The sequence below is a fragment of the Nocardia sp. NPDC004068 genome (assembly GCF_042874315.1).
Lineage (GTDB): Bacteria > Actinomycetota > Actinomycetes > Mycobacteriales > Mycobacteriaceae > Nocardia.
The window spans coordinates 1-57,671 of sequence record NZ_JBIAMW010000006.1 but is presented as its reverse complement, the minus strand read 5'-3'; the positions used below and the strand labels follow the sequence as shown (position 1 = coordinate 57,671).

The 57,671-nt window shown below is 70.7% G+C and carries 27 protein-coding genes (1 of these 27 running past the window's edge); 8 read left to right on the top strand and 19 right to left on the bottom strand.

Going from position 1 to position 57,671, the window contains the following annotated elements:
* On the top strand, positions 1-553 hold the 3' portion of the coding sequence (gene sigJ, locus ACFYTQ_RS16305; RefSeq protein WP_387361392.1) for an RNA polymerase sigma factor SigJ. The gene continues 374 nt to the left of window position 1, outside the view; 553 of the gene's 927 nt are visible here — the last part of the coding sequence; its start codon lies beyond the left edge, outside the window; the stop codon is at positions 551-553.
* 166 nt (positions 554-719) lie between these two features.
* Here the strand turns inward: sigJ and ACFYTQ_RS16300 are convergent, their stop codons facing one another.
* The 4 genes from ACFYTQ_RS16300 to ACFYTQ_RS16285 form a co-directional block, all read right to left on the bottom strand.
* Positions 720-27,797, bottom strand: coding sequence for a non-ribosomal peptide synthase/polyketide synthase (locus ACFYTQ_RS16300; protein ID WP_387361390.1), 27,078 nt, complete (start codon positions 27,795-27,797; stop codon positions 720-722).
* Positions 27,798-27,818: 21 nt separating this feature from the next.
* Complete coding sequence (locus tag ACFYTQ_RS16295; RefSeq protein ID WP_387361388.1) at positions 27,819-29,105, bottom strand: MupA/Atu3671 family FMN-dependent luciferase-like monooxygenase; 1,287 nt, start codon at positions 29,103-29,105, stop codon at positions 27,819-27,821.
* The gene (locus ACFYTQ_RS16290) at positions 29,102-30,781 is read right to left on the bottom strand and encodes a fatty acyl-AMP ligase (protein WP_387361386.1); all 1,680 of its coding nucleotides are present in this window, start codon (positions 30,779-30,781) and stop codon (positions 29,102-29,104) included. The genes ACFYTQ_RS16295 and ACFYTQ_RS16290 overlap by 4 nt, the downstream gene beginning before the upstream one ends.
* Before the next feature lie 400 nt (positions 30,782-31,181).
* A complete protein-coding gene (locus ACFYTQ_RS16285; protein ID WP_387361384.1) occupies positions 31,182-31,949 on the bottom strand; it encodes an MBL fold metallo-hydrolase in 768 nt (255 codons plus the stop codon).
* 71 nt (positions 31,950-32,020) lie between these two features.
* On the opposite strand from ACFYTQ_RS16285, the gene ACFYTQ_RS16280 reads away from it, so the two are divergent.
* From ACFYTQ_RS16280 to ACFYTQ_RS16265, 4 genes are all read left to right on the top strand, one after another.
* A complete protein-coding gene (locus ACFYTQ_RS16280; protein ID WP_387361382.1) occupies positions 32,021-32,971 on the top strand; it encodes a GlxA family transcriptional regulator in 951 nt (316 codons plus the stop codon).
* A 10-nt stretch (positions 32,972-32,981) separates the two neighbouring features.
* On the top strand, positions 32,982-33,497 hold the full coding sequence (locus tag ACFYTQ_RS16275) for a gamma carbonic anhydrase family protein (protein ID WP_387361380.1): 516 nt from the start codon (positions 32,982-32,984) through the stop codon (positions 33,495-33,497).
* A gap of 129 nt (positions 33,498-33,626) precedes the next feature.
* On the top strand, positions 33,627-33,806 hold the full coding sequence (locus ACFYTQ_RS16270; protein WP_387361378.1) for a hypothetical protein: 180 nt from the start codon (positions 33,627-33,629) through the stop codon (positions 33,804-33,806).
* Between the two features lie 78 nt (positions 33,807-33,884).
* On the top strand, positions 33,885-34,511 hold the full coding sequence (locus tag ACFYTQ_RS16265; RefSeq protein ID WP_387361376.1) for a TetR/AcrR family transcriptional regulator: 627 nt from the start codon (positions 33,885-33,887) through the stop codon (positions 34,509-34,511).
* Here the strand turns inward: ACFYTQ_RS16265 and ACFYTQ_RS16260 are convergent.
* Both ACFYTQ_RS16260 and ACFYTQ_RS16255 read right to left on the bottom strand, forming a co-directional pair.
* Complete coding sequence (locus ACFYTQ_RS16260; protein ID WP_387361374.1) at positions 34,501-36,195, bottom strand: Eco57I restriction-modification methylase domain-containing protein; 1,695 nt, start codon at positions 36,193-36,195, stop codon at positions 34,501-34,503. The genes ACFYTQ_RS16265 and ACFYTQ_RS16260 overlap by 11 nt on opposite strands.
* Positions 36,196-36,311: 116 nt before the next feature.
* The gene (locus ACFYTQ_RS16255) at positions 36,312-37,097 is read right to left on the bottom strand and encodes a nuclear transport factor 2 family protein (protein WP_387361373.1); all 786 of its coding nucleotides are present in this window, start codon (positions 37,095-37,097) and stop codon (positions 36,312-36,314) included.
* Between the two features lie 141 nt (positions 37,098-37,238).
* Here ACFYTQ_RS16255 and ACFYTQ_RS16250 point away from each other — a divergent pair, with 141 nt between their 5' ends.
* The gene (locus tag ACFYTQ_RS16250; RefSeq protein ID WP_387361371.1) at positions 37,239-38,171 is read left to right on the top strand and encodes an alpha/beta hydrolase; all 933 of its coding nucleotides are present in this window, start codon (positions 37,239-37,241) and stop codon (positions 38,169-38,171) included.
* On the opposite strand, the gene ACFYTQ_RS16245 is transcribed toward ACFYTQ_RS16250, so the two are convergent.
* The 9 genes from ACFYTQ_RS16245 to ACFYTQ_RS16205 form a co-directional block, all read right to left on the bottom strand.
* Positions 38,083-38,982, bottom strand: a complete 900-nt coding sequence (locus ACFYTQ_RS16245; RefSeq protein WP_387361369.1) for an alpha/beta fold hydrolase — start codon at positions 38,980-38,982, stop codon at positions 38,083-38,085. The two genes, ACFYTQ_RS16250 and ACFYTQ_RS16245, sit on opposite strands and share 89 nt — an antisense overlap.
* A gap of 15 nt (positions 38,983-38,997) precedes the next feature.
* On the bottom strand, positions 38,998-39,468 hold the full coding sequence (locus ACFYTQ_RS16240; RefSeq protein WP_387361367.1) for a nitroreductase/quinone reductase family protein: 471 nt from the start codon (positions 39,466-39,468) through the stop codon (positions 38,998-39,000).
* A gap of 15 nt (positions 39,469-39,483) precedes the next feature.
* A complete protein-coding gene (locus tag ACFYTQ_RS16235) occupies positions 39,484-41,211 on the bottom strand; it encodes an AMP-binding protein (RefSeq protein WP_387361365.1) in 1,728 nt (575 codons plus the stop codon).
* Positions 41,192-42,622 carry a flavin monoamine oxidase family protein gene (locus ACFYTQ_RS16230; protein ID WP_387361363.1) on the bottom strand — a complete coding sequence of 477 codons (1,431 nt, stop codon included), beginning with the start codon at positions 42,620-42,622 and terminating at the stop codon, positions 41,192-41,194. Before ACFYTQ_RS16230 ends, ACFYTQ_RS16235 begins: the two co-directional genes overlap by 20 nt.
* 26 nt (positions 42,623-42,648) lie before the next feature.
* Positions 42,649-44,091: an NAD(P)/FAD-dependent oxidoreductase gene (locus tag ACFYTQ_RS16225; protein WP_387361361.1), complete on the bottom strand. Its 1,443-nt coding sequence runs from the start codon at positions 44,089-44,091 to the stop codon at positions 42,649-42,651.
* 4 nt (positions 44,092-44,095) lie between these two features.
* On the bottom strand, positions 44,096-45,703 hold the full coding sequence (locus ACFYTQ_RS16220) for an aldehyde dehydrogenase family protein (RefSeq protein WP_387361359.1): 1,608 nt from the start codon (positions 45,701-45,703) through the stop codon (positions 44,096-44,098).
* Positions 45,700-47,058 carry a TrpB-like pyridoxal phosphate-dependent enzyme gene (locus tag ACFYTQ_RS16215; RefSeq protein ID WP_387361357.1) on the bottom strand — a complete coding sequence of 453 codons (1,359 nt, stop codon included), beginning with the start codon at positions 47,056-47,058 and terminating at the stop codon, positions 45,700-45,702. The genes ACFYTQ_RS16220 and ACFYTQ_RS16215 overlap by 4 nt, the downstream gene beginning before the upstream one ends.
* Before the next feature lie 293 nt (positions 47,059-47,351).
* On the bottom strand, positions 47,352-49,181 hold the full coding sequence (locus ACFYTQ_RS16210) for an acyl-CoA dehydrogenase (RefSeq protein WP_387361355.1): 1,830 nt from the start codon (positions 49,179-49,181) through the stop codon (positions 47,352-47,354).
* A 152-nt stretch (positions 49,182-49,333) separates the two neighbouring features.
* Positions 49,334-50,269, bottom strand: a complete 936-nt coding sequence (locus ACFYTQ_RS16205; RefSeq protein ID WP_387361353.1) for a ParB/RepB/Spo0J family partition protein — start codon at positions 50,267-50,269, stop codon at positions 49,334-49,336.
* A gap of 18 nt (positions 50,270-50,287) precedes the next feature.
* Here ACFYTQ_RS16205 and ACFYTQ_RS16200 point away from each other — a divergent pair, with 18 nt between their 5' ends.
* Positions 50,288-50,443, top strand: a complete 156-nt coding sequence (locus tag ACFYTQ_RS16200) for a hypothetical protein (protein WP_387361351.1) — start codon at positions 50,288-50,290, stop codon at positions 50,441-50,443.
* 433 nt (positions 50,444-50,876) lie between these two features.
* Positions 50,877-52,475 carry an MFS transporter gene (locus ACFYTQ_RS16195; RefSeq protein ID WP_387361349.1) on the top strand — a complete coding sequence of 533 codons (1,599 nt, stop codon included), beginning with the start codon at positions 50,877-50,879 and terminating at the stop codon, positions 52,473-52,475.
* A 5-nt stretch (positions 52,476-52,480) separates the two neighbouring features.
* Here the strand turns inward: ACFYTQ_RS16195 and ACFYTQ_RS16190 are convergent, their stop codons facing one another.
* The 4 genes from ACFYTQ_RS16190 to ACFYTQ_RS16175 all read right to left on the bottom strand — a co-directional run bounded on the left by ACFYTQ_RS16190 (position 52,481) and on the right by ACFYTQ_RS16175 (position 57,445).
* The gene (locus tag ACFYTQ_RS16190) at positions 52,481-54,286 is read right to left on the bottom strand and encodes a protein kinase (protein ID WP_387361347.1); all 1,806 of its coding nucleotides are present in this window, start codon (positions 54,284-54,286) and stop codon (positions 52,481-52,483) included.
* Positions 54,283-56,043: a serine/threonine-protein kinase gene (locus ACFYTQ_RS16185; RefSeq protein ID WP_387361345.1), complete on the bottom strand. Its 1,761-nt coding sequence runs from the start codon at positions 56,041-56,043 to the stop codon at positions 54,283-54,285. The genes ACFYTQ_RS16190 and ACFYTQ_RS16185 overlap by 4 nt, the downstream gene beginning before the upstream one ends.
* 407 nt (positions 56,044-56,450) lie before the next feature.
* Positions 56,451-56,660, bottom strand: coding sequence for a DUF397 domain-containing protein (locus tag ACFYTQ_RS16180; RefSeq protein ID WP_387361344.1), 210 nt, complete (start codon positions 56,658-56,660; stop codon positions 56,451-56,453).
* Positions 56,642-57,445, bottom strand: coding sequence for a Scr1 family TA system antitoxin-like transcriptional regulator (locus ACFYTQ_RS16175; protein ID WP_387361342.1), 804 nt, complete (start codon positions 57,443-57,445; stop codon positions 56,642-56,644). The genes ACFYTQ_RS16180 and ACFYTQ_RS16175 overlap by 19 nt, the downstream gene beginning before the upstream one ends.
* Between the last annotated feature and the right edge of the window lie 226 nt (positions 57,446-57,671).

Genomic DNA, 57,671 nt, shown 5'->3' with positions numbered 1-57,671 from the left:
GCTGGAGTCGTTGTCGCCCGCGGAGCGGACCGCGTTCGTATTGCAGGACGTGTTCGGGATGAGCGGCCCGGAGGTGGCCGAGGTGGTCGGTCGGACCCCAGCCGCGGTGCGGCAGTTGGCCTCTCGCGCGCGCAAGCGGGTCGAGGAGGGGACGCCGCGGTTTCCGGCGAGCCCGGACGAGCACGCGAAGGCGGTGTCGGCGTTCGCGGTGGCGTGGCGCTCGGGGGACTTGAGCGCGCTGCTCGGGGTGCTCGACGAGAAGGTCACGCTCACCGCGGACGGCGGCGGCAAGGTGCCCGCGATCCGGCAGCCGGTCAGCGGTGCGGAGCTGGTGGCCAAGATGTTCCTGGGTTGGTACCGCGCGGGTACGGGAGCGTGGGGGCGTTCGGTCCTGGTCAATGGCCGGCCCGGGCTCATGGTGTTCGACGGGCACCATCTCGGCGTGTTCGCGTTCACCGTCGAGCGCGACCGCATCACCGGGATCACGGTGGTCCGCAACCCGGACAAGCTGCGCGATCTGCCGCCCGCCGAACCGGAGTGGTTCATGGAGTGAGGGCCACCCTGTGCCCCAACGTATCCGGCGCAATTCCGGGGCAGCGAGGCCCGTCAGAACCGATCGCCGTCCCGCAGCAGTTCATTCAGGATCGGCGTGGTTCATGGAGTGAGGATCGCCCTTGTGCCCCAACGTATCCGGCGCAATTCCGGGGCAGCGAGGCCCGTCAGGCCCGATCGCTGTCGCGCAACAATTCGTTCAGGATCGGCCCGATCTGCGCGACGCCGTGCGGGTTGAGCATCCCCATGTGCCGTTCGTCGATCGGGACGGACCGGATCGTGCCGCCGATGTGACGCCGCCATGTCGCGGCCATGTCACCGCGGCGGGTTTCGCGGGCGGCGAGGAACAGCACGGCGTCCCCGTCGAAGTGCTCGGGTTCGTGGGAGACCGGCGTCGTGAAGTTCTCGATCACCCGCTCGACCTGTTCGGGGGTGAAGACGCCCTCGCTCGCGAGCCGTTCGGACAGCAGCGCGAACAGTTCGTCGGGCGAGGCGATCGGCCGGTCCTCGCTCAGGCCCAGGAATTCGCGCCAGCCGCCGAGGAAGTCGTTGAGCGCCCGCACGCCCTGCGGATCGTCGGGGTCGGCCGCGAGCGGCTGATCGAGTTCGGCCTCGACGGCGGCGTCGACGAGCACGAGCGATCCGACCGAAAGCCCCAGTGCGCGAAGGCGACTCGCCATGGCGTGGGCGATCTTCCCGCCCAGCGACCAGCCCAGCAGGTGGTAGCGGATGCCGGGGAAGGCGCGCACGATCTCGTCCACGTAGCGCCGGGCGTACTCCTCCACCGACGCGCAGCGCGCCGACCCCTCGACGATGTAGGGGTCCTGGAGACCGAAGATCGGCCGATCCGGATCGAGGTGTCCGGCCAGTCCGCCGTACACCCAGGCCAGGCCGCCGCCGGGGTGCACGCAGAACAGCGGCGGCTTGTCACCCGCCGAACGCAGCGGTGACAGCACGCCGAGCGAGACCCGCATCCCGGTGTGCGGCCCGTCGAGGTAGCGGGCGACCGACGCGGGCGTGGAGTCGGAGAACAACAGCTGATAGGGCACGTCGGTCCCGGTGCGCGTGCGCAGCCGCGCGACGAGTTTCATCGCGACCATGGAATTGCCGCCGAGGGTGAAGAAGTCGTCGTCCACGCCCACCCGTTCGACGTCCAGGACCTCGGCGAACACGTCCGTGACGATCTCCTCCAGGGGTGTTCCCGGGGCCCGGTAGCGCGCGGCCGCCGCGGCGGGGGCGGGCAGCGCGCGCCGATCCACCTTGCCGCTCGCGGTCAGCGGCAGTTCGGGCAGCACGGTGACGCCGGCGGGCACCATGTAGGACGGCAGCCGGTCGGCCACCGCGCGCCGCACGACGCCCGCGTCGAGGTCGCGGCCGGGGGTGGGCGCGACGTAGGCGGCCAGCGCCCCGGTGTCGTCCACGACGACGACGGCCTGCCGCACGGCGTCCGAATCACGCAGCGCCGCTTCGATTTCCCCGAGTTCGACGCGCTGGCCGCGGACCTTCACCTGGAAGTCGCCGCGGCCGACGAACGTCAGCGCGCCGCGCTCCCATCGGACCAGATCGCCGGTCCGGTACATGCGCGAACCCGCGGGTCCGTACGGGTCCGCTACGAATGTCGCCGCGGTGAGCCCGATTCGGTTCAGATATCCCCGTGCCGAACCCGGACCCGCCACGTACAGCGCGCCCACCACGCCCTCGGGCACGGGACGCAGCCAGCCGTCCAGGACCATGGCCCGCACGCCGGGAATCGGGCCGCCGATCGAGACCGGCTCGCCGGGGCGGACCTCCGTGCCGCTCACCCAGATCGTCGCCTCGCTGGGGCCGTAGAGGTTGTGCACCCGGCGGATTCCGGCGCTGTCGGTGCCGGACCATCGGGCGACCAGGGCGGGCGGGCAGACGTCGGCGCCGGTCAGCAGTGCCCGCACCGCGTCGAGCCCCGACGGATCGACCGAGGCGGCCACCGCCGGGGACAGGAACGCGTGCGTGATCCGCTGGCCCCGAAGGAATTCCGTCAACGCCTCACCCGCGACGGCGTTGTCCGGAGCGACGACGAGCGCCGCCCCCGCGGGCACCGCGAGCAGGAATTCCAGCACGGCGGCGTCGAAAACCCGTGCGGCGACGACGGATACCCGCGATTGCGCGTCGACCCCGAACCTCGGTGCGGCGGCGATCGCGAGCCCGGCGTGGGTGACGGCCACACCCTTGGGCGTACCGGTGGACCCGGAGGTGTACACGATGTAGGCCGTATTGCCCACTCGCACAACGCCTCTCCGGTCCGCGTCGGTGACCGGCGCGGCACTGCACCGGGACAGGTCCGGATCGATCACCCGCACCCCGAACTCGCCCGAGAGGTTCCCGAGCGCGATGCTCGCCCCGCTGTCGGCGAGGATGAACCGGTTCCGTTCGGCGGGATGCGCCGGATCGAGCGAGACGAATGCCGCACCGGACTTGGCCACCGCCCACACCGCGCGAATCCATGCCGCCGAGCGCGGAAGGGCGAGCGCGACAACGGTTTCCGGTCCGGCGCCCGCCTCGATGAGCGCGCGAGCGCACCGGTTCGACCACTCGTCCAGCTCCCGATACCGCCACTCCCGCGAGCCCTCGACGATCGCGGGACGATCCGCGTGCTCGCTCGCGACCCGAACGCACAACTCCCCCAAGGTGAACGGCCGAGGCGCCGCGCCCCCGTCGCCGAGTTCTCGCAACCGCCGCCGCTCCTCGGCTGACACGGCATCCAGATCGCGAAGCGGCACAACGGGTTCCGACACCACATCGCGAAGCACCCGGGCCAGCCGCCCGGCGAACCCTTGCACCGTGGACCGGTCGAACAGATCGAGCGCGTAGCTGATCCCGATCGGCATCCCGCCGTCGTCGTCGGGTGTGCCGGACGCGGTGACGGTGAGGTCGAATCGTTCGATCCCGGTGTCGAGCTCCACGCCCTCGGCCCGCAACCCCGGCAGCCGCGCCGCGGCGTGTTCGAGTCCGAGATTCTGGAAGGCCAGCATCACCTGGAACAGCGGATGATGGGACCGGCTGCGCGGCGGATCGAGCTCCTCCACCACCCGCTCGAACGGAATGTCCGCGTGCGCGAACGCGTCCAGATCCACCCGCCGGACGCCGTCGAGCAGTTCGGCGAACGACGCGGACTCGTCGATTCGCGTCCGCAGCACGAGGGTGTTGACGAACATGCCGACGAGATCGTCGAGCGCGGCCGCGCCCCGGCCCGCCACCGGCGTGCCGACCGCGATATCGGCCGTGCCCGCCAGCCGGGACAGCACGACCGCCAGAGCGGCGTGCAGCACCATGAACACCGTCACCCCGCGCTCCCGCGCCAGGGCCCGCAGCCCGGCGGCGGTCTCGGCGTCCAGGGTGAACCAGTACGCGGCCCCTCGATGCGAAGCGACCACCGGCCGCGGGCGATCGGTCGGCAACTCCAGCCGATCCGGCGATTCGGCCAATCTCTCGGTCCAGTAGGCCAACTGCCGCGCCAGCGCACTGTCCGGATCGGCCTCCTCCCCGAGCACCTCGCGCTGCAACAGCGCGTAGTCCGCGTACTGGACCGCCAACGGCTCCCACCCCGGCGCACGCCCCGCCCGCCGCGCCGCGTACGCCAGCGACAGGTCCCGAGCCAGCGGGGCCATCGACCAACCGTCCGCCGCGATGTGGTGCACCACGAGCGCGAGGACGTGCTCCTCAGATCCGGTGCGCCACAACCCGATCCGCAACGACGGCTCCACCGCGAGATCGAATCCGCGTCGCGCCCACGCCGCCACTGCACTCTCGACCTCGGCCCCTTCGATCACGATGGGCCGCACCGCCGGGTGGTGATCGGGCGGCAGGATGCGCTGGAACGGGACGCCCTCGTCGTCGGGGAACAGGGTGCGGAGGCTTTCATGGCGGGCCACCACATCGCCGACGGCGGCCTCGAGGGCGGGCACGTCCAGATTGCCGGTCAGGCGCAGGACGAGGGGGATGTTGTAGGCGGTGGCGGACGGGTCGAGGCGGTTGACGAACCACATTCGCCATTGGGCGAAGGACAGCGGAATACGATCCGGCCGTTCGCGGGCGGAAAGCGCTGGGGCCGAACCGGTTCGGGACGCGCGAGTGGCGAGGACCCGGGCGAGTCCGGCGGGGGTGGGGGTATCGAAGACGTCCCGGACCCCGACGTCGTAGCCGACGGCCGCCTCCACGCGCGCCGCCGCCTGGGTCGCGGACAGGGAGTGGCCGCCGAGTTCGAAGAAGTCATCGTCCACCCCGACCTTGTCCAGGCCGAGCACGTCCCGGAAGACGGCGGTGACAATCTCCTCGATCGGCGTCGACGGGGGCCGATAGGCCGCGACCTCCCAGCGCGGCGCGGCCGAGCCCTCCTCGTCATCCTCGATCCGAGAGTCATTGCCCCCCAACGACATCAGCCAGCCGTGCTCCCACCGCACCCGCTCCCCGGTCCGGAACATCACGGCACCCGGCGGCCCGAACGGGTCGGCGACGAACACCCCCGCGTCGCCCGCGCGGCTTAGCGGGTCGCCCGACCCAGCGGCGAACACCTTCAGGTCGCCCTCAGCGGACCCGGACGCTCCGACCTTGTCGCCCAGACGGTTTCGCGGCACCGCGGCCCCCGCGACATACAACTCCCCCACCGGTGCCGGACGCAGCCATCGGTCCAGGACCAGCAGCCGGACGCCGGGGACGGGGCGGCCGAGGGGAACCGGGCCGCCGGGGCGGGTTTCGGCGCCGCTCGACCAGATTGCGAGGGTGCGCGAGGCGGTGTATGTCGAACCGGCGGGCCACCGTTCCATGGCCGTGGGCGAGCAGCCAATCAGAATCGCTCGGAGGCCGGGGATTTCGACGGGGTCGGCGGTCGGGGGCAGGAAGGCGTGGGTGATTCGTTCGGCGCCTAGGAATTCGGGCAATGGTTCGTCGGCGGGTGGGACGAGCCACGTCGCGCCCGCGGCCACGGTCAATGGCAGGGCCGCCGCCGCGACCTCCGCCGCCACGGCGGGATCGGCCGCTACCCGTGCTCCCGCACCGATCCCGTAGCGGGGTGCGCTCGCGGCGGCGAGGGCGGCGTGGGTGAGGGTCGTTCCGGTGGACGCGTCGATCCACGCCGGATCGTCCGGCCGCACCGGGCCGGACCCGATCGGCGCGGCGTCGAACGCGAGCACATCGACACCGTTCGGATCGATGACCGGGATCGCGGAATCACGCACGGCCGGTTGGCCGATCACGAGGGCGACATGGTCCGGCACGGCGTCGGCCGCGACGAGTGGCACGACCACCGCACCCGCCTTCGCCACCGCCCACACCCACCGAACCCAGTCACCGGACCGCGAGACAATCACTCCCACAAGCGTTCCCGGACACACCCCGCGATCGATCAACAGCCGCGCGCCCCGATCGGTCCACTCGTCCAGCTCCCGGTACGTGACCCCGCCCGAACCATCGACGACAGCCACCCGATCCCCGAACTCCGCGGCGGCGCGAGTGAGCCTGTCCCCCAACGGGATCGGCTCCGCGCCCACACCCCCGTCACTCCATTCCCACCACGCCCGCCGCTCCTCCGCCGCCAGCGGATCGACCTCCCCGACCGCCCGCTCGGGATCCACGGTCACCGCGTCCAACACCCGCCGCAACCGCTCCGCGAACCCCGCGATCGTCGACCGATCGAACAGATCCACCGCGTACCCGATGCTGACCGGCACGGGCCCGTCCGTCGCCGGGATGTCGGCCACGGTGACGGTCAGATCGAACCGTTCGACCCCCGTCTCGACCGTCACCGCGTCCACCTCGAGCCCGGGCAGACGGGCGTCGGCGAAGTCCAGATCCAGATTCTGGAACGACAGCATCACCTGGAACAGCGGATGGTGCGCCCGGCTGCGCGGCGGATCGAGCACCTCCACCACGCGCTCGAACGGCACATCGGCGTGGGCGAAGGCGTCCAGGTCCGCCCGGCGCACCCGATCCAGCAGCCGCGCGAAGGAATCCGTGTCCTCGACACGGGTGCGCAGGACGAGCGTGTTGACGAACATGCCGACGAGCTCGTCCAGGGCCGACGTCCCGCGCCCGGCGACCGGCGTACCCACCGCGATGTCCGCGCGGCCGGCGAGTCGGGCCAGCACGAGCGCCAGCGCCGCGTGCATCACCATGAACGGCGTGACGCCCCGCGCGTTCGCCACCGCCCGCATCCGCGCCACCAGTTCGGTGTCCAGGGTGAAGAAGTACGTGTCGCCGCGGTGCGACGCCACCGCGGGGCGCGGACGATCGGTCGGCAGGTCCAGCCGATCGGGCAATCCGGCCAGCCGACCGGTCCAGTAGCCGAGCTGGCGGGCGAGGGTGCTGTCCGGATCGCGTTCCTCGCCCAGCACCTCACGTTGCCACAGCGTGTAGTCCGCGTACTGCACGGGCAGCGGCTCCCATTCCGGGTCCCGGCCCGACCGCCGCGCGGTGTAGGCCCGCGCGAGATCGCGCGCCAGCGGCGCCATCGACCAGCCGTCGGCGGCGATGTGGTGGATGACGACGACCAGGACGTGTTCACCGGAACCGTTGTCCAGCACTGTGATTCGCATCGGAGGTTCGGTCGACAGGTCGAACCCGCGCCGCACCGCCGCGTCCACCTCGTCGTCGACGCGGCCCGGCGCGACGGCGCGCACGATCGGTTCGATCGATCCGGGCGGCAGGATCCGCTGATAGGGTTTGCCGCCCTCGTCGGGGAACACCGTGCGCAGCGTCTCGTGCCGCGCCACCACATCGCCGAGGGCGGCGGTCAGCGCCGCGTGGTCCAGTTCGCCGCGCAGCCGCAGCACGAGGGGGATGTTGTAGGTCGCCGACGCGCCGTCCAGCCGGTTGACGAACCACATCCGCCACTGCGCGAACGACAGCGGCACCCGCTCCGGGCGTTTCCGGGGCGCCAGTTCCGGGCCCGCGGTGTCGCCGGTCCCGGCGTCGAGCACGCGTGCCAGCCGTTCGGCCGTCGGTTCCTCGAACACATCGCGCACGCCGATCCGCACCCCGGTCGTCGCGGCGAGCCGCGAGACCGCGCGCATGGCCGTCAGGGAGTGGCCGCCCAGGGCGAAGAAGTCCTCGTCCGCGCCGACCCGTTCGAGACCGAGGACGTCGGCGAAGACCTCGGCCACCGCGCGTTCGGTGGTCGTGGCCGGGGCGCGGTGCGCCCGTGCGGGCACGACGGGTTCGGGCAGGGCCGCGCGGTCGAGCTTTCCGCTGGGGGTGAGGGGCAGTTCGGGCAGTACCGAGCACGCGCCGGGAACCATGTGGGCGGGCAGTCTCCGGCGCGCGGCGTCCAACACGCGGCCCGGGTCGATGCCGTCGCCGACGAGGTAGGCGACGAGGCCGCCGGTGCGCTTGTGCTGCAATACGACCGCGCGTCGCACCCCATCCTGTTCGGCGAGCACAGCCTCGATCTCGCCCAGTTCGACGCGCTGCCCGCGCACCTTCACCTGGAAGTCGGCGCGCCCGAGGAACTCCAGCGTCCCCCGGTCCGTCCAGCGCACCAGATCACCGGTGCGGTACAGCCGAGATCCGCTGCGGCCGAACGGGTTCGCGACGAACGCGGCCGCGGTCTGTCCCGGCCGGTTCAGATAGCCGCGCGCCTGCTGGATGCCGCCGAGATACAGCTCCCCGCTCACGCCCACGGGCACCGGCCGCAACCAGGTGTCGAGCACGACGGCCTCCGCGCCGCGGATCGGGCCGCCGATGGTGACGGGCGCGCCGGGTTCGAGCGGTTCGCCGATGGTGATCACGATGACCGTCTCGGTGGGCCCGTACGCGTTGTGCAGCCGCCGATCCGGCGCCCAGGCCGCCACCAGTTCGGCGGGCAACGCCTCGCCGCCGACGGCCAGCACCCGGAACGATTCGAGTCCGGTCGGCGACATCGTGGCCAGTACGCTCGGGGTGAGGAAGGCGTGCGAAACACCGTGTCGCCGAATGAGTTTCGCCAGTTCCGCGCCGCCGAAGACGTCCGGCGGCGAGACCACCAGCGCGGCCCCGTGCGGATGCGCCATCAGTATCTCGAGCATGACCGCGTCGAAGCCGGGCGCCGACACCGCCAGGACCCGGGCGTCGGCGTCCACCCCGTACCGGTCCCGTTCCTCGGCCGCGAAGTTCGCCAGACCCTCGTGCGGCACCACCACACCCTTGGGGGTTCCGGTGGAGCCGGAGGTGTAGATCACGTAAGCGGCGTCCGAAGCCCGCAACGGCCGCGTCCGCCTCTCGTCGGTGACGTCCGTCGCCGGATAGTCGCTCAGCCACAACGACTCTCGTCCGTCTAGCGTCACCAGCTCGACCCGTTCCGAACCGGTTACGCCGTCCACCGATTCGGCGGCCCAGGCCGCGGTGGCGTCGATCGAGATCACCAGGCGCGCGGCGCAATCCGCGATCATGCGGGCGGCCCGCTGCGCGGGATAGCGCGGATCGATCGGGACGAACGCCGCGCCGGATTTGGTGACCGCCCAGATGCTCGCGAGGAAGTCCACGCCGCGGTGCATGGCCAGCGCGACCGTGTCGCCGGGGCCGATGCGACGCGCGATGAGGGAGTGCGCCAGGCGGTTGGCGTATTCGTCGAGTTCGCGGTAGGTCAGGGTGTCGGTGTCGGTGATGACGGCGAGGGCGTCGGGATCGCGGGCCACCCCGGCGGCCAGCAGGTCGGGCAGCGGTCGCGGCGCGTGCGCGGGGCCGCCGCGCACGGGAGCGAGGCGCGCCCGCTCGGCGGCGGTGAGCAGGTCGATATCGGCCATGCGGAGCGACGGATCGGCGGTCATGGCGTCGAGCACCCGCAGGAGTCGGTCGGCGCACGCCCGGACCCATTCCTCGGTGAAAACGTCCGGGCGGTACTGCATTTGGATGCGCAGCGGTTGTCCCTTGACGATCACCAGGGCAAGCGGATAGTGCGTGGAGTCGCTCGACCGGAGTTCCTCGACGCGCATGCCGTCGAGGGCGGCGGCCCGGGCGGTGAGCCCGGCGGAGTCGATGGGATAGGACTCGAAGACGACCACGGTGTCGAACAGGCTCGCGACACCGAGGGCGGCGTGGATGTCGGGCAGGCCGGTGTGATGGTGGCCGAGCAGTTCGGCCTGTTCGGCCTGGACGCGGCTCAACACTCGGGCGAGCGGTTCGGCCGCGCCGTAGCGGACCCGTACCGGAATGGTGTTGATGAACAGGCCGACGGCGGATTCGATGCCGGGCAGTTCCGCTGGGCGGCCGGAGACGGTCGCGCCGAGCACGACGTCCGCGCGGCCGGTCAGGTAGCCGAGGACGGTCGCCCACGCCACCTGGAACAGGGTGTTCGTGGTGACCCCGGCGGCCGTCGCGGCGGCGGTGAGCCGCGCCGTGCGGTCGGCGTCGAATTCGATGGGGAGCCGGGCGGTTTCGGTGTCGGTCGCGGGTGGGCCGTCCTGCGGGGCGAGCAGGGTGGGCGCGGCGTCGGCCAAGGCGTGTCGCCAGGCGCGCAACGACGCCTCGGCGTCCTGGGCGGCCAGCCAGGCGAGGTAGGAGCGGTATTCGGCGGTGGGCTCGGGGGCGGGTTCGCCGGTGTAGGCGGCGAACAAGGTCGTCAGCACCGAGGGCAGCGACCAGCCGTCGAGCAGCGCGTGATGGTTGGTCAGCAGCAGGACGGCTCGGTCGTCGGCGACGGTGATCAGCGTGCAACGCAGCAGCGGCGCGGTGTCGACGGCGAACGGCTCGGCCTTGTCGCGATCGATCTCGGCGGTCAGCGCGCGGTCGGCGTCCGGTATGCCGACAAGATCGACGGTGCGCCAAGGCATTTCGACCTGTTCGGCGACGATCTGGACGAGTTCTCCGGCGGCGTCGGTCTCGAACGCGACCCGCAGATTCGAGTACCGGTCGAGCAGCGCGTTCGCGGCGCGGCGCAGCCGTGCGGCGTCCACGACGCCGGTGAGGGTGAGCGCCAATTGCACCGTGTACACATCGGTGGCCGCATCGGCCAGACGGGCATGGAACAGCAGTCCGGACTGCAACGGTGACAGCGGCCAGACATCGGTGAGGCGCGGGTGGGCCGCCTCCCAGCCGTCGATATCGGCCTGGGTGGCGCGCACCAGCGGGAAGTCGGACGGGGTGTGGCCGCCGCTGCGCGGATCGGCCAGCCGGGTGACGACGGCCGTCACCGCGTCCGCCCACAGCCGGGCGAGTTCGTCGACCGATGCGCCGTCGAGGATCGTCTCGGTGAAACCGAAAGTGGCGGAGAGGATCCCGTCGGTGACGACGGCGGTGACGTCCAGAGCCGCCGTCGTCGGAGCCGCGCCCGCGGCGAAGGCCGTGACCTCGCCCAGTTCGTCGGTGAGCGCGAAATCGCCCGCTCCCCGTTCACCGGTCGCCAAGCGGCCGAGGTAGTTGAAGGCGATCTGTCCCGGGACGGGACCCGAAAGCGACCGCGCCGTCTCGCTGTTGAGGTATCGCAGCAACCCGTAGCCGATCCCGTGGTCGGGGATCGCTCGCAACTGCTCCTTGACACTCTTGACCGCCCGTACGATCGCCGTACCACCCGCGTGGGCGTCGGCGAGATCGATCCCGGCGAGATCGATGCGCACCGGGTACATGGTGGTGAACCAGCCCACGGTCGCGGTCAGATCCGCGCCCGGCAGCACCTGTTCCTCCCGCCCGTGGCCCTCCAGGCGCAGCAGGGTGGACGGCTCGCTCACCCCGCGCCGCGACCGCCAGCGCGTCACGGCCAATGCCAGCGCGGCCACCAGCACGTCCTGAATGTCGCCGTGCACGGCGGCTGGCGCGTGAGTGAGCAGCGCCTCGGTGATCTCGGGGGTGAGTCGAATTCGCCGCAGCCGCATAGCGTTCGGGTCGGCGGACGGTACCGAACGCGAACCCAGCAGCGGGTCCGGCCCCTCGGCCATCCGCTGCCACAGCGCCAATTCCGCTGTGCGGCCCGGTGATTCGGCCTCGGCCGCCAGCCCGTGCGTCCAGCGCCGCATGGACGTGCCCACCGGTGCCAGCGCGCGGCCCCGCCAGGCGGCGACGAGATCGGGCAGCAGGATCCGCCACGAGACACCGTCCACCACGAGGTGATGCGCGACGACGATCACATGCCCGCTCACATCGGGTTCGACCGGGTCGAGCCAAACGACCTGGAGCACAATGCCTTCGGCGGGGTCGAGCCGATCGAGCGCGGCCTCGGTCGCGGCGACGGCGAGACGCTCCCGGTCCGCCGCCCTGACCTCGACCCGCCGCACGAGCGAGGCCACGTCCACCGTGCCCGGCGCGCGCGTCTCGAGCCGCCAGTCCTCCTCGTCGCGCCACAGCCGGGCGCGCAACATGTCGTGCCGGTCGATCACCGCGGCGAGGGACGCCACGAGACTCGCGTGGTCGAGTCCGGTGGGGGCGGTGAGCACGACGGTCTGGTTCACGCGCCGGAACTCGCCGCGTTCGACCATCCATCGCACGATGGGCGGCACCGGCATCTCCCCGACGCCGCCGCCGGGCGGTTCCGCCGGAACCGGTGCCGCCGTGGCCGACTCGGCCACGCGCGCCAGTCCGGCGACCGTGCGCGCCTCGAACACCTGTCGCGGCGTGCACACCAGCCCGCGATCCTTCACCCGCGCGACCACCTGGATCGACAGAATGCTGTCCCCGCCCAGGGCGAAGAAGTCATCGTCGGCCCCGACCCGCTCGAGGCCCAGCACCTCGGCGAACACCGCGGCCACGATCTCCTCGGCGGGGGTGGCCGGTGCGCGCGAGACGGACGCGGTGGGCCGCGGGTCCGGCAGCGCCCGCCGATCGACCTTCCCGCTCGGGTTGAGCGGCAGTTCGTCGAGCACGGTCACGCTGTCGGGCACCATGAACGCGGGCAGCCGCCGCGCCGCCTCCTGCCGCACCGCGACCGGATCCGGCGAATATCCCGGTGCCGGGGTGACATAGGCCGCCAGCCGCCCACCGTCGACCACCACGACCACCGCGTGATTGACCTCCTCGGTGGCCGCGAGCACCGCCTCGATCTCCCCCGGCTCGAGCCGCTGTCCGCGGATCTTGACCTGAAAGTCGGTGCGGCCCAAGAAGATCAGTGTCCCGGCCCCGTCGCTCGGCACCCAGCGCACGAGATCCCCGGTCCGGTACATGCGCGATCCGGGCGGCCCGAACGGATCGGCGACGAAAGCCGTTGCGGTGGTGGCGATGCGGTTCGGGTAACCGCGTGCCACACCGGGGCCGGACAGGTACAGCTCGCCCGCGATGCCCGGCGGAACGGGGCGCAGCCAGGCGTCCAGTACGCGCAACCGTACGCCCGACAGGGGGCCGCCGATGGCGATGGGCGCGTCCGGGGACAGCGGGACGCCGGTCACCAAGACGGTGGCCTCACTGGGGCCGTAGAGGTTGTGCACCAGGCGTTTTCCGGCGGTGTCGGTGTGCCACCAGCGGGTCACCAGGCCCGGGGGCACCGCCTCGCCGATGGTGAACAGGACACGCAGGGCGTCGAGCCGGTGCGGGTCGAGGGTGGCGGCCACGGCCGGGGTCAGGAAGGCGTGCGTGGCCCCGGTGCTCGCGAGGAATTCGGTCAGGGGCGGCCCGGCGTAGGCGTCGTCGGGTGCCACGACCAGCAGCGCGCCCACGGTGACCGCCGAGAACAGCTCCAGGATGGACGCGTCGAAGGTGCGGGTGGCGACGGCGCAGACGCGGGAGTCGGCGTCCAGACGGCACCACGGATACTGTCCGAGCGGAACGGCCCGGAGCCCGGCGTGGGTGACGGCGACGCCCTTGGGCACGCCGGTCGAGCCGGAGGTGTACACCAAATACGCGGTATTGTCCCGGCGTACGAGGCCACGCCGGTCCGCGTCGGTGAGCGGCGCGGGACTGTACCGGGACGGATCGAGCCGCGCGAGATCGAGGACGAGCTCGACTCGCTCGGAAAGCTCTGTCTCCGAAGGGTTCTCGCCGTCGACCAGGACGAGCGTGGCGGCGCTGTCGGCGAGGACGAACCGATTCCGTTCCGCCGGGTGCGCCGGATCGAGGGAGACGAACGCGGCCCCGGTCTTCGCCACGGCCCACACCGCCCGCACCCAGCTCGCGGAACGCGGAATGCGCACGGCGACAGTCGTTTCCGGTCCGGCTCCGGCCTCGATGAGCGCCCGCGCGCACCGGTTCGACCAGTCGTCGATCTCCCGGTAGGTCCACTCGCCGGTCGCGTCGGCCAGCGCGGGGCGGTCCGCGTGGTCGGCGGCCGCCCGGACGAACATCTCGGGCAGCAGGACCGGCGGACCCGGCTCCCCGCCGTCTCCCCACCGCCGCACCAACTCTCGTTCGGTGTCCTCCAGCACGTCGATCGCGCGCACGGGTGCGGCGGGGTCGGCCGCCAGCGCCCGCAGCGCGCGCTCGAGCCGCCGTCCGAACGCCTCGATGGTGGTCCGGTCGAACAGGTCCGTGGCGTAGCCGATGTGCACGGGAACCGCACCGCGAGTGCCGGGCTCGAGGTCGGCGACGGTGACGGTGAGGTCGAAGCGTTCGATGCCGAGTTCGACGGGCAACGGGGTGACCTCGAGGTCGGCCAGCCGCACGGGTTCCGGGTCCAGGTCGATGTTCTGGAACGCGAGCATCACCTGGAACACCGGATGATGGGCCTGGCCGCGCGGCGGATCAAGGGCGTCGACCACGCGCTCGAACGGAACGTCGGCGTGGGCGAAGGCGTCCAGATCCACACGCCGGACCCGGTCCAGCAGTCGCGCGCCCGATTCGGACTCGTCGACGCGGGTGCGCAGCACGAGCGTGTTGACGAACATGCCGACGACGTCGTCCAAGGCGGCCGCGCCGCGACCCGCGATCGGCGTGCCGATCGTGACATCCCCGGTGCCCGCCGCGCGCGACAGCACCAGCGCCAGCGCCGCGTGAACGAGCATGAAGACCGTCACACCCTGCGCCCGAGCCGTTTCCCGGACCCGCTCGATCAGTTCGGCGTCGAACGCGAATTCGTGGGTGTCGCCGCGCTGCGAGGCGATCTCGGGTCGCGGCCGATCGGTGGGCAGCTCCAGCCGATCCGGCGCCCCCGCCAGTTGCCGTGTCCAATAGTCGAGTTGGGCCGCGAGCACACTGTCCGGATCGGAGTCCAGGCCGAGGGTTTCCCGTTGCCACAGCGCGAAATCCGCGTATTGCACCGGCAGTGGCTCCCAGTCGGGGCCGCGTCCGGCCCGGCGCGCGGCGTACGCGCGCGACAGATCCCGCGCCAGCGGGGCCAGCGACCACCCGTCGGCGGCGATGTGATGCAGCTCGAGCAGCAGGACATGCGTGTCGAAACCGGTGCGCAACAACCGGATTCGCAGCGGCGGCCGCGTCGCCAGGTCGAAGCCGCGACGCACGGATGCCGCCACCGTCGCCGCCACCGCCTCGGGCGCGACCTCGCTCAGCTCGAGCGCGGGCACCGCCTCGTCGACGGGCAGGACGAGCTGATACGGCACGCCCGCCTCGTCGGGGAACACGGTGCGCAGGCTCTCGTGCCGGGCCACGAGATCGCCGAGCGCACCCGTGAGCGCGTCGATGTCGAGCGGTCCGGTCAGGCGCAGCGCGAGGGCGATGGTGTAGGCCGCCGACTCGGGTTCGAACCGGTTGATGAACCACATGCGCTGCTGCGCGAACGACAACGGCACCCGGTCGGGGCGCTTCCGCGCGGTCAGGGCGGGGGCGTCGGTGGCGGTGGAACGCCCGGCCAGCAGGGCGGCGAGACGGGCGGGGGTGGGGGCCTCGAAGACGTCGCGGACGCCGATGGCGGCGGACAGACGGGCGGCAACCCTGGTGGCGGACAACGAATGTCCGCCCAGCGCGAAGAAGTCGTCGTCGACGCCGACCCGCTCGGCACCGAGCACGGCGGCGAACACCGCGACGACGGATTCCTCCAATGCCGTGGCGGGCGCGCGGTAGGTCGAGGCGACGGGCCGCGGTGCGGGCAGCGCGCGCCGGTCCACCTTGCCGCTCGGGGTCAGCGGGAACTCCTCGAGTGGCACAATGACCGCCGGGACCATGAAACCGGGCAGCCGGGCCGCCACGAACTCCCGGAGTTCGCCCGCACCGATCCCGGACGCCGCGGGATCGAGGACGACATAGGCGACCAGTTGCCGCTCGCTGCCCGTGCCGCGTGCGACGACCACCGTGCGGGCGACCGCCGGATGCGCGGCCAGGGCCGCCTCGATCTCGCCCGGTTCGATCCGGTAGCCGCGGATCTGCACCTGATCGTCGGCGCGTCCGGCGAATTCCAGCACGCCGCCACGGGTCCAGCGCACCAGATCACCGGTCCGGTACATGCGTTCCCCGGTGCCGAAGGGGCAGGCCACGAAGCGCGCGGCCGACAGCGCCGCGCGGCCCAGGTAACCGCGCGCCAGTTGCGTTCCCGCGACGTACAATTCGCCCGCGACACCGGCCGGGACCGGGCGCAGCCACGAATCCAGCACGTAGGCACGGACATTCGCCACGGGCGCGCCGATCGGCACCCGGTCGGCGTCGAAGTCGGCGGGCAGGATGTGGGTGGTCACGCAGACCGTGTTCTCGGTCGGCCCGTACGCGTTGGCGATGGCGACGCCGGGCCACCGTTGCCGGAAGCGCGCGACCGCGCCGGGGCCGAGGGCGTCGCCGCCGGTCACGACCTGCCGCAGCGAATCGCCCGTCGCCTCGGGCTCGACGGCGGCCAGGACCTCGAACAGGGCGGTAGCGGCGAACATCGTCGTGACGCGATGCTCGGACACGGTGCGCAGCAATGCGATCGGATCGAGCAGATCGGGGGGCGCGACCACGAGGGTGGCGCCCGCGAGCAGGACGGGCCACATCTCGTACGCGGACGCGTCGAAGGCCAGCGAGGACCGCAACAGCACCCGCTCCCCCGCGCCGCCGGGCCAGCCGTACCGGGCCATGTTCACCACGGCACGATGCTCGACCACGACGCCTTTCGGGCGTCCGGTCGAACCCGACGTGTAGATGATGTAGGCGGCGTCGGCGGGTCCGGGCGGTTCGATCACGACGGGATTCCCGGCCGCGTCCGGGTGCGTGTCGTCCAGACACAGAGCCGAATCGTCGGCGATCGGGAGCCGCGCGGCCGTCGCCGTCGTGGTCAAAACGAGCCGCGGCGCGGCGTCGGTGAGGATGAATTCGATACGCGCGCTGGGGTATTCGGGATCGATGGGCAGATACGCCGCACCCGCCTCGGCGACCGCCAGCAGCGCGACCACCACCTCCGGGGATCGCGGCAGGGCGACGGCCACCAACTCGCCCCGGCGCACGCCGCGCCCGGCGAGCGTGACGGCCAGTCCGCTCGCGCGCCGCGCCAGCTCGGCGTAGGTGATCCGCTCGTTCCCGGACACCACCGCCACCGCGTCGGGGTGCGCCGCGACCCGCCGACGAAACACGTCCGGCAGGGTGGCCTCGGCGGGCAGCGGCGCGGCCGTCGCATTCCATGTGCGCAGCAGGCGATTTCGCTCGCCGAGGGTGAGGATCTCGATGCGCGGGAGCGGGATCGCGGGATCGGCCGTGACGGTGCGCAGCACGGTCAGGTACCGCTGCGCGATGTCCTCGACGGTCTCGCGGTCGAACAGGTCGGTGGCGTATTCGATCCGGCCCGCCAGCTCCGCGCCGATCGGCCGGAGATCGACGTGCAGATCGACCTTGGCGGTGGCGGTGTCGGTGGGGACGAACTCCACCTCGAGGTCGGCCAGGCGCAGGTCGGGCAGCGGGTTGTCCTGCACCGCGAACGACACCTGGAACAACGGGTGATGCGCCGCCGACCGCTCGGGGTGCAGCGCCTCCACCAGCCGCTCGAACGGCGCGTCCTGATTCTCGTAGGCGGACAACGCCTTTCGGCGCACCTGCGCGAGCACCTGATCGAAGCGCGGGCCGCCGGACAGGTCCACCCGCAGCACCCAGGTATTGACGAAGAACCCGATCAGCTCGTCGAGCGCGTCGTGCGTGCGCCCGGCGATGGGACCGCCGATGCTGATATCGGTGCCCGCCCCCAGCTGGGACAACAGCACCGCCAGCGCGGACTGCGTGAGCATCGACACCGTGACCTGCCGCTCGCGGGCGACGCGCCGCAGCGCGTCGTGGGTCGCGGCGTCGACCGTGAATTCGACGGTGTCGCCGCGATGGCTCGCCACGGGTGGGCGCGGCCGGTCGAGGGGCAGCGTGATGGGCTGCGGCGCGTCCGCCAATTCCTCGTGCCAGTACCGGAATTGGCGCGCCATCGGGCTGTCCGGATCGGCCTCCGCGCCGAGGCTCTCCCGCTGCCACAGCGTGAAATCGACATACCGCACCGGCAACGCGGGCAGCCGCGGATCCCGCCCGGCCCGCCGGGCGGCATAGGCCGCCGACAGATCCCGCATGAGCGGTGCGGCCGACCACCCGTCCGCGGCTATGTGATGCAGCACCACGACCAGCAGGTGTTCCCGAGTTCCGGTCCGCAGCACGGTGATTCGCACCGGCGGTTCGGAGGCGAGATCGAAGCCGCGGCCGACCAGGCTCGCGATCGCCGCCTCCACCTCCCCGGGCTCGACGGCGTATGCCGGGATGGATGTCGGCCCCGCCCCCTCGGGCGCGCGGGATTCGGACGAGGACACCGCGACCGACTCGGCGAAGGGCGGGGCGGCCGTCGGGAGGGACGCGGCGAGCGCCTCGACCGGAAGGACACGCTGGTAGGGCTCGCCGTCGATGTCGGGGAAGGTGGTGCGGAGGGTTTCGTGGCGGGCGAGGAGATCGAGGAAGGCGGCCGTGAGGGCGGCGGTGTCCAACGGGCCGGTGAGGCGAACAACCAATGGGACGTTGTAGAGGGGGGAGTCGGGTTCGAAGCGGTTGATGAACCACATGCGGAGCTGGGCGAACGACAGCGGCGGGCGCTCCGGGCGTTCGCGGGTCGCGAGCAGGGCCGGGCGCGTGCCGGTTCCGGCGCGGGCGGACATCGAGGCGGCCAGTTGGGCGGGGGTGGGCGTGTCGAAGACGTCCCGCACCCCCACCTCGGTGCCCGTGGTCGCGGTCAGCCGGGCGGCCACCCGGGTCGCCGAGAGGGAGTGGCCGCCGACGGCGAAGAAATCGTCGTCCACGCCGACGCGGTCGAGGCCGAGTACCTCCGCGAAGATCCCCGCGACGATCTCCTCCAGTACGGTCGACGGCGCGCGATGGCTCGCGACCGTCGGCCGCGGGTCGGGCAGGGCGCGGCGGTCCACCTTGCCGTTGGGGGTGAGGGGAAGTTCGTCCAGCGGCACGATCGCCGCGGGAATCATGAAGCGCGGCAAGCGATCTGCCACGAATCCGCGGATCTCGTCCGGCGTGACGTCGGGCCGGGCGAGGACGACGTAGGCGATCAGCTGTTTGTCGGCGGCACCCGCGCCGCGGGCGATCACCACGGCCCGCGTCACCGCGGGATGGGTCAGCAGGGCGGATTCCACCTCACCCGGCTCGATCCGATAGCCGCGGATCTTGACCTGATCGTCGGCGCGGCCCGCGAATTCGAGCACCCCGGCCCGCGTCCAGCGCACCAGGTCACCGGTCCGGTACATGCGCTCGCCGGAACCGAAGGGGCAGGCCACGAAGCGGGCCGCCGACAGTGCGGGCCGTCCGAGGTAGCCGCGCGCCAATTGGGTTCCGCTGACATACAATTCGCCCGGCACGCCGAGCGGCACCGGCCGCAGCCACGAATCCAGCACGTAGGCACGGACATTCGGCACCGGCGTGCCGATCGGCACCCGATCGGCCGCGAAATCGCCGGGGACGGCGTAGGTGGTGACGCAGACCGTATTCTCCGTGGGCCCATAGGCATTGGCGATCGCGATGCCGGGCCACCGCTCCCGGAATCGGGCCACCGCCGCCGGACTCACCGCGTCCCCACCCGTGACCACCTGGCGCAGGGAGTTCGTCTCGAGCCCGGCCGTCGCCAGAACCTCGAACAACGCGGTGGCCGCGAACAGGGTCGTCACGCCGTGGTCGGCGACGGTCCGCGCCAGCACGACCGGATCGAGCGGGCCCGCGGGCGCGACGACCAGCGTCGACCCGGCCAGCAGCACCGGCCACATCTCGTAGGCGGACGCGTCGAAGGCCAGCGAAGACTGCAACAGCACCCGCTCGCCCGCGCCGCCGGGCCACCCCGACAGGGCCATGTTCACCACGGCCCGGTGTTCCACCACAACGCCTTTCGGGCGACCGGTCGACCCCGATGTGTAGATCACATACGCGGCATCGCCGGGCGCGCAGACGTCGGGAACGGCACCGTCGCCGCCCGCGACGGCGTCCACGCACAGGTGCGCGTGCCCGTCGAGCGGCAGGGTCGCGGCGGTCCGCTCGGTGGTGAGCACGAGCCGCGGTGCGGCGTCTCGGAGAATGAATTCGACACGGGCCGAGGGGTATTCGGGATCGATGGGCAGATACGCCGCCCCCGCCTTCACCACCGCCAGCAGTGCCACCACCACATCCACCGACCGGGGCAGCGCCACCGCGACCACCGAACCGCGGACCACGCCGTGCTCGATCAGGTTGTGCGCCAACCGATCCGCGCGCTCCGCGAGTTCCGCGTAGGTCAGCCTCGTATCCCCGGCCAGCACGGCCACCGCGTCCGGGGCCGCCGCCACCCGCCGCGCGAACAGCCGGGTGAGCGTTGGTTCGGCGGGCAGCGGCAGCGCCGTGTCGTTCCGATCCCGCAGCAGCAGTTCGCGTTCGCCGGGGGCGAGGAGATCGATCCGGTGGATCGGCGCCTCGGGTTCGGCGGTGACGGTGCGCAGCAGGGTCACGTACCGGGCGGCGAGATCCTCGACGGTGTCGCGGTCGAACAGGTCGGTGGCGTATTCGATCCGGCCCGCGAGCGGCGCGGCGGCGGCGTTCTCCGTCAGGTCGACGTGCAGATCGAATTTGGCGGTCCCCGTACCGGTCGGCACGTACTCGACGGCGAGGTCGGCCATGCGCAGTTCGGGCAGCGGATTGTTCTGCAAGGCGAACGACACCTGGAACAGCGGGTGATGCGCCGCCGACCGTTCCGGGTGCAGCGCCTCCACCAGCCGCTCGAACGGCGCGTCCTGATTCTCGTACCCGGCCAGGGCCTTGCCGCGGACCTGCGCGAGCACCTCATCGAAGCGCGGGCCGCCGGACAGATCGACCCGCAGCACCCAGGTGTTGACGAAGAACCCGACGAGGTCGTGCAGCGCCTCGTCGGTACGTCCGGCGATGGGTCCGCCGATGCTGATATCGGTGCCCGCGCCCAGCTGGGACAGCAGCACCGCCAGCGCGGACTGCATGAGCATCGACACCGTCACCTGCCGCTCGCGCGCCAGCCGCCGCACCGCCGCGTACAGCTCGGCGTCGAGGCCGAATTCGACGATATCGCCGCGGTGGCTCGCCACGGGCGGGCGCGGCCGATCCGCAGGCAGGGTGACCGTTCGCGGCGCGTCCGCCAATTCCGTTCGCCAGTAACGGAATTGGGTCGCCATCGGACTGTCCGGATCGGATTCGTCGCCGAGGTGGTCCCGCTGCCACAGGGTGTAGTCCGCGTATCGCACCGGCAGCGGCGCGAACTCGGGCGCGCGGCCCTCGCGCCGGGCGGCGTAGGCGGCGGACAGATCCCGCACCAGCGGCGCGGCCGACCAGCCGTCGGCCGCGATGTGATGCACGACCAGCACGAGCACCTGTTCGCGAGAACCGGTGTGCAGCACCGTCGCTCGCCACGGCAGTTCGGTGGCCAGCTCGAAGCCGCGCCGCACCAGCTCGGTGACGGTCGGCTCGAGGTCGGCGGGGTCGATCGCGCGCGTCGCCAGCGACGGTACGGCCTCGGCGGCGGGGAGGATGCGCTGATACGGCTCCCCGTCGACGTCCGGGAACACGGTCCGCAGCGTCTCGTGCCGGGCCGCCACGTCACCGAGTGCAGCGCCCAGCGCCGCGAGGTCGAGATCGCCCCGCGTCCGCAGCACGACGGGCATATTGTAGGTCGCCGCCGCGCCCTCGAACCGGTTGAGGAACCACATCCGGGATTGGGCGTAGGACAACGGCATTCGCTCCGGCAGCGGGCGGGCCGTGAGCGCGGGCCGCCGCGCCCCGGTCGCGTGGTCTGCGCAGGACCGCGCGAGCCGGGCGGGGGTCGCCGCCTCGAACACGTCCCGCACGCCCACGGGCACGCCCAGCGCGGCGCTCACCCGCGCCGCGACCCGGGTCGCCGAGAGCGAATGCCCGCCCGCGGCGAAGAAGTCGTCGTCGACGCCGATCCGGTCCAGGCCCAGCACCTCGGCGAAGACGGCGACCACGAGTTCCTCCGCGGGGGTGGACGCGGCGCGCCGGTCGTCCGCCGCGAAGACCGGTTCGGGCAGCGCCCGCCGGTCCACCTTGCCGTTGGGGGTCAACGGGAACTCGGCCAGCACCGTGATCGCCGCGGGAATCATGAAGTCCGGCAGGCGATCCGCCGCGAATCGCCGCAGGTCCCGCGCGAGGGCCGGGGCGGGCGGATCCGCCACCACGTACGCGAGCAGCCGCTTGTCCGCGAGGTCGCCGTCCGCGTGGGGGACGACCAGGGCCTGCGTGACCGCCGGATGGGTGAGCAGCACGGCCTCGATCTCGCCGGGTTCGATCCGGTAGCCGCGGATCTTCACCTGATCGTCGGTCCGGCCCGCGAACTCCAGCGTCCCCGCGCGCGTCCAGCGCACCAGATCACCGGTCCGGTACATGCGCTCGCCCGCGACGAACGGGCAGGCCACGAAGCGCGCGGCGGTCAGCCCGGTCCGGTCGCGGTATCCGCGCGCGACCTGCGCTCCCGCGAGGTACAACTCGCCCGCCACGCCGACCGGGACCGGTCGCAGCCGCTCGTCCAGCACGTAGGCCCGCACATTCGGCACCGGCAGGCCGATCGACACGGTGTCGGTGAGCGGGCCGGTCGCCACGCACACCACGGTGTTCTCGGTGGGGCCGTAGGCGTTGACGATCTCGACGCCGGGCCAGCGCTCGCGAAACCGTGCCACCGTCGCCGGGCCGAGCACGTCGCCGCCGGTGACGACCTGACGCACCGTATCGGCCCGCACCTCGGGTCCGGCGGTGGCCAGCAGCTCGAACAACGCCGTGGTCAGGAAGACGGCGGTGACGTCGTGCCCGACCAGCTCTGTGACCTCGAGGCGTCCCGGCGCGGCGATCACCACCGTCGTCCCCGCCACCAGCGCGGGCCAGATCTCGTAGGCGGAGGCGTCGAAGGCCATCGACGAATGCAGCAGCACCCGTTCGCCCGCCCCGCCGGGCCACGCGTGCCGCGCCATGTTCAGCAGCGAATCATGGTCGATGACAACGCCTTTCGGGCGCCCGGTGGAGCCGGAGGTGTAGATGACGTAGGCGGCGTCGCCCGGACGGGGAATGTCGGCCCGCTCGAACGGATCGCCGTGACCGAGGTCGACGGCGTCCAGGCACAGTCGCGCCCGATCGGCCAGCGGCAGGGCCGCGACGGTCTCCGCCGTGCCGAGCACGATTCGCGGATCCGCGTCGGAGAGGATGAATTCGATACGCGCCGTAGGGTATTCGGGGTCGATCGGCAGATACGCCGCGCCCGCCTTCAGCACGGCCAGCAGGGCCACGACCACCTCCGGGGAGCGCGGCAGCGCGATCGCCACCAGCTCGCCCCGGCGCACGCTCCGGTCGGCGAGTTCACGCGCGAGGCGGTCGGATCGGGCGTTCAACTCCGCGTAGGTGAGGCGGCCGCCCTCGAAGCGCAGCGCGATCGCGTCCGGCCGGGCGGCGGCCCGCGCGCGGAACTCCCCCACCACCGTCGTATCCGGTGCGGTGTTGGTCCGCAAAACCGCCTGTGCGAGTAGTGCTTCGCGCTCGCGGGGCGTGAGCAGCTCGATATCGAGCACGGACGCGGACGGTTCCGCCGTCACCGCGCGCAGGACCCGCAGGAATCGCTCGGCGAAGTCGGCGACGGTGGCGCGGTCGAACAGATCGGTGGCGTATTCGACGCGGCCGGCGAGCGCCGACGCGGCGGGCGCCTCGATCAGATCGATGTGCAGATCGTCCTTGGCCGTCCCGGTCGGGGCGGTCAGGTATGCGGCGCACACACCGGGCAGGTCGACGGCGGGCAGCGCCGTGTCCCGCACCGCCAGCGACACTTGGAACAGCGGATTGTAGGAGGTGGACCGCACCGGGTTGAGCAGCTCCACCAGCCGCTCGAACGGTGCGTCCTGATTCGCGTACGCCGCCAACGCCTTTCGCCGGACCTGGTCGAGCACCTCGGCGAAGCGCGGGCCGCCGGACAGGTCCACGCGCAGCACCCAGGTGTTGACGAAGAATCCGACGAGGTCGTGCAGCGCCTCGTCGGTGCGTCCGGCGATCGGGCCGCCGATGCTGATATCGGTGCCCGCCCCCAGCCGCGACAGCAGCACGGTCAGCGCCGCCTGCGTCACCATCGACACCGTCACCTGATGGTCGTGGGCCAGCCGGTGCAACGCCGCCCGCAGCGGCGGTTCGACGGTGAACTCCACGGCGTCGCCGCGCCTGCTCGGCACGGGCGGGCGGGGCCGGTCGAGCGGCAGCCGGGTCGGCTGCGGCGCGTCGGCCAATTCCGTTGCCCAGTAACGGTATTGCGTGGCGAGCACGCTGTCGGGGTCGTCGGGTTCACCCAGTCGTTCCCGCTGCCACAGCGCGAAATCCGCATACTGCACGGGCAACGGGGCCCAGTCCGGCTCCCGTCCGGCGCGCCGCGCCGTGTACGCCACCGTCAGATCCCGCAGGAACGGATCCATGGACCAGCCGTCCGCGGCGATGTGATGCACCACGAACACCGCGACGTGCTCGTGCGCGCCGCATCGGAACACGGTGGCACGCAAGGGCGGATCCACCGACAGATCGAATCCGCGCCTGGCCTCCGCCGCCACCGCGGCGTCCAGTTCGGCCGGATCGATATCGCGCCGCACGAGGTCGGGGGCGGCCGTCGGCGGCAGCACCTCCTGGTACGGCACCCCGTCCACATCCGGGTAGCGGGTGCGCAGCGTCTCGTGCCGCGCGACCACGTCGGCGAGCGCGGCGGCCAGCGCCGCCCGGTCCAGCGGTCCCGTGAGCCGCAGCGCCAACGGGATGTTGTAGGTGGCGGCGCCGGGTTCGAAGCGGTCGGCGAACCACATGCGCGCCTGCGCGTACGACAGCGGCACGTGCCGTGGCCGCTCCCGGGGCGTGGGCCGCTCCGGCACCGGACCGGTCGCGCGCGTGTCGAGCAGCCGCGCCAGTTCGGCGGCGGTCGGCGCGTCGAACACGTCCCGCACCCCGACGTCGCGGCCCGTGGCGGCGCTCAGCCGGGACGAAACCCGGGTCGCGGTAATGGAATTCCCGCCGTGGGCGAAGAAGTCGTCGTCCACCCCGACCCGTTCGACGCCGAGCGCCTCCGCGAACGCCGCGACCACGGCCTCCTCCGCGGCCGTGGCGGGGGCGCGGTAGTCCGAGACCGGCGCCGGCGGCGCGGGCAGCGCGCGGCGATCGACCTTCCCGCTCGCGGTGAGCGGCCACTCGTCGAGCACGGTCACGGTGTCGGGGACCATGTACCCGGGCAGACGATCGGCTGCCGCCCGCCGCACCGCGACCGGATCGAGAGTGTGGCCGGGGGCGGCGGTGACGTAGGCGGCCAACCGTATTCCGTGCACGCCGTCGTGGGTGGTCACCACGGCCTGACGCACCGCGTCCGCCTCGGCCAGCGCCGCCTCGACCTCGCCGAGTTCCAGCCGTTGCCCGCGGATCTTGACCTGAAAGTCCGCGCGCCCCACGAACATCAGCGCACCGCGCTCCCAGCGCACGAGATCACCCGTGCGGTACAGGCGCGACCCGGCCGGGCCGAACGGGTCGGCCACGAACGACGACGCCGTGCGCCCCGCCCGATTCAGGTAGCCGCGGGCCACGCCGGGACCGGAGACGTACAGTTCGCCCACCGCGCCGGGCGGGACGGGCCGCAGCCAGCCGTCGAGCACCAGCAGCCGCACACCGGGCGGCGGCGCGCCCAGCGCCACCGGATCCCCGGGCCGCAGCCCGGCGTCGGTCACCCAGATGGTGGCCTCGCTGGGCCCGTACATGTTGTACAGCTCGCGCCGCCCGACGGCGTCGGTTCCGGCCCACCGGCGGACCAGCGCGGGCGGGCATGCCTCGGCGCCGGTCAGCAGGACGCGGAGGTCGTCGAGCCCCTCGGGGTCGACCGAGAGCCCGACGGTCGGCGACAGGAACGCGTGGGTGATCCGCCGCGCGCGCAGGAACTCCGCGAGCGGCGGCCCGGCGAAGACGTCGCGCGGGGCGATCAGCAGGGCCGCGCCCGCCGGGACCGCGAGCAGCAGCTCCAGGACGGCGGCGTCGAAAGTCCGTGCGGCGACGGCGGATACGCGCGAGCGGGCGTCGACCCGGTAATGGTCGAGCTGGGCGGCGGCGACCCCGGCGATCCCGGCGTGGGTGACGGCGACGCCCTTCGGCACGCCGGTCGAGCCGGAGGTGTAGACGATGTAGGCGATATTGCCCGGCCGCACCGGACCGCGTCGCTCGGCATCGGTGATCGGCGCGGCGTCGTGCGACGACAGGTCGATCCGGTCGGGATCCAGTACCCGGATGCCGAAGTCCGCCGGAAACGACTCGGCCAGAACCAGTTTCGCGCCGCAGTCCGCCAGAATCCCGCGATTGCGTTCGACCGGATGGCCGGGATCGAGCGAGACGAACGCGGCGCCGGTCTTCGCGACCGCCCACACCGCCCGCACCCACGCCGACGAACGCGGAAGCGCCAGCGCCACCACGGTTTCCGGCCCGGCGCCGACGGCGATCAACGCCCGCGCGAACCGGTTGGTCAGCTCGTCCAGCTCCCGGTAGGTCCACTCCCGCGCGCCGTCGCCCACCGCGAGCCGATCCGGATGTTCGGCGGCGGCCCGCGCGAACAGTTCGGGCAGGGTCCGCTCCCCCGGGCCGGGGCCGCCGTCGCCCCAGGCGGCCAGCAGCCGTCGTTCCTCGTCCCCGAGCAGGTCGACGGAATCGACCCGGGCCGTGGGGTCTTCGGCCGCGCGGTGCGCGAAATCGTCGAGGAAGGCGAGGAAACGACGATGGTGCCGGGCGAGTTCGTCGCCGGTGTAGACGGCGGGGTTGGCGAAGAAGTCCACCCGCGTGCTCCCGATGCCCGCGGCCGGGTACACGTTCACCGACAGATCCGAGATCAGCCCCGGGCTCAGCACCTCCAGGCGTCCGGTGTGCCCGCCGACGACCAGTTCGGTGTCGAGGATCATCAGGTCGACCATCGGCCCGAACGCCTGATGCCGGTGCCGCGCAACGCTTTCCGAGTCGGCCAGCATATCCTCGTGCCGGTAGCGCTGATGCCGGGCCACCTCCAGCAGTTCGCGCCGCACCGCCTCGACCAGCGAGCCGACCGTGGCGTCCGGGCGCACCGCGATCCGCAACGGCACGATATTGGCCACCATCCCGCCGGAGCGCCGCATGGACGCGGTCACGCGCGCGGAGACCGGCAGGCTCAGCACGACCTCCTCGGCGCCGGTCGTGCGGGCCAGGAACGCGCCGACCGCGGCGACGACCAGCACCGCCGGACCGCCCGAACCCGCCCGGGCGGCGGTCCGCAGGGCGGCGTTGCACTCCGCGGACAGCACGCCGCCGACGGCCAGCGGATGCTCCTCGGCCAGCGCGCCGCGCGCGGCGAGGGTGACCGGTTCGGGCAACTCGGCCAGATACTTCGACCAGAACGCGCGGTCCTCGTCGAAACGCTCCGAGCTCCGGTACTGCGCGTCCGCGTCGACGATCTCGCCGATCGACCGAATCCGTTGTGGCGCGAGGCTTTCGCCCGTCAGCGCCGCGGTGTGCAGCCGCGCCGCGCGACTCAGGATGTTCATCGCGGCGGTCCCGTCCATCGCGATGTGATGGGCCCGCAGATACCAGAACCAGCGCCGCTCGCCGACCCGCAGCAGCGCCCCGGCCACCAGCGGATCCCGCAGCGGGTCGACCGGCGCGCGGTACTCCGATCGCATCCACTCCCGGGCCGCCGCGACGGGATCCGGCTCGCCGGTGAGGTCGAGCCGCCGCACCGGGTCGGGCGCGGACGCCGCCACGGTCTGCGCGGGCTCGCCGTCGATCTCGACGATGCGGGTGCGGGCGATCTCGAATTCGTCCAGCGCCCGGCGGAACGCCTCGGCCAGCAGATCCGCGTCCAGCTCACCCGCCAGCTCCACGGCGAGGGCGTTCGTCATCGGGGTCGAGCCGGACAGCCGCTGGAGCATTCGGATCGCGCGCTGCGCCGCGGTGAGTGGGAACGTGGTCGGATGGCTGTGGTCGGACATCCCGCCTCCTGAGATCGACGGCTAGAGACCGCGGATCGAGTTCTTCAGCGTCGCGAGCGATTCCAGCCCGGCGAGCACGGTCGGCTCGTCGATCCCGAAATCGATCAGGCAGGCGATCTCGTCGGCCCCGGCCTCGCGCAGCTGTTCGACCATGGTCCGGGCCGAATCGGGGGTGCCGAACAGCCCGCTCGAGCGGTAGTAGCGCTCGAAGGCGAAGTCCAGCACCTTGTTTCGCGAGCGGTCGTCCAAGGTGTCGAGCGAGGACAGCCCGCGCCGCCACAGGTCCACGGAGTCCTCGAGGTAGCCGCGGAACGGCGCGCGCACGGTCTGGCGGACCATGTCCTCGCGCTCGCCGACGAAGGTGTGCAGCATGACGGTGACCGTCCCGCCGTCGGGATCGTGACCCGCGTGCGCGCGCGCCTTGCGGTAGGCGGCGAGCTTCTCCGCCAGTTCATCGATGTCCTGGAACAGCAGGGCGGTGAGCACATTGGCGCCGAGCCCGCCCGCCATCTCGAACCGCTCCGCACTGCCGCTGCACGTCACCCAGGTCGCCACGTCCGGCTGGATGGGGGTCGGGAAGATCCGCACCGGGCGGGCGTCGCCGACGCCGTTGGGCAGCTCGATCGTCTCGCCCCGCCACAGCCGCCGCACGGTCTCCATCCCGGCGCGGGTGACCTCGACCCGCTCGGCGTACTCGCCGGGGGCGAGCACGAAGTCGTCGGGGTTCCAGCCGGTGGCGAAGGCGAGATCGACCCGGCCGTGCGAGAGGTTGTCGACCACCGACCAGTCCTCGGCCACCCGGACCGGATTGTGCAGCGGCAGGACCACACTGCCCGCGCGGATCCGCACCTGTTGCGTGGCGGTTGCCACCGCGGCGCCGAGCACGGCCGGGTTGGGGTACAGGCCGCCGAATTTGTGAAAATGCCGCTCCGGCAACCAGATCGCCCGGAAGCCGTGGGTGTCGGCGAAGCGCGCGCTGTCCAGTAGCAGGCGGTACCGGTTCGCGTCGCTGCGCTGGGCGTCGCTGGCGAAGAAGAACAGCCCGAATTCGATGTCCGCGGCGGGTTCCCGATGCGCGCCGACCTGTTTCGCCAAATCCGCGATACTCATATCGGCGTACATATCCTCGGCCGATATCTCGGTATCGAATTGATCCTCGAGAATGGTCAACAATTCGGCGGCCTTCACCGAATCCAGGCCGAGGGCGGTGAGCGGGGTGCGAGGGTCTACGGCTTCGACTCCCAGCCGCTGCCGCACCCATTCCACGAAGTATTCCGTCGTTCCCGTGGCGCCGGGCGCGTGGCTCATGACAACCTCGATTCGGATTCACTCGCATAGGCTCGCCGCAGTTGTGCGCGGCGGATCTTTCCGCTCGTCGTCTTGGGCACCTGGCCCTTGTCGACGAATATCACCCGGTGCAGGGCGACGGCGTGTTCCCGGCTGACGGCGGATTTGATGGACGCCTCGAGATCCGCGGCCGCGGCGCCGTCGAGTTCCTGGACGACGATCAGCCGTTCCTCACCGTCCACCTCCGCGGAGAACGCCGCACAGCCGCCCCGCCGCAGCCCGGGGTGATTGGATTCGATACTCCACTCGATATCCTGCGGAAAGAGATTGCGGCCGTTGATGATCATGACCTCTTTGCTGCGGCCGCAGATGAACAGATGGCCGTCGACGGCGAAGCCGAGATCGCCGGTGCGCAGATATGTCGCGTCGGGCTCGCCCTCGATCCGGGCCGCGAAGGTCCGTTCGCTCTCCTCGGGTTTGCGCCAGTAGCCCGTGGTGACACTCGGGCCGCGCAGCCAGATCTCCCCGACCCGCCCGGGTTCCACCCGTCTTCGCGTGCCGGGATCGACCAGCACCGCGGCGCCCGCGCCCACCGGGCCGACGTCGACGAGTTCGCGCCCGTCCGGGTGTTCGACCACCTCGCCGCGTTCCAGCGCCGCGCCGGAGAACCTGCGGGTGCGCACGCCCGAACCGGGCGGGCCGCCGCTCACGTACAGAGTGGCCTCGGCCAGTCCATACGCCGGGAGGAAGGCGTCGGGCCGGAATCCGGCCACCGCGAACTTGTCGGCGAAGGCCCGCAGCACGGTCGGGTTCACCGGTTCGGCGCCGACCAGCGCGACCTCCCAGCCGGAGAGGTCCAGTGCGGCGGCGTCGGCGTCGGAGACGCGTTCGGCGCAGATGCCGTAGGCCAGATTCGGCCCGCCCGCAACGGTTTTCGGGTGCTCGGCGATCGCGCGCAGCCACCGCAGCGGATCCCGCAGGAACGTCAGCGGGGCCATGAGGGTCACCGGGAAGCCGGTGTGCAGCGGGGTGAGGATGCCCAGGATCAGGCCCATGTCGTGCGAGGGCGGCAGCCAGTAGGCCCCGGCGCTGTCCGGCGTGAGGCCGAACGCCGCGCACAGGTCGGCGATGTTGTGCACGAGGTTGCGGTGGCGGACCACCACGCCCTTGGGGCTGCCGGTCGACCCGGAGGTGTATTGCAGGTAGGCGATGTCGTCCGGGCCGGGCGGCTCGTCCAGCGGCGGTCGCGCGCCGGGGTCGACATCGCCGGTGTCGAGCACCGTCGGGCCCGTCCAGCCCAGCCGCTCGCGGGCCACCGCGGCGGCCGCGGCCGGGGCGAGGACGGCGGTCGCCCCGCTGTCGCGCGCGATCGCGGCGACGGTCTCCGAATGTCGTTGCGAAGTGGGCACATACAACGGCACGGCGATGCGGCGCGACAGCAGACAGGCGAAAAGCGCGTGCACCATATCCGGGCCGGGCGGACACAACAGGAGAATTCGATCGCCGGGCGCGCTGACTTCCTGTAATCGCGCCGCCGTGCCGAATACCCGATCCAATAGCAGGCCGTAATTCTCTTCCTCGCGGCCGCCACGCTCGTCGAGAAATGTATAAGCCGTTCGACCGGGCTCTTCCAGACCCCGCCGCAATAATATGTCCACAAGAGTTGTTGGGTGCTGCGACAAGTTCCCGCGGTTCATCCGCATCCCCTCGGGTCAGCTACCTTACACAAGAACTGGAGAATTCGATTGTGGTAAGCGTCGTTGCTGTACAACCGTGCGAACTACCGCACCCCTGACACACCGGTGGGCATACTGCGTTCTCGAGTCATCATCGCATACATACGTGGGGAATGGCGAGGTTTCGGTGCCTTATATTTCCAGGGGGTAACAACATATCGGACGTTCGGTTTCCATAGGTCCGGGGCGGGCGGGAATTCGCCGACCCGGCATTGACCCGGCGATCGAAACGGCACCCGGCGCGATCGTCCGGTGGCACGTCGATACTCATAGGCCAATGGTGGACCACCGGCACGGTGCCCCGCGCGATCCGGCGTCGGCGATTCGCCGGATCGCAATCAATCGGCAACCGGAATGGGTGTCACACCGTGATCTCCACACCGAGCGGCGGGATGTGCAGCCGGTCGGCCAGACCCGCGTAGCCGAACGCGCGCCGCAAGTGGTCCAGCGTCTCGGTGAAGTGCGCCCAGCCCTCGGCGTGCACGGGCACGATCACCGCGTCACCGAGCGCGCGGGCCGCCTCGACCGCCGTGCGCGCGTTGAGGGTGACGTCCACGTCGCCGTACCGTCCGACATTGCCCGCGCCCACGTTCAGCAGGGCGATATCGATGCGGCCGACCCGGGCCGCGATCTCGGCGACGAGGTCGACCGAGGCGTTGTCGCCGGAGACGTAGACCGTCGGCAGGCCCGCCGCCCGCAGCACGAAACCGGTGACCGGGCCCGACAGCGCCTCGGCGCCCTCGGGTCCGTGCAGGGCCGGGACTCCCGTCACCGTGACGCCACCGATCTCGACGGTGTCCCAATTGGGCAGGCCCCTAACGTCTTCCATGCGCTCGGCCGCCTCCACAGTGGAAAGCACCAGCGGCACCCCCGCCAGGAAGGCCCGGCCGCCGTGATCGAGGTTGTCCGCGTGCTGATCGTGCGACACCAGCGCCACGTCGACCGGGCCCACCCGATCGGCGGGGATCGCGGGACCGGTCAGCTTGTGCAGCGTCACCGGGCCCAGGGGGTAGTCGCCGGGTTCGTCGAAGGTCGGATCGACGAGGAAAGTGAGCGCGCCGTACCGGAATCGGACGGTGGGTCCGCCGATGTGCAGCAGGGCGACGGTGGTGGAGATCGTGTTCGTCATGCGGACCAGTCTCGGCGCGGCGCGACCGGCACGACAGTGGCCCGAAGGCCGCGCTCCGCTAAAATCAGGCCATGCATTCGGTCGCCGTGCTCGCCTTCGACGGCATCAGCCCGTTCCACCTGTCCATCCCGGGCCTGGTGTTCGGCCGGATCGGCACGAGCACCGCGGCCTCGGCCCCGTACCGGGTGCACACCTGCGCCGAGACACCCGGAATCGTGTGCACGCCGGGCGATTTCGAGCTGTACGTGCGCCATGGCCTGGACACGCTGGCGGCCGCCGACACCGTCGTCGTCCCCAGTTGGCGACCGGATCTCGAACCCACGCCCGAGGTGCGCGACGCGGTGCGGACCGCGCACGACCGCGGCGCGCGCGTCGTCGGACTGTGCCTGGGTGCCTTCGCGATCGCGAGCACCGGCCTGGCCGACGGCCGCGAGATCACCACGCACTGGTCGGCCGCCGCGCGCCTGTCGGCCGCCTTCCCCGCCGTGCGGGTGCGCGCCGACCGGTTGTGGACCGATCTCGGCGATCTGGTCACCTCCGCCGGGGTGGCCGCGGCCCTGGACTGCTGCCTGCATCTGGTCCGGAGCGACCACGGCAGCCGGATGGCCACCGAACTGGCCCGCACCCTCGTCCTCGCGCCCTATCGCGGCGGCTCGCAGGCGCAGTACATTCCGGTCGCCGTCCCCGACGACACCGACGACGACCCGATCGAACACGCGATGGTTTGGGCGCGTGGGCATTTGAGCGAACCGATCGACCTCGACGGCTGGGCCCGCACGGCGCTCATGTCGCGGCGCACCTTCACCCGGCGCTTCCGCGAGCGCACCGGTTCGAGCCCGCAGCAGTGGCTGTTGCAGCAGCGGGTCGACCGCGCGCGGCTGCTGCTCGAATCCACCGACGACACCATGGATCGCGTCGCCGCCGACGCGGGGCTGGGCACCGCGGTGAATCTGCGCCACCACTTCCACCGCACCCTCGGGCTGTCCCCGGCCGCCCACCGCGCCGCGTTCAAGAACAACTAGGTTCACCACCATGAGAATTCAACTGGGTGAGCACGTCCCGACGATCGACGAGAGCGCGTGGATCGCGCCGAACGCCACCGTGATCGGGCGGGTGCGCCTGGCCGAGCGGGTCGGCGTCTGGTACGGCGCGGTGCTGCGCGGCGATCTCGAGGACATCGCCGTCGGCGCGGAGACCAATATCCAGGACGGCTGCGTGCTGCACGCCGACCCCGGTTTCCCGCTGACTGTGGGCCGCGGAGTCTCGGTGGGGCACAACGCGATTCTGCACGGCTGCACGATCGGCGACGACGTGCTGGTCGGCATGGGCGCGACCGTGCTCAACGGCGCGGTGATCGGTGCGGGCAGCCTGATCGCGGCCAACGCGCTCATCCCCGAGAACGCCGAGATCCCGCCCGGCTCACTGGTCGCGGGCGTGCCCGGCAAGGTGCGCCGCGAACTGGGCGAGGCCGAGCGGGAACGGATCCGGCTCAACGCGCAGGTCTATCTGCACAACCTCACCCTGCACCGCGACGCGAAAGAGCTGTGAGTCGGACCACAGCTCTCGAATGAAATTTCATCACTCTTGTTAGCATTTCGGTGCGTGGCCGAGGTGCGGACCTGTCGGCGAGCCCGTCCGCCCAGCGGTCCGCGGCGAGGGCAAGCAGGAGGTTGTACGGTGGCGTACGAGCAGTCCGGTATGCACCGATTCCAGGGACGGGTCAGCGTGGCCGATATCGCGGCGCAGCCGGGGGGAATCGAGGCCCTGCACCGCAGGGTGCACGAGTTACGTTGCTGCGGCAGCGATTTCGCGGCCAACGCGATCGAGTGGGAGATGGCGGCGCTCGACCTGCGGTAGGGGCCCCGGGCGGAGGTGAGATAATGACCGTCCGCCTTCCGCATCGACGCGGTGTCCGCCGATCGACTGGAGTCTCCGATGCCCACCGTCCCACCCATTCTGGCGCGCATCCTGGAGAAGCCGCGCTCCGACGGCGAACAGTTGCTCGAGAGCGCCCTGTCGGCATTCCTCGACTTCGGCATCAAGCGCACCAGCATGGGCGAGATCGCGCGCCGCGCCGGCATCAGCCCGGCCACCCTGTATCGCCGGTTCGAGTCGAAGAACGATCTGGTCGAGGCGGTCGGCGTGCGGGAGGCGCAGCTGTTCGTGGCCGAGATCGAGCAGCGGGTGGGCTCGATCGACGACGGCGCGGATCAGTTGGTGGAGGTGTTCGTCGCGTTCATCACCCTGCTGGCCCGCAACGAACTGCTGCAACGCCTGTTGCGCACCGAACCCGAGGTCATCCTGCCGCGTCTGACCACCGAGGCCGGTCCGATCCTCGCGGTGGGCCGCGCCTATCTCGCCGAGAAGCTGCGCGCGCTGCGCGATCCCGGCGACGAACTGGACTTCGATCCGGACCTGGTCGCGGAGATCATGGCCCGGCTGGCCCAGTCGCTGGCGCTCACGCCCGACGGGCTCATCCCGCTGGGCGACGAGGGCGCCGCCCGCGACTTCGCCCGCCGCACGCTGCTGCCGATGGTGCACACCACGCGCGTCACGGAGTGAAAGTCGCTGTCAGCGAATCCATTTCGAAGGCCGCGGCCACCCGCTCGTCCAGTTCGGCCGTCGCCACCGGCGCGCCGTCGACGAAGGTGCGCACCAACTCGGCCAGCGCGATCGCGGCCGGGGTCGAGGGATCGGGGACGGGCAGCCGCGCCACGTATTGGGTGATCCAGCGCCGCCGTCCCGCGTAGAGCCGGTTGCCGCACACCGCGTCGTAGAACCGCAGCCCCAGCGTCGAATTCGCCACGCCCATCATGAGATTCGCGACCCGATCCGCGCCGAGGTCGGGCACCGAGATCCAGTAGCAGTCGCCGTTGACGATCGCGCCGCTGCGGTCGAGCGCGAACCGGGGCAGCACGCTGATGTCGGGGAACACCAGTTTGGGCAGCCGCCACAGATGCGGCCGCTGCGGCACCCAGATCTCGAACCATTCGCGTCCACTCGCGGCCAGATAGTTCCGCGCGGCAAGGGTGTCCTTGTGCTCGCCGAGATAGGCCGCGGCGCCGGGGAACAGCGCGAGATCGACCGGGGTGCGCCGGGGTTGGGTGACGTCGTAGGGATAGAGCACCCGGGTGTCGCGGGCGCGGGCCACCCGCCACGGGGCCATGTCGTGATGGGTGAGCAGATCGAACAGCAACTCCGGTTCCGGGCGCGGCTCCCGGTGCTCCCACTGGTCGGAGATGAACACCCGATCGGCGGTCGTCTTGATGCCCACCCGGATTCGCGCGAGTTCGCCGAAGGTCTTCCAGGTGCCGTTGCCGACTCGCCGCAGCCAGTCGTCGGTGCCCGGCCGCGACATCCGCCACGGCACCGAGTAGTCGACCGCCGCGCCCGCGGGCCGGGGCGTGGACGCGCGGCCCGTCTCGAGGGTGCCGACCTCGATGGCGACGCAGCGGCCGTCGTGGTCGATCAGGCAGTCGCGCGGCTCGTTCAGCACCGCGAACAGGTCCGCGTCGCCGGTGGGCGCGCCGTCGGGCACCTCGTACGCCGAGACGTAGCGGCACGGCGCCGCCCGCTCCGCCCGGACCGCGATGGTGATCGCGGGCAGCACCGCGGCCTCGAACAGCCGGGTGTCGCCGAGGTCGTACAGTTCCACCGGCGACAGCTCCGCGCACAGCAGCTCGCGCAGATTCGCGCCCGCCTTGGTGGTCAGAAATCGGTTGGCGCACAACAACCCCAGCACGCCTCCGGGCCGCAGCAGGCGGGGCAGGCTCGCGACGAACGGATGGGTCAGATCGATCCGGCCCTGCAGACTGAACCGGCGGCTGAGCAGTCGGGCGGTCTCCGCGCCGAGTTGCTGGGTGCGCACGTAAGGCGGATTCGCGATCACCACGTCGAACCGCGCGTCGGCGAGCGTGGTCGCCGCGTGCAGGAAATCGCCGACGTGCCATTCGACGTCCGGCTCCCGGGCGGCGGCCACCGCGATCGCGGTCTCGTCCATGTCGTATCCGATCAGCCGCACCCGCACGCCCGGGAAGCGCGCGCGAGCCACCCGCCGCGCGGCCAGCAACAGCTCGCCGTCCCCGCACGCGGGGTCGAGAATGCTCAGCTCACCCGGCCCGGCGGGCACCGCCTGCGCGAGCAGCCGCGCCGCGAGGAACTCCGCCAGCCGCTCGGGCGTGTAGTGCCGTCCGTGCCGCTTGCGCTCCTCCGCCGCTCGCCCGCCCCAGCCATCCACATCCGGCATTCTGCCCGCCGCATCCGCGTCCCGCCCTCGAAACAAGCCGACCCGTGGGTAGATATTCGGCGTGTCTACCTGGACTGATGTCCATTCGCAATCGATGTCGCCGGGCGAGCGGGCGCTCAGCCGGTCGAATACACGCGAATCGCCGCGGTGTGCCCGGCCCGGCGAGCGACCTCGATCTCGGCGATGCCGCGTCCGGTCGGGGTCTCGACGGTGGCGGTGACGAAGCGGCCCGCGGCGAGGGTCTTGCCGATCTCCAGTCCGCGCGCACGGGCGGCGAATTCGCCTGCGCCGACGGGGTTTCCGACGGGCCATTCGAGAACGATGTTCGGGGACAGGGGCTTTCCTTGCCCGAGCGCCGCGAGCGTGTCCACGGCCGCGCGCTTCCCTGCCGCACCCACCCGGAGGAACCCGCGCGCGAATCCGATTGTGCCCCCGAGCCCTTGGTGCCGGATCAGGCGGGCTCCGACGAGCGGCGCGGCGGCGAGTCCCGCCCGCCCGGCGGTCAGCAGCTGGCCGATCATCGTCGGCAGTTCCCAGTGCGCGCGCAGCCCGGCGATGCGCCACTCCCCCGCGATCCGGGACAGGTCGTAGCGCAGATGCATGGGCACCGTGAGGGTCACGCCCGTCGACATGGTGATCTCGATGGACAGATCGCGGAATACGGTCGTGCCGCACACGATGTCGTGCTCGACCCGGAAGACGATGGTGTTGGGGCCGATGAAGGTGTCGTGGAACCGCTCGATCGCGGCCGTGCCGATGTGCGGCCGGGAGCCGACCGGATCCTCCACGCGGGCCGTCGGGGTGAACAGGCCCACCCAGGCCGCGCGGTCGTGGGCGGCCACCGCCCGCGGGGATCGTTCGACGGTCGCGAGCAGTTCGGCCTCGGACTCGGGATGCGACATGGGCTCCAACTTATAACTCGTTCTATTTTCGCTCAACACGCCGCCACCAGCGCGGACTCCCTGGCACACGACATTTCGGGCATTAGAGTCGGCGAGCGTTCGCGTACCCGTCGGCTGTCCCCTACCTCTGGAGGAGCCTTGGTGGAACGAGTGTCCGTCGCGTTCGACAGCGCCGGGGTCCGCTGCGCGGCCTGGCACTATCCCGGATCCAACGGGACCTGCGTGGTGATGGCGGCGGGTCTGGGCGTGCCCAAGGAGCCGGGTACCGATCGCTTCGCGCGGGCCTTCGCGGCGGCGGGGTTCGGCGTGCTCGCCTTCGACTATCGCGGGCTGGGCGCGAGCGGCGGCGGCCCCCGGCAGGTGGTGCGATTCCGGGAGCAGCTGCGGGACTGGGACGCGGCGCTCGCCCGCGCCCGCACGCTCGACGGGGTGGATCCGCGCCGGATCGCGATCTGGGGGTTCTCCGCGTCGGGCGGTCATGTCCTGCGGGTGGCGGCCGAGCACCCGGAGCTGGGCGCGGCCATCGCCTTCGCGCCGAACGCCGACGGATGGGCCGGGATTCGTAATGCCCTGCGCGAGACGCCCTTACGCGCGATGGGCCGACTCGTGCTCGCGGCGAGCCGGGATGTGGCGGCCACGGCCGTCGGGCGCGCCCCGCTGCTGGTCCCGTTGACCGGTCCGGCCGGAAGTGTGGCGGCGCTGACCACCGCCGACTCCCGCAACGGCCCGCGCGCGCTCGATCCGCGCGGCGAGTACCGGTGGCGGCCCGAGGTCGCGGCGCGGTCGGCCGTGCGGATCGGCTTCGATCGGCCCGGCCGGGTCGCCCCGAGAATCGCTGTGCCGCTGCTGGTTCTGGTGCACGAGGAGGACGGCGTCGCCCCGCACGAGCCCGCGGCGCGTGCCGGGCGGCGCGCCCCGCACGGCGAGGTCGTCCGCCTGCCCGGCGGCCACTACGCGGGTTTCCTGGACGGATTCGACGCCGCCGTCACCGCTCAGCTGAGTTTCCTTCGGCGGCGGCTGGTTTCGTCGCCCACCAGGACGCGATCCGCGCGGCCACCGGGCCGGACCGCTTGACCCAGGTGACGTGGTTCAGGTTCGCCCCGTCGACGGCGTCCCGCGTCAGATGCCACCGCTGGGCCTCCGCGCGCCCGAGCTTGCCGACCAGGTGGTCCACCGACGCGGGCGGCGCGACCCGATCCCCCGCCACGGAGATCGCCAGCACCGGCAGCCGCACCCGGCCGAGTTCGTCCTCGGCGCAGGGCATTCCGGCGATGTCGTAGCGGCCGGTGCGCGCGAGATGCGCCCATTCCAGCATGAGCCGCCGCGGCTGCGCGCCGAGCCCACCGAGCTTGTCGCCGGGGAAGTACCCGAGCACACGCGCGACCGCGGCGGCGAACTGCGTGGTGGCGAGAATCTCCGGCCCGCGCGCCCCGTACACCCGGTGATACGGCGAATCGGCCGCGATCATGACCACCCCGGCCACACTCGAAAACGCTTGGGCGACAGCCGCCGACGTCTCGGTGGAGCGGGTGCGAGCACCGGTTGCCGTCGCCGCGTACAGGGCCGCGAGATGACCGCCGAGGCTGTGCCCGACGAGCAGCAGCGGCGATGCGGGAAATCGATCGCGGGCCGCCGCGAGGGCCGCGGGCAGGTCTTCGGTGACCAGTTCGGCGAAGCCGTGGTCGGTGCCGCGGCGCGGGGCGGGGTCGGTCCTGCCCTGGCCGCGCAGCTCGACCACGGCACTGTGGAAACCCTCGGCCACGAGGGCGTCCGCGAACGGACGGTAGTACCCCGCGCGAACACCCATGGCGGGCAACACGATCGCCACCGGCGCCGCGGCGTCGGCGTGGTCCTGCCACAGGATCGCGGAATCGGGCGTCGGCACGGGACTCCTCGGCGTTCAGGCCGGTTCGAGGATGACCATCGGGATGTCGCGGCTGGTGTAGGTCGCGAACAACTCCGCCGCCGGATGTCCGGCGACGAACCGCGGCCAGAGCCGTTCCCGCTCGGCCGGTTCCGCCCGGCGCGCCCGGACCCGGACCCGGCCGTCCCCGCGCAACGTGACCGTCGCGCGGGGTTCGGCCTGGAGATTGCGCCACCACGCCGGGGCCTTGTCCGAACCCGCCGCCGCGGCGAACACCACCAGATCCGATCCGTCCCGCAGATAGATCACCGGCGCCAGGCGCGTCTTACCGGTCTTGCGGCCCCGGGTCTCCAGCACCAGGATCGGCGTGCCGCCCCAGCGCGGGGCGATCCGGCCGCGACTCCACCGGAACACGCGCGCGTGCGTGCGCGAGAACAGGTGCGCCACCGGCAGTTGCGCCGCGATGTGGTCGAGCCGGGCCCGGGCCTTGGTGGGAAGTACTTTCACCGTCACCGTCCGTCGTCACGCGCCGTCACGCAGCACGATCTCGCGCTGGAGTTCCTGGGCCCGCCGGTGGTCCTCCCGCTTGACCAGTTCGGTCAGCAGGTAGCGCCGCGCCTTGGCGGTCGCGGTGCGATGCAGGGCCTCCGGGGTGACCTCGAACGGCTCGCCCAGTCCGGTGATGCCCCGGCTGGCCTTCTGCCACACGTCGGGATCCAGCGACCGGCCCGGCCGCATACAGATCACCGGCACCGGTTTGCCGTCGCCGTCGGGCACGACCACGATCTCCTCGGCGTCCGGAATCCCGTCCAGCAGTTGGTCTTCGATCCACAGGCAGCTCTGCACGCCCTCGATGCGGTCGGCCACCCGGTCGAGCACCTCGAGCTGACCCCACTTGCCGCGCCGGCCCCAGTCGCCGGTGTCGAACCACTTGCCGTGGCGGCGTTCGGAGAACTTCTCCGGGGTGCCGACGAACGACAGCGCCCGCGAGGGCGTCTTCACCTGGATCATGCCGGGCTCGCTCTGGTCGCGCCGCCGCTTCCCGGTCTCCGGGTCGGCGATGCGGGCCCGCACGCCGGGCAGCTCCCAGCCGACGCTGCGCGAATTGTCCCGCGCCGAGCGGGCCGCGCTCGCCCGCGTGTAGGGACGCACGGTCACCGCCTGCACCTCGGTCATGCCGTAGCACTGCAACCACACCGGGAACCGGCGCTTCGACGCCTCCAGCAACCGCTGGATGGTCCGGGGATGGATGGCGTCGAAGGTGTTGAAGTACACCCGAACCGAGGCGAACGGATCGTTCGGGTGGTCGGCGATCTCCTCCCAGTCCATGAACTTGTTCGGATGCGCCTCGACGATCGTGGGCCGGTACCGGCCGAAGATGTCGGCGATGTTCTCGTTGCTCGGATCGGCCACGCCCAGCAGCGGCGTCCCCCGCGAGAACGTCGCCAGGAAATTGATCACCGCGCGGATGTGCACATGCGAGATGACGCTGCCGAACAGCTCGTTCGGGCCGTGCGCGAACGGGAAGATCGACTCCATCAGCCCGATCCAGGACACGCCCTTCGCCGACGCCTCGGCCAGCTTCGACACACCCGTGGTGCTCGAGGTGTGGGTGATCACCATCGGATCCTCCTCGCGCAGCGGGGAGGGATCGGGAACGGTTGCGCCCCAGAGCTTTTCGAGCGGGACGCCGCCGTCGATGGGCGCGATGGCGATCGCCGACAGCTCACGCAGGCGGGCCTCGGTCAACCCGACGTAGCGGGCCACCTCGGTATCGGTGATCACGACCTTGGGCCGCACCCGCTCGAGCAGGATGTTGATGATGTCGGAGTCGAGCTTGGCCGAGATGAGGGCCGGGATCGCGCCGATCCGGGCGGCGGCCGCGGCCAGGGCCTGGATGTCGTAGTTCGGCGTCTTGACGATCGCCACCCGATCCCAGCGCCGCACCCCGGCCTCGTACAGCACGGCCGAGAAATTCCGGACCAGTTCGGCGAATTCGACGTAGTCGAGTTCGAGCCGCTGCTGCGGATCCCACAGGAACGGGCTGTCGAGATAGACCGGCGTGCGGCCGAACCGCTCGGCCGCCAGCTCGGCGATCAGACCCGCGTTCACGGGTTTGCGCAACGGCACCCGGTCGCGGGTGAACTGCCCGCTCAGCAGCGCCGCCGGGCTCGTCCGTCGTTGGTCGATCGAGAAGGACGACCGAGCCTCGTCGCTGGTCACCACGCGTTCATTTACCGCTGATGGCATACGTCTCACCTCTGTTGCTCAGCACCTCGGCCACCTCGGCGGCCACCCGATGTCCGGAGCCGATCGCGCCGTCCATGAAGCCCTGCCAATAGGTGGCGGTTTCGGTTCCCGCCCAATGGATTCGACCGACGGGCGCGGCCAGCGCCGCACCGTACTCGGTCAGCAGACCCGGCCCGGCGAGCGAACCCGGGCAGCCCCACACATACGGTTCGAGGTGCCAGCGCCGGATGATCACCTCGCGCGGATCACCCGCCGCCGCACCGAAATACGTGGTGAGGTTGCCGAGAATCCGCTCCCGCACGACGCTGTCGTCCTCGTCGTCGAGGGCGTTGGCCGCGTCTCCCTTCACGAAGCACACCAGCACACCCGGCGTGCCCGATTCGGGCGTGTTGTCCCAGACGTTGGCGGCGGGTCCGGTGTCGCTGCACACGTACCCGGACAGGTCGGCGTCGCGCCAGAACGGCCGGTCGTACACCACGTTGACCTTGATCTGCGCGCCGTGCAGCAGCCGCCGGGTCAGTTCGGTCCGCGCGGGCGGCAGCGGCGGATCGTAGGTGACGCGCGACGACGCCTCCGGCGAGGCAGCGAAGATCACCCGGCGGGCCCGGATCACCGCGTCGCCCGCCTCGACCAGCACGGTGTCGCCGTCCTCGCGGATCGAGCGCACGGGCGCCGACAGCGTCAGCACGTCGCTCAGCTCCTCGCCGAGGCGCCGCGGAATGAGCTGGGAGCCGCCGACGATCCGGAACTGGGAGGCCCCGTCGCGGGTGACCACGACCCGCAGCAGCGAGCCCGGGGTCTCGGCGTTGCCCGCGGCCGCCACGTACCGGACCATGTGCAGCAGCGAAAGTTGGCCCGTCTCACCGGTATTGGTGTTGCGGGTGACGTAGTCGACGAGCATGCGGGCGTCCTCGGTGGTCGTCACCGTCTCGGCCCACTCGCGGAAGGTGATCTTGTCCCACTCCGCGGCCTGCGGCGCGGTCCACGGCGCGGCCGGGTCCACGCCCTCGGCGAGTTCCTGTAGACGCGCGATCGTCGTGCCGATCTCGGCGAGCGCGTCCTCGGTGATCGGCGGGATCGGCCCGACCGCCGAGTCGTACCGGGACAGCTCGCCGTGCCGGTAGTAGAGGTGGTCCCCCGCGACGCGCTGCTTGTAGGTGCGCAGGCCCAGCTCCTCGACCAGGCCCAGGACGTTGTCCTGGGTGGGGCCCAGCCACTGTCCCCCGGCCTCGATCGTCTCGCCGTCGCCGATCGGGACCCCGATCACGCGGCCGCCCACGTGATCGGTGGCCTCGAGTATCCGCACCGAATGTCCCGCGCGGCGCAGGTCCCGGGCGGCGGTCAGCCCGGCCAGGCCCGCGCCGACGATGACGACGTCGACCGCCTCGGAAATTTCTCGATCGTGCTGCATGGCGGCTCCTCTCCTACCGTCCGGGACTAACTGTGTTCGAGCGCACGGGAATTCGCGGCCCGACGTGCCGGATCGCCGTTCTCGCCCGGGGCGAACGACGGATGCCGATTGATCCACCGGCGGCGCAGTTCCCGGGCCAGCAGCGGCAGGGACTCCCGCAGCAGCGGGCCGCGCGGTTCGCGGCCCGAGACCAGCAGCCGCAGCGTCGACTCGGCCAGGCGCGGCAGGGAGAACACGTCGTAGTAACTCGACCGGTGATAGAACAGGTCGAAGAACACGTCGAGTTCGCCGTTGGCCTGCAACAACCGGATCCGCTCGGTGATCATCGCCGGAATCGCCCCGGCCGCACCGAGATCGGTGGTCAGCCAGTAGTGCCCGGCGAAGCGCTCGTCGCGCCAGTCCGCCCAGTGCCGCAGCTGCACGTCGACCCCGCCCGCGGCGCCGCCCAGCCCGGCGACGATCCGCGGGGCGAGCGCCTCGGCCTGGATGAACGCGTCGCCGATGCCGCGGCCCAGCGCGGGATCCTTGAAGTGCCCGGCGTCGCCGACCAGCACCCAGCCCGGTCCGATGGGCTCGCGGTAGTAGCCCTCGAACCTGCGGATGCCGGAGATCTTGGTGGCGATCTTCGCCTTCCCGAGCGCGTCGAACGCGGGCTCACAACTGCGCATGTGCGCCAGCAACATTCGCTCGGTGTCGGTGCGGAACTCGTCGCGCTCGTGCATCTCGGGCGAGACGCCGAGCAGGAACAGGTCGCTGTCGGCGGGCCCGCCCCACACCATCCGGTCACCCCACCGATGGAACAGGAAGGAGTCGGCGTAGTCCGGGTTCCAGTCCTCGAAGAAGGTGAAGTAGTACGACCGCCCGTTGGGGGTGAGGTTGTACTTGCGCGACCCGACCGCCGCGGCGAGGGTCGAGTTGCGCCCGTCCGCGCCCACCACCAACGGGGCGTGCAGGGTGCTGGTCTTGTCGCCGCCCTCCCGGCCCCGGCGCTGCACGCGCACGCCGGACACCCGGCCGTTGTCCCGCAGCACCTCGACGACCTTGGTGCCCATCCGGACATCGGCCCCGGCCTCGACGGCCCCGTCGGCGAGGATCGCGTCGAGCAGGTGTCGCCGCAGGAACGTGGTCCCGCCGAGGTCGTCGAACTTGAGCGTGAACGGGGCGCGGATGCGCAGGTCGTTGATGAGGATGTCGGCCCGCTGATGGAACCGCACCCCCGTCGCCTCGATCTGCTTCAGCAGGCCCAGCCGCTTCAGGAACGACAGGGCGTCCGCCTCCATCAGATGCGAGGACAGCGTCTCCTGCGGAAACGTCGCCTGCTCGAGCACCACGACCCGCACCCCCGCGCGGGCGAGCAGCGTCGCCAACGGCGCTCCCGCGCACCGCGATCCGATGATGATCACATCGAAGTGCTCGCCGTCGCCCACGCGGTTCGCGGTCGCGCCGTTCTCCGACAGGGAAAGCGACATGGGATCAGCTCCTGATCGTCTCGTCGGCTTGCAGGACCCGCGGATCCAACGGGCGGGGATCGCCGTCGCCCCACGCCACACCCTGGATGTGGGTGGTGCGCAGGCCGACGTAGTTCAGCTCGCCGTAGGCCCCACCGGTGCGGCCCGTGCCGCCGTGGGTGGAGATGTAGGACGTGAACCCGATGTGCGAGTCGTTGATCTTCAGCTGACCGCCGTTGACCACCTCGACCGAGAATCGGCGCGCGACGTCGTCGCTGCCGGTCCAGAACGAGTTGCGCAGCCCGTAGTGGTTGGCGTTGACGAATTCGATGACGTCGTCGAGCAGGTCCTCGCCGCGGCCCGACTCCGGCACCACGATCGGCAGCAGCGGGAAGAACGTCTCCTCGCGCACCGCCGACAGTTCGCGCGCCGTCTCGAGGCCGTCGACCCGCAGCACCGTGGGCTGGATGAACATGCCCATCGCCGAGGGTTTGCCCTCGACGTCGACTCGCTCACCGCCGCACAGCAATTCGGCGCCCTGGCCGCGCGCCTCGGACAGGTAGTCGAAGAAGCGGTCGGTCTTGAGCACCGGACTCAGCAGCACGTCCGGATCCTCGGGGTAGCCGACCTTCAGCGCGCGGACCCGCTCGGTGAAGATGTCGATGAACTTGTCGGCGACGGCCGGATGCACGATCGCGTACTTCGGCACCATGCAGATCTGGCTGGAGCCGAAGAAACTCTCCTCGAGCGCCCGGGCCGCCGCGTCGAGATCCGCGTCGTCCCAGACGATCAGCCCGTCGTTGCCGGACAGTTCGAGGATCGCCTTCTTGCCGTTGCGCAGGCACTCCTCGCCGATCTTCAGGCCCACGGCGCTGTCGCCGAAGAAGAACACGTCGTCGACCAGGGGGCTGGCCATCCAGCTGCGCAGCAGCGGCTCCGTCCCGGCGCTGATCAGGTTCAGCGTTCCCGGTGGGGCGCCGTGCTTTTCGAGGATCGGGGCCAGCAGCTCGCGGTAGACGAACATGACGCTCAACGGGGTCGAGCGCGGCGCCTTCACCACGATGGCGTTGCCGGTCAGGATCGCCAGCAGGCCGAGGGTGCCGTTGGAACCGGCCGCGTTCTGCGGCGGGTTCACGCACACCACCCCGTCGGGCTTGCGGATCAGCTCGACCTTGCGGCCGTCCACCTCGAAGGTCTGGTGCAGCTGCTGGACGTACCAGTCGATGGTGGCGTCGTCGCAGCCACGCAACATGCCGCTGATCTCCCACTGGGCGAGTTTGCGCGGATGTCCCTCGGCGATCAGGATTTCCGTCATCTCGCCGGACCGCTCGGCCAGCGTCTTGTTGAACTCGTTGACGATCGCCTTGCGCTTGTCCAGCGGGAACGCCCGCAGGTCGCGCGCGGCCCGCCGGGCGGCCTCGAGCGCCCGGCGGTGGTGCTCGTCGGAGCTGGTCGCGCAGCGCCCGACCACGTCCTCGGTGGCGTCCTCGGGCTTGACCTGACCCAGTTCCAGGCCGCGCTTGAGGTTGAAGGCGGCGGTGACGTCGCGCAGCAGGGCCGACGCCTTGACCACGTAGGTCCAGCCGTCCCCGTCGACGTCCTTGCCGTCGATGTAGAGCGGGTAGGTCCTCATGCCTTCAGCTCCTCGAGCTGCGGGGCGATGAAGTCCTCTTCCTCGACATCGCGCAGCAGGCCCGCGTGGTAGCGGCCGTACGCCTCGAGATCGAGCAGGCCGTGCCCGCTGTAGTTGAACACGATGGTGGCCTCCCGCCCGGTGCGCTTGCACTCCAGCGCGACATCGATCGCCGCGCGGATGGCGTGCGCGCTCTCCGGCGCCGGGACGTAACCCTGCAAGCGGGCGAAAGTCGTTGCGGCGTCGAAGATCTGGGTCTGCGGGTAGGCGACCGCGTCGAGCAGCCCGGCGTTGCGGATGAGGCCGACCAGCGGCGCGCAGCCGTGGTAGCGCAGGCCACCGGCGTGGATCGGCGGCGGCACGAAGTCGTGGCCGAGGGTGTAGGTGTGCACACCCGGGCCCTTACCCGACGCGTCGGCGAAGTCCAGCCGGAACTCGCCCTTGGTCAGCGGCGCGCAGGCGTCCGGCTCGGCGGCCAGGATGGTGAGGTCGTCGCCGTTCATCTTGTCGGTGAGGAACGGGAATGCGAACCCGCCCAGGTTGGATCCGCAGCCGACCGACGCGATGAGGTAGTCGGGCTTGCGGCCGATGATCTCGAGCTGTTCGCGCAGCTCCAGGCCGATGACCGTGTGGTGCATCAGGCAGAAGTTCGCGAACGCGCCGACCGCGAAGCGCGCGCCCTCGTCGGAGTAGACCGTCTCGAGCGCCTCACTGACCGCCGTGGCCTCGCTGCCGGGGTGGTTCGGGTACTCGGCCAGCAGGTTGCGGCCGAATTCCGTGGTGTCGCTGGGGCTGGGGCGGACCTCGGCGCCGTAGGTCTCGATGAGGTGGCGGCGGTAGGGCTTCTGGTGGTAACTCGCGCGCACCATGTAGACGAGCAGATCCAGGCCCATCAAACGGCAGGCCAACGCCAGCGCGCTGCCCCACTGACCCGCGCCGGTGTCGGTGACCAGCTTGGTGTGGCCGTCGCGCTTGGCGTAATACGCCTGCGCCAGAGCCGAATTCAGCTTGTGGCTACCGGTCGGCGACGTCGCCTCGTACTTGAACCAGATCTGCGCGGGGGTGTCGAGTTCCCGCTCCAGGGCGCGGGCCCGGATCAGCGGGGTGGGCCGCCACAGCTTGTAGGCGTCGCGCACCGGCTCCGGAATGGTGATCCACCGTTCCATCGAGGTTTCCTGCGCCGCAAGGGCTTTCACCAGCAACCGCTCGAGGTACTCGTTGGTCACGGGCTGACCGGTGGAGTTGTCGATGTAGCGCTCCGGCAGCCGCGGCAGATCCGGAATCACGTTGTACCACCGTTCCGGAATGCGATCGATGGGCAGATCGACGCGGTCGGAGGGTGCGGAGAAGTTCATGTGTCCCCCTCTGGGAAATGCGAACTGTGAACATGGCACACGAGTGCGTAGGCGCTCCGGCGCGCGACCGACATGGGCGCGCGGACGTGGTGCGCGACAACTGGGTACGACGGAAAGTGTTGCGGCGTAAGTGGAATCTCGGCGATCCGACTCACCCTATCAAGGTCCTACGTTCCACCCAAGACCGTGCGAGACCGCACGGTGTACGTTTTTCGCCACCTCCTTCGTCGGCGCGAGGTACCATCCGCCGTCGGCGGAAGGACGAGTTGTTTTCGGGCACAAAGCAAATCGGCTCAGAGGGCCGCGTCGTCGAGCGTCATGACGTCGTTGTCGAGCGCGGACAGCACCGTCCGCGTCGCGCTCAGCAGGGGCAGCACGTTGCGGGCGAAGAACTGCGCGGTGGCGACCTTGCCCTGATAGAACGGCTCGGTCGAACCACCGTCCAACGCGGCCAGGGCGACCTCGGCCTGCCGCAGCAGCTGCCAGCCGATCAGCAGATCACCCACGGCCAGCAGGAACCGCACCGAACCCAGACCGACCTTGTACAACTCGGCCGGATCCTCCTGCGCGCCCATCAGATGCCCGGTCAGCGTCGCCGCCATCGCCTGCACATCCTCGAGCGCGGTCGCCAGCAGCTTGCGCTCCCCCTTCAACCGGCCGTTGCCCGCCTCGGAGTCGATGAACGTCTGGATCTGCCCCGCCACATGACCCAACGCGACACCACGATCACGCGCGATCTTGCGGAAGAAGAAGTCCTGCGCCTGGATCGCGGTCGTGCCCTCGTACAGCGAGTCGATCTTCGAATCCCGGATGTACTGCTCGATCGGGTAATCCTGCAGGAACCCCGACCCGCCCAGGGTCTGCAACGACTCGGTCAGGTACTGGTAGGCCCGCTCCGAACCCACGCCCTTCACGATCGGCAGCAGCAGATCGTTCACCCGTGCCGCCAGATCCGCGTCGGCACCCGAAACCCGTTCGGCCACAACGGGATCCTGATGCGCGGCCGTGTACAGGTAGATCGCCCGCAGACCCTCGGCGTACGCCTTCTGGAACAGCAGCGCCCGCCGCACGTCCGGATGTCGCACGATCGGCACCCGCGGCGCGGAGGGATCGGCCAGCCTCGTCATATCCGGGCCCTGCACCCGCTGTCTCGCGTAGGCGAGCGCGTTGCGGTAGCCGGTCGACAGGGTGGCAACGGCCTTGGTGCCCACCATCATTCGCGACACCTCGATGACGTCGAACATCTGGCGGATCCCGTCGTGCACCTCGCCCACCAGCCAGCCCTTGGCCGGGACGCCGTGGCCGCCGAAGGTGACCTCGCAGGTCGCGGAGACCTTCAGGCCCATCTTGTGCTCGACGTTGGTCACGAACACGCCGTTGCGCTCGCCCAGCTCACCGGTCTCGTGGTCGAAGTGGAACTTCGGCACGAAGAACAGCGACAGGCCCTTCGTCCCCGGCCCGGCGCCCTCGGGGCGGGCCAGCACCAGATGCATGATGTTCGGGAACAGATCGTCGGAGTCGGCGGAGGTGATGAACCGCTTGACGCCCTCGATGTGCCAGGAGCCGTCCTCCTGCTGGATCGCCTTGGTGCGGCCCGCGCCCACATCGGACCCGGCGTCGGGCTCGGTGAGCACCATGGTGGCGCCCCAGCCCTGCGCCACGGCGAGTCTCGCCCAACCCTTCTGCTCCTCGGTCCCGAGGCGGTGGAAGATGTTGGCGAAGCCCGCCCCGGCCATGGTGTACATGAAGGCGGCGGGCTGGGAGCCCAGCACCAGTTCGGCAACCGCCCAGAACACCGCCGCGGGCACGGTGATCCCGCCCAGATCCGCGGCGACGCCCAGCTTGTCCCAGCCGCCGTCGATCAGGGTCCGGCACGCGGCCTTGAACGATTCCGGCAGCGACACGCTGTGCGTCTCGGGATGGAAGACGGGCGGATTCCGGTCGCCGTCGGCGAACGCCTCGCCCAGCGGACCCTCGGCGAGGCGGCGGACCTCGCGCAGGATGTCGCGGACGGCGTCGTCGTCGAGCTCCCCGAACGCGTCCTTCCCCAGGACCGAACCGATGCCCAGCACCTCGAACAGATTGAATTCCAGATCGCGGATATCGGCTATATAATGACCCATGACAATACTACTCCAATACTGGATCCGCACATTGCCGGATGCGGTCACGCGGGAATACCTCGAGAAGAACCACGCCGTTACTTCTCAAAGTATTCGAGGGATCGGCCCGGTGCAAGCAGTCGGAGCGTTCCCGGACGGGTCATCGGGAGGATTCAGAGCGCCTTTCCGGACTTCCCCTCGTCCCAGGCGCGGCGTTTCCTGCTGTTCAACTTCGCCTCGATCTCGCTCCATTTTTCCGCATTACACGCGGCCAGCGCCGCAATGATATCGAGGCAATGTTCGGGCGTTTGATCGACGATCCGGCTCAATTCCTCGCCGGTGCGCGGGCTGGCATCCAACCAGCGGATGAGCATTCTCCCCGCCTCGCTGAAACGAAGCGAGGGGTCCGCTTTCAGGCTCGCGATAATGGCTTCTCGATCGAATACCGCACCGCGCTCGGGCCGTGGGCGACCGCCCCGCGCGGCGCCGGACCACAACTCGCTGACCCGCCCGGCGGGCGCCTCCCCGGAATCATGACCCGTCGAATTCGCCTCGGTCTCGGTCGCCTTCGCCGGGGAACGCCGTGGTCGGGAGCGGTTGCGCACGGGCCGCACCCGGCCGTCGCGCCCCTGCCGGGCGGCCAACTGGGGAATTTCCCCACTCGGGTCGCGGCGGATCGAACCGACGGTCTTGTGGTCCAGGCCCGCGGCCAACCCCACCTTGCGATCCGACCATTCCGGATGGATCCGCAGCATCCTTCGAGCGGCGGCCCGGCGATCGGCCAGCGACAGCGGCAGGCCGTGCGCGATATTCAACCGCACCGACAGGAGAAACGCGTCCTCCTCGGTCCCGTCGAAGTAGCGCACCCGCACGACGTCCTTGCCCGCCAGGGTCGCCGCCCGCACCCGATGCGTCCCATCGATCACGCGCATCGAGGCGCGGTGCACCAGGATCGGCGGCAGCACGTCGTAGGAGCGTGCCAGAAGTTCAGTGTGGGCCACATCCTCGCCGGCGATACGCGGTGAAATACTCCCCACGATCTCCGAGATCGCCAGCTCGCCCACTTCGCTGATCAGCTCCGGTTGACCCGTCCGATACCCGAAACGCATAATTTCATCATCCGGGCCATGGTCATCGTTTACGCTCATCCTATTACCCTCCTGCTAACAGGTGATGTCTGTGCTGATCGTTCCGACGACACCCTCGACAAGGCGGTCCATATCGAGCCCACTGGACTGCCGGGCAGAGCGATCGAATTCCTCGCCTCGCGGCCGAAGCGGTGAAATGTCAAGTGTCCCCACAAAGTTGTCTCGAAGTTCGCCGCCCCCGAACAGCGGTACCGCTAACCGCGCAGGCGAACAGCAGAGAATTCCGGGAGACGACGACGAAGGGATGCTTCGTGTCGCATCGCGGATTTCAAGGGACTATTGCATGGTAGTAACTGCCAGTTAACAGAACCTCCCCCGTCTCAGATACCAACCGAATGCTACCACCGGGTTCACCTTGTGCGTAGGGACGCGATGCGAACCTTGCAGAACTGCGGCGGCGCACCCGTATCAGCGGAAAAAAGTCACGGTGATCGGCATCGGAAACAGCTGCTTTTACGATTGAACGCACAAGTGCCCCTCTGTATAGTCGCCCCTGTACCAAACGGTGACCGACCAGTGCTCTCCTGTGTCATCGGCTCCCCCCAGTTCAACCACTCGCGGAGGCAGCATGGCAACGACCCGATCCCGATCGTCGGTACGCTGGTGGACCCTGGCACTCGTCTCGGTGAGCACCTTCATGCTCATCCTCGATCTCAGCATCGTCGCGGTGGCGCTGCCGAGCATCCAGCGGTCCCTGCACTCCAGCTTCAGCGATCTGCAGTGGGTCTTCGACGCCTACGCGCTCACCCTGGCCGCGTTCCTGGTCACCTCGGGATCGGTGGCCGACCGGTACGGCCGCAAGCGGGTCTTCGTCCTCGGTCTGCTCGTGTTCACCGTCGCCTCCCTGGCCTGCGGTCTGGCGCTGAACAGCTTGGCGCTCAACATCAGTCGCGGTGTGCAGGGCGTCGGCGCGGCGATCATGTACGCCGTCGGCCCGGCGCTGCTGGGCCACGAGTTCCACGGTAAGGAACGGGCACAGGCGTTCTCGGTGTTCGGCGCCGCGACCGGTATCGCCGCCGCGGCCGGACCGCTCATCGGCGGCGCGCTCACCGCCGGTCCGGGCTGGCGCTGGATCTTCCTGATGAACGTCCCCATCGGCCTGGTCATGCTGCCGCTCGCCTGGACGAAGCTGCGCGAATCCCGGCTCGCCAAGTCGGTGCCGCCGGATGTGGCGGGCATGGTCGCGTTCACCATCTCGCTGTCGGCGATCGTGCTGGCCATCATCCGCGGCAACGCCGACGGCTGGTTCTCGGTGAGCAACGTTGTGCTGTACGCGGTTTCGGTGGTGTTCCTGATCGTGTTCCTGGTGATCGCGCGGGCGCGCTCGGAGCGGGCCATGCTCGATCTGACCATGTTGCGCGGGCGCACGTTCCTGGGGTTGTGCGTCGCGACGCTGATCATGAACGCGGGCGGGATGCCGTTCATCTTCATCGCGACCACGTATATGCAGAGCGTGCTGCACAATTCGGCGTGGGAGGCGGGCCTGCGGTTCCTGCCGATGACCGCGGCCATGTTCGTCGCGGGCGCGCTCGCGGGTCCGCTCATCCAGCGGGTGCCGTTCCGGATCATCCTGTCGCTGGCGTTCGTCACCATCGGGGCGGGCCTGCTGTTGACCCGGCTCAGCGACGCGCACGGCACCTGGGTGCAGCTCATTCCCGCGCTCGTCGCGGCCGGGGTCGGCATGGGCACCTTCCAGCCCGCGCGCGCGGCGCTGTCCATCGGCGTCTTCGAGCCCGCGCGGGCCGGGGTCGCGTCGGGGATCAACGAGACGTTCCAGCAGGTGGGCATCGCGCTCGGGCTCGCGGTGGCCGGGTCGTTCTTCGAGAACCGGGTGATCCACTCGTTCGAGCAGACCCAGATGGGCGCGGCGCTGGGACCGCAAGCGCACGAGGCGGGTTCGGCCATCAGCGCGGGCGCCATCGAGACCGTCGCCGGGGGCGCGCCCGCGCCGCAAGTGGCCGAGCAGATCGTGGCCGACGGCCGGTTCGCCTTCACCGAGGGCTTCCATCAGACGATGACCATGTGCGCGATCTTCGGTTTCGTCGCCGCGATCATCGCGGTCTTCACCCTCACCAACAAGAGCCTGCACGAGAGCGCGCTGAGCGGGGTGCCGCCGGAGGTGGACGAGAACGAGGAGGAACGGCCCGCGCGGCCCGTTTCGTCCTGAGCCCGTCAGATCGGCGCGTTCGCGAACCACTGCTCGGTCAGGTCCTGGCCGGTGTGGTGGTCCCAGCCGACGTCGATCACGACCCAGGCGCGGGCCGGATCGTCGAACGCGACCGTCAGCAGTCCGGTATTGCCGCCCGGGTAGTAGCTCGTCCGTACCCGGCCCGTACCCGACGGCCGCGACCAAACCTGTTCGCGGGTGGTGTCATTGGCGATATCGGTGGCGAACATCGAATCCCGGCGCGGATCGCCGCGCCGGAACGACCAGACCGTCCACTCGATGCCATTGTCCTGGGTGCAGCTGACGGCCGGAGCGCCGCCGTTGTCGAGCACGTTCAGGTCCTCGCAGTGTGCGCCTTGGTAACCCGGCTGTTGCGGGGTGGGTGGCAGCAGTCCCGGGAAGAGGGCGACGAGATCGTTGTCCCGGCCCCACGCGGTGACGCCGGGGCGCGTGCTCGTGGTGGACGGCGGGGATGCCGTGGCCGGTGCCGCCATCGTGGTGGTCGGGAGCGGGTGCGGCCCGGGGTCGTCCCGCGTGGCGAGAATCGTTGCCGCGAGGGCTGTTCCGACGACCGTGGCGAGGCCGAGTGCGAGCAGGACGGTCCGGCGGATGCCGCTCCCCCGTCCGGATACGGTGGCTCCGCGTCCCGACGGCGCGGTCGAACCCACGGGGGAATACACATCGTCCCGCGGCGGCCCGCCGACCGAGTACGAGACAGCACCTCCCGATGATCCGATCGGGTCCGCGGTCGGACGTGACCCGCCCCACGACGACGAACCCGAGCCCGTAGCAGTGTGCGAAATGCCATGCGACGATGAACTCGAGCCAGCGGCAGGATATGGAATGCCGTGCGGCTGCGTCGCAGAACCAGCGGGTGGATGTGGAATGTCCTGCGGCGGTGAGGGAGTCGAGTGCGAGACCTCGCGCGGCGACGATGGGCTCGCCTGCGTGCCCGGATGTTGTTGGGACAGGGACGAAGTCGGGCGCGGGGCGAGGGCCTGCCGGGCGGCGGCGGCCAGGGCGGCGCAGGTGGGGTAGCGGAGGCGCGGGTCCTTGGCCAGGGCGCGGGCGATGACCTCGTCGATGGCCGGGGGCAGGGTGGGGTCGGATTCGGAGGGTCGCGGCGGCGGGTCGTTCAGGTGGGCCGCGACTATCGCGGCGGGGGCCGGGCGGGCGAAAGGGACGGTGCCGGTGAGCATTTCGAACAAGGTGCAGCCCAGCGAGTAGATGTCGGCGCGGTGGTCGACGGGCGCGCCGAAGATCTGCTCGGGGGCGACGTAGGCGAGCGTGGCGACCAGGGCTCCGGTGGCGGTGAGCCGGACCGGGTCGTCGCCCGCGCGCGCGATGCCGAAATCGGTGACGAAGACGTGGTCCGTCCCGTCGTCGTCGCCCACCAGCAGATTCGCGGGTTTGACGTCGCGGTGGATCAGGCCCCGGCGGTGCGCGGCGTCGAGCCCGGCGGCCGCCTGCTCCAGAATGCCCAGCGCCCGGGCGGGCGGAAGTCCGTGCGGCCCTTGCCGGATCAGCGCGCGCACATCGGTCCCCGCGACGTAGCGCATGGCGATCCACGGCCGGTCCCCATCGCTGCCGCGGTCGTAGACCTCCACCACATTCGGATGATCGACGCGGGCGGCGAGTTCGGCCTCCCGGGTGAACCGGGCGCGAAACTCGGCGTCGGCGGCCCGGTCGACCACCTTCAAGGCCACCGAGCGCGGCAACCGCGGATGCCGGGCCAGATACACCGTGCCCATCCCGCCCGAGCCGAGCACCCGTTCGATCCGGTATCCGCCCGGCCCGATATCCTCGCTCACAGCGGCGCGCCCGCCCACCAGTTGTCGTACACATCGCGTCCCCCGCTGCCGCCGGACGCGCCGACCACGCAGAAGTTCCGGCCGGGATCGTCGAAAGCGATGTCCAGCAAACCGAATCCGGCCAGACTGTCCGATGCCCAGCGCACCGTGCCGGTGCCCGAGGGCCGCGCCCACCGCTCCTCGTGCAGATCGGCCAGCCCCGTCCGATCCGCGCTGTAGGTGACCGCCCGGCGGTCCGGTGAACAGTGGATGTTCACGCTGAAATGCCCGGGTTCATCGGTCGGACAGTGCAACCAGGTACCGCGATCGTCGTTCAGGGCGCATCGCATTCCCTGGTAGCCCGTCCCCTCGGGGTCTGGGGGTAGCAATCGGGGAAAGGCCGCCACGATGTAGGCCGCCGGACCCCAGGCCGATTCGGCGGGCGTCGTGGTCGCGGCCGCCGTCGTGGTCGTCGTCGACGCGGCCACCGGATGTCCGGAAACACCCCCACCGAACCGCACCCCGGCCACCACCGCCGCCCCCGCCAGAACCAGCACCCCCACCACAACCGCCACCCGCAACCCAAGGGAGCCCGTTGAATGCCTTGGCGCGGAGTGCGATTCGCGCCAACCTGGTCCCGCCGACGTCGACTCGGCCCCGAACGGCCGCACCGAACCAGACCCTGCCCAACCTGATTCCGGCCTAGCCGACCGCACCGAACCCGACCCCGACTGGGCGGACTCAGGCCCGCCGAACCGCGCCGAATCCGGCCCCACCGAACCCGACCCCGACTGGGCGGACTCAGGCCCGCCGAACCGCGCCGAATCTGGCCCCGCCGAGGTTAACTCGGGCCAGGCAGACCGCACGGAACCCGACCCCGCCCGCACGGACTCAGGCCCGACGAGCCGCGCCGAGTCCGGCCCCGCCGAGGCCGACCGGGGCCAGCGCGGGGCGGTGAGGGCTTCGGCGGCGGCCGCGGCCAGTTCCCCGCAGCTGGCGAAGCGGTGGGCCGGGTCCTTGGCCATGGCGCGGGCGATCACGGCGTCCATGGCGGGTGGGATCGGGGCGAGGGTGGAGGGGCGTGGGCGCGGTTCGCTCAAGTGGGCGTGCACGAGGGCCGCTACCGGGCGACGGCCGAAAGGGGTTCGGCCAGTGAGGATTTCGAAAAGGGTGCAGCCGAGGGCGTAGACGTCGGTGCGGGGGCTCAGCGGGTCGCCGCTCAGTTGTTCCGGGGCGGCGTAGGCGAGGCTGGCCGCGATGGCGCCGGAGGCAGTGATCGAGGTCCCGGCGTCGAGCTGCCGGGCGATGCCGAAGTCGGTGATGCGGACGATGTCGGAGCCGTCGTCACCGGCGGCGACAAGGATGTTGGCGGGCTTCACATCCCGATGCAGCAGCCCCGCCCGATGCGCGGCGTCGAGCCCGCGCGCGGCCTGCCCGATGATCCGCACCGCCCGCTCCGGCGACACCCCGCCCCGAGCGAGCTCGGCCAGATCCGCCCCCTCCACATACCGCATCGCGATCCACAGCACCTCCCCCTCGGCCCCGCGATCATAGATGGACACCACATTCGGATGCTCCAGCCGCGCGGCCAATTCCCCCTCCCGCAGAAACCGCAACCGGAACTCAGGATCACCCCCCAACCCCGGATCCAGAATCTTCACCGCATCCCACCGAGGCAACCGCGGATGCTCCGCCAGATACACCTCCCCCATCCCACCCACCCCCACCAACCGCACAATCCGGTACCCGGCGAAAACATCCCCGGCCACCAACCTCACCGCGAAAACCTCCTTCTGCCAGGAGATTACCGCAGAACGACGGGGTTGTCCGGCAAGGGCGACCGACCTGTGCACCCCTGCCGGACAACGCCGAAAACGACCGACGGGCCACAAGGCCAGCCGATCGTTCCGTCTCTACGGCGTCGTCACCGGGTGACCAGGGACCGCAGCGCGAGGATCGAGGCGCGGCGCTCGTAGACGATCCACCCGAACATCACCGACAACACCAACGGGAACGGCGCGTAGGCGGGCATATCGAGCACCCTTTGACCGCGTGAAGCGAGCGAGGAACCCCGGGCCGGGGACGGCACCCGCTCATAAATGCCTCACAGAGGCCACTCGAAGACCGTGGCGCACAAGACGTCTCCCGTGAAGAATGAATGAGGACACCCGCTCGTGAAGGCTGATTACGCCAAGTCGTCGAACTCTCCCGCTGCGCACCCCTTGACCCAAGCGGCGAATTCAGGGCGGGTGAAGGCCAGCGTTCCAGCGGCGCGGTTGTTGGAGTTCCTGACCAGGATCTCGCCCGTCGGCGCTTCTGCTACCTCTACACAATTGTGATCGGTGAAAGATGACTTCCGCCACCGTAGGTGGTCGTTCACAGTCTTGCGCTCCATTCTTCTGCCAGCCTAGCTATAAAGTTACGTGACTTCTCGGGAGGCAAAGCCAACCTCGAAGCTTGTTCGAATGCGCCTCGGAAGTACTTCACTTCGTCGTCATCGGTTGTATCTTCAGCGCCTTTCCACGTCTCGATGTACACCCGTGGCTTGCCCCACGGGTGTGTCATGATGCTAATCGGCCCGACACGTCGAGCTTCGTACTGCCCAACGTCATAGGTCGTGACCAGCACAGAAACATTGGGGAGCCGAGACAGTTCCACGACAGCGTCGAGCTGCGCGGCCATCGTCGCAGCATCTCCGACGACAAGGTGGAGCGACGACTCCGGCTGAATCACAACGAGTTTGAGGTCCCCGTTTCGCACCCGTTTCTGTCGGTTCACACGCTGCTCGACGGCAGTTCTGACATACGTCTCCGACGAGCCTCCGAGTCCTATTCTTCTCACCAACTCTCGCGCGTAATCCGGGGTCTGCAAGAGCCCATGCACGGCACGGGGTTCGTGAGTGTCGATCTCGATCGCAGACTGCTCCATGCCGAGGTACGTCGAGAGCCAATCCGGCATCTCATCGGGTCCTCCCTTCGGAGCGCCATAGAGCATCGCATCCAACTCTTGGAGCGTCACGCCCAAGGCTCTGGCATAGGTGGCTCTTTGATTGGGGTGCGGAGTGCTCTCTCCGCGCTCCCATTTGCCCAATGTCGTGCGATCCACTCCCACGACTTCGGCTATCTGCTCTTGGTTCCTACCAGAACTCTTGCGCGCCTGGATGAGTCGCTCACGTCGCATGGAGGCATCATATCTATCTCATACCTTCCGTGGTGTCGATCATATCCAGCAGCCAAGCTATATCTCGGCACACACCTCGGATGGACAGGAGCTGAGATGATGATTCAACGGTTATCCGATCGAGAGTCGTTGGGGGCTGCTGCACGTTTGGGTGACAGTGGTTAGGCAGCCTGTCGGGCTGCTGGGGACATGATGGTTTCGAATTCGATCGGAGTCAACCGGCCCA

What these genes read in the sequence shown, in the direction of transcription:
- ACFYTQ_RS16275 (WP_387361380.1), top strand. Translation starts at nt 32,982, where the DNA reads ATGAGAATTCAACTGGGTGAGCACGTCCCGACGATCGACGAGAGCGCG.
- ACFYTQ_RS16295 (WP_387361388.1), bottom strand. Translation starts at nt 29,105, where the DNA reads ATGAGCCACGCGCCCGGCGCCACGGGAACGACGGAATACTTCGTGGAA.
- ACFYTQ_RS16290 (WP_387361386.1), bottom strand. Translation starts at nt 30,781, where the DNA reads ATGAACCGCGGGAACTTGTCGCAGCACCCAACAACTCTTGTGGACATA.
- ACFYTQ_RS16200 (WP_387361351.1), top strand. Translation starts at nt 50,288, where the DNA reads ATGGTCATCGTTTACGCTCATCCTATTACCCTCCTGCTAACAGGTGAT.
- ACFYTQ_RS16230 (WP_387361363.1), bottom strand. Translation starts at nt 42,622, where the DNA reads ATGCAGCACGATCGAGAAATTTCCGAGGCGGTCGACGTCGTCATCGTC.
- ACFYTQ_RS16285 (WP_387361384.1), bottom strand. Translation starts at nt 31,949, where the DNA reads ATGACGAACACGATCTCCACCACCGTCGCCCTGCTGCACATCGGCGGA.
- ACFYTQ_RS16175 (WP_387361342.1), bottom strand. Translation starts at nt 57,445, where the DNA reads ATGCGACGTGAGCGACTCATCCAGGCGCGCAAGAGTTCTGGTAGGAAC.
- ACFYTQ_RS16195 (WP_387361349.1), top strand. Translation starts at nt 50,877, where the DNA reads ATGGCAACGACCCGATCCCGATCGTCGGTACGCTGGTGGACCCTGGCA.
- ACFYTQ_RS16255 (WP_387361373.1), bottom strand. Translation starts at nt 37,097, where the DNA reads ATGTCGCATCCCGAGTCCGAGGCCGAACTGCTCGCGACCGTCGAACGA.
- ACFYTQ_RS16215 (WP_387361357.1), bottom strand. Translation starts at nt 47,058, where the DNA reads ATGAACTTCTCCGCACCCTCCGACCGCGTCGATCTGCCCATCGATCGC.
- ACFYTQ_RS16180 (WP_387361344.1), bottom strand. Translation starts at nt 56,660, where the DNA reads ATGGAGCGCAAGACTGTGAACGACCACCTACGGTGGCGGAAGTCATCT.
- ACFYTQ_RS16265 (WP_387361376.1), top strand. Translation starts at nt 33,885, where the DNA reads ATGCCCACCGTCCCACCCATTCTGGCGCGCATCCTGGAGAAGCCGCGC.
- ACFYTQ_RS16280 (WP_387361382.1), top strand. Translation starts at nt 32,021, where the DNA reads ATGCATTCGGTCGCCGTGCTCGCCTTCGACGGCATCAGCCCGTTCCAC.
- ACFYTQ_RS16235 (WP_387361365.1), bottom strand. Translation starts at nt 41,211, where the DNA reads ATGCCATCAGCGGTAAATGAACGCGTGGTGACCAGCGACGAGGCTCGG.
- ACFYTQ_RS16260 (WP_387361374.1), bottom strand. Translation starts at nt 36,195, where the DNA reads ATGCCGGATGTGGATGGCTGGGGCGGGCGAGCGGCGGAGGAGCGCAAG.
- ACFYTQ_RS16220 (WP_387361359.1), bottom strand. Translation starts at nt 45,703, where the DNA reads ATGAGGACCTACCCGCTCTACATCGACGGCAAGGACGTCGACGGGGAC.
- ACFYTQ_RS16225 (WP_387361361.1), bottom strand. Translation starts at nt 44,091, where the DNA reads ATGTCGCTTTCCCTGTCGGAGAACGGCGCGACCGCGAACCGCGTGGGC.
- ACFYTQ_RS16300 (WP_387361390.1), bottom strand. Translation starts at nt 27,797, where the DNA reads ATGTCCGACCACAGCCATCCGACCACGTTCCCACTCACCGCGGCGCAG.
- ACFYTQ_RS16205 (WP_387361353.1), bottom strand. Translation starts at nt 50,269, where the DNA reads ATGCGTTTCGGGTATCGGACGGGTCAACCGGAGCTGATCAGCGAAGTG.
- ACFYTQ_RS16210 (WP_387361355.1), bottom strand. Translation starts at nt 49,181, where the DNA reads ATGGGTCATTATATAGCCGATATCCGCGATCTGGAATTCAATCTGTTC.